Origin of the sequence: Pseudomonas sp. DC1.2 (assembly GCF_034351645.1) — a bacterium.
Taxonomy (GTDB): Bacteria; Pseudomonadota; Gammaproteobacteria; order Pseudomonadales; family Pseudomonadaceae; genus Aquipseudomonas.
Genome location: NZ_CP133782.1, coordinates 2,302,973 through 2,357,146 on the forward strand (window position 1 = coordinate 2,302,973; position 54,174 = coordinate 2,357,146).

Genomic DNA, 54,174 nt, shown 5'->3' on the forward strand with positions numbered 1-54,174 from the left:
GGCCGAGACCCCGCCGGGGTGCGGGCTGTAGGACGGCACAATGTTGCCGGCATTGCGGATCACGAACAGTTCACCCGGCTCTTGCTGTGTCAGCAGTTCGGGCACCACACGGCTGTCGGAACAGGTGATGAACAAGGTGCCGGGGTGCTGGGTGGTGGCCAAATGTTTGAACAGGTCGATACGTTGCGCAAAGGCTTCGTTCTGGAACTTCAAAAAACCGTCGATAAGCGCTTTCAAGGTGGTTTCCTCCTGTGAGTGGACCCGCACCAGACGTGCGGGCCGTTAACCGGTACTGCGTTAGAAAGGGCGCAGTGGCAGGAACTTACCGTCCAGGGTAATCACGGCGCGGGAGCCACCTTCTGGATCTTCGACTTTCTTGATGTCCAGCTTGAAGTTGATCGCGCTGATGATGCCGTCGCCGAACTGCTCATGGACCAGGGCTTTGAGCGTGGTCCCGTAAATCTGAATCATCTCGTAGAAACGGTAGATGGTCGGGTCGGTTGGCACTCCCGAGAGGCTGCCACGCAGCGGGATGATTTGCAGGCGGGCGATGCTTTCGGCGTCCAGTTCGAGTTTCTCGCCGATGATGTGGGCGGCGGCTTCCGGCAATGGGTGCTGGCCGAGCAAGGCGGCGGTGACATACGCCAAGCTAAGGCCGGTGCCATCGCTCAGGTCCTGCCATGACAGGTTTTTGCGGGCCTTGGCATCGAGAACTGATGCCGTCAGGGCCAGACTGGCGTCGTTGTAAGCGTGGGACTGCTGCATGGTGTGACTCCTATCGGTTTGGGCTGTTACTGGGTCTGGAGCCATCTTCTGCCGAACGATCCATAACGTCCAAGATCGATATACAATGCCGCGCATAAGTACAGCCTATAGATGGTGTTACCCATGCTGCTCCGACATTTACGCTATTTGCTGGCGGTTGCCGATCACGGTGGCTTCACTCGGGCTGCCGAGGCGTTGCATGTCTCGCAGCCGACCCTTTCGCAGCAAATTCGGCAGTTGGAAGAAACGCTGGGTGTGAGTCTGTTCGACCGCACATCGCGCACGGTCAAGCCGACTGACGCGGGACAGGCCTATATCGACTGCGCGCGCCGGGTGCTGGTGGAGCTGGAGGCGGGCAAGCGCGCGGTGCATGACGTGAAGGACTTGTCCCGTGGCACGCTGCGGCTGGCCATGACGCCGACGTTCATGGCTTATCTGGTAGGACCGCTGGTACGTGATTACGTGGCGCGGTATCCAAATATTCATCTACAGATTTTCGAGCTGTCGATGGACGACATCGAAGCGGGGCTGGCGGAGGATTCGCTGGACATCGCGATTGCCTTTACCCCGGTGAGAAACCCCGACATCGAGTGCATTCCTGCGTTTGTCGAAACATTGGGGCTTATGGTCGGGCGTGATCATCCGCTGTTCGAGCATCAGGGTGCGCTGTTGCCGAGCGACGTGGCGCAGTTGGCGTTCGCGTTGCTGGCACCCGACTTCATCACGCGGTCATCGGTCGACGCCTACTTTCGGCAGCAGAACATCACGCCTAACGTGGTGATCGAGGTGAACTCGGTGAGTACCTTGCTCGAGGTCATTGGTCATACGCCGATTGCCACCATCCTCCCTGAGCCCATTGCCACTGAGGAGCGCGGCCTGCGCAAGATTCCCTTGCAGGGCGAAGCCCCACGACGCGGCGCGGCGTTGCTCCGCAGGAAGAACAACTACCACAGCGCGGCGGCGCTGGCGTTTGTGGCATTGGTATTGGGCCTGCCAAGCCCCTAGTCACGCTCGCTCCACGCTGTGTTGGCGGCTGAAAGTGCTGCTCAGCGCGGCATGTACCCCAACTGCCAACGCCGAGGGATTTTCAGTGACAGCACACCCACCGTGCCGGCCAGCAGGCCGCTGACAAACAAGGCCTTGAGCCCCAAGTGGTGTTCGAGTAAGGCGCCGAGGACCGCGCCGGCGAACATACCGGTCCAGGGAATCAGCTGGACACGCCAGCCGTTGCGCCGCTCGCCGAGCATCCAGCGCCCCAGTCCTCGACCAAAGCGCGACAGCGCCCCGGTGACGTAGGTCAGGCCGACAGGAAGACCGTTCACTTCCTCCACCGCCGCATTGAGCATGCCCATGGCAATGATCGCCGCCAGCAGCGCGGGCAGCTGTTCTTCGTAGGGCCAAGCGGCAGCGCCGCAGAGCAGCATCGCGATGCACAGCAACAACGGCAGCGCGCGGCGTCTGCCGACACGACTGACAACAATACCCAGCGCATTGCCGACGATGAAGGTGGCCACCAGGATCAGCAGCCGAAGCGTCAGCCCCAGGTTGCCATCGCTGATGGCCACGGCCAGACGCGTGGTGTTGCCGCTCATGAACGACACGAAGTCACCGCTGGCCATGAAACCGATGGCATCGGTCATGCCGGCGAGCACCGAGAGGGTGGCCACCAGCGACAGGCCGATGCGTCCGCGCCACTTATGAAGATGGGCGTGCCCCGCAGAGGCCTGGGTACTGGAAGAAGGCAGCATCAGCTAAGGCATCCTTGAGCGGCAAATGGGGGTTACTTACTCAACCCATATAACTCGCAATATTCCAGCCAGTCCATGCCGGCCATTTCCGCCACTTCCTTATGCACTTCCCGCCGTTGCATCTGGTAGTCCTCTGACGTCGACGCGGTCAGTTGCAGGGTCAACTCCCAGGCAAACAAGCCGAGGCGTTCAGCCTCGGTCTCGAAGGCTTCATGCAAGCGTTCGTCGCGGTACTGCTCCGGGGTCTCGCCCTTGGCCTGAGCCTGCAACGGGTTGAGGTTATCGAGCTCGCTGCGCAGTTCGGGACGCTCATCGAGAAACTTCTTCAGCGCCTGTTCATGTTGTTGTTCGGTGGCTGCCATGGTCGCCCCTTGAGGGTCAGGTTACGAAGATTGCTTCTTGCTGGCTTTGGCTGCGGCGGCCAGGCACTCAAGGGCAAACTGCTCGGTGTAGGTCATCTGGATCGGCGTGGTTTCGCCTTTGACGGTGCGTTCGCCCTCCAGAATGTAACGAATCCGCTTGTCGGTGACACCGATTCGCTTGGCGATCCAGGACGGTGTCTGACCGATCTGGCTGATCAGCTTGTCGGCATATTCAGCAGTCGGTTTGTAAAATTCGGCGTTGGGTGTCATGGCGTTTCCAGAAAAATGAGCCCGAAAAAATGGGCGAAGCGGCATTAATGGCGCGATAGGGTGCGCGAATCGCCACCCTGTGTCGCGTTATAAATGAAGTAAAGCAGAACGGAACGTCACCCTACGGTGATACAGTCCGCTTTTTTATTGATGAGCGAACACAATGCGAAGGCTGATGGTAGCGCTGGCAGCAACCGTGCTGGCGGGATGCGCGGGCTCGGTGATGGACAACTCCCGTACCCAAACCCCTTATAAGATCCTGAGCTCCGAAAAACCGGAAAAGCTCGTTGCCCAGTGCGTGCAATTCGCCTGGCAGGATGAAGCCGTGTTCGGCGTAGACGCTGGCGCATATTTGCAGCCGGGTAAGAAGGGCGGTTCTACGGTCTACACGCGGTCAGCGGAGTCGTTCGTGGACGTGAGCAGCAATGCTTCCGGCACGGTATTGAGTTACTACGCGCAGCATGATGACTTTGTGGCCAAGCGCCGATTGGCGGCGCTGGCGACCTGTTTGTAAGCTCGCCGCAATACCCCCGTACAAGCTACCTGACGGGCGATAGCGGCTAATGACCGACGCTAACGCTGACGCGAGCACGTTCACGCTAGGGCATCAGGCGCTTCTGAAAGAAGAACCGCTTATGCCCCGGCGGGTAATCGGCGATGTGGCCTAATTCGCTGTAGCCGTGCTTTTTGTAAAACTGCGGCGCCTGAAAGTCGAAGGTGTCGAGCCAGATCCCCACGCATTCTTTCTCGCGCGCCAGGTCTTCGGCCATGCGCATCAGCTTCGAGCCTAACCCCTGTCCCCGGCCTTGTTCCGGCACGGACAGCAACTCGATGAACAACCACCGGTAAAACAGCCGACCGTAAAGCCCGCCGAGGATTTCGCCGTGGTCGTCGCGCACCAGCAGCGCAACTTTCTCCGACTCTGAATCTCCGGCCTTGGCGGCGTTGTAGGCCAATAGCGGCGTCAGAATGGCTTGGCGCTCCTCGTCCGTGGGGTTTATCGAGCGTTCGATATGCAAGGTCATGACTACATCCTTATGGCGGTGAGCCAAGAGACTATCTGGCTCGTCGAACTTGTTCCATCTCCCCCACAGCGGTGGAACCGCCGCTGGCGCGCAGATGTCTAGCTTTTGGAGTGTTATTCCAAAACCCGGCCAAGAGGAGCGCCCATGAACATTTTTGAAGCCTTGCGTGAAAGTCACGATCGCCAGCGCGGCTACGCCGATGCATTGATCCAGACCAGCGGCGACACTGCTGAGCGGGCAGCGGCTTACAAACAACTCAAATCCGAACTTCAGGCCCACGAAACGGCGGAAGAGCGGCACTTCTATATCCCGTTGATGGCCTTCGACAATGGCGTCGATCTCAGCCGCCACGCCATCTCTGAACACCATGAAATGGACGAAATGATGGAGGCCCTGGACGAGACCGAGATGTCCAGCCCTGCTTGGCTGGCGACTGCGAAAAAGCTGGCCGAGAAGGTCCATCATCACCTCAAGGAAGAAGAGCAGAAGTTTTTCCAGATGGCCGGAAAACTGCTCGACGACACGCAAAAAGAGCAGCTCGCGGGCCGCTATGAGCGGGAATTCAAGGCGCAACTTGTCTAGGCGTGAAATGCCTGAATTGTTACTTTGAGCTGTAATACTTTTACGACAGTCAAAGTAGGTCTTTGCGTAAGAGCTGGTTATGCAGCCAGTGTTTTTGGGCGGTTGGCTGCGTACACCTCGGCCAGCTCTGTAAAGGGGGTCGATGGACAAAAAAAGTAGCTCCGCTAGGTTAAAGGTCTCTCCTCAGGAAGGAGAGTTCTTAAATCAACGGAGTGAAAAAATGAACGCACCACAGGCTCAAACGCAACTTCGACACGGACGTGTCACCTCCCCAGCCAGCCGCGGTTCTGTCGCTGTCGAGCAAGGGTTATTGGGTAATTGGCAAGTCAACGAAATGGAAGGTGGCAAGAACTTCCCGTCGCTGACTGCCGGCCCATTCCCGTCGCCGTATCAAACCGACAGCGACAGCGTCGTCCCCCCCACCGATGGTCACATTCTCAGCGGCGGCAAGGTCGATGAACGTGACTGCATCAACTTCACCAACGAGGAGTTGAGCAAAAAACTGGGGCGTCCCTTCACTTGGCCGCTGCTGAACGTTACCCCCGGCCAAGTCTTCAGCGTCACCTGGGAATACACCGCACCGCACGTCACCCGTGGCTACCGCTGGCTCATCACCAAAGATGGCTGGGATTCGAAACAGCGCATCAGCCGAGCGCAGCTGGAAGCCAAACCATTCGCCGAGGACTTCTACGCCTACGTCCCGTATTACAGCCACTCGGCTGAGATGAAGGCCAAGGTCAACCACGAAGTGACCTTGCCGGCGAGCAAAAAGGGCCATCACGTGATTGTGCTGATGTGGATAGTGGCCAACACCGGCAACGCCTTTTATCAAGCGTTCGACGTCGACTTCAAGTAAGTCTGCGCCCTTTAACCCAACACGTTCTGAAGGAATAGAACATGACAACGTTCGACTTTACGTTATTGAAATCTCCAGCAAGCGATGCGGCATCGTTAATGCCTAGCCTTGCCGGAAAAAAAATCCTCATGGGTTTTTGGCACAACTGGCCGGCGGGTCCGAGTGACGGTTATCAGCGTGGCCAATTCGCCAACATGAACCTGGCCGATGTGCCCAAGGAATACAACGTGGTGGCCGTGGCCTTCATGAAAGGCAACGGCATCCCGACCTTCAAGCCCTACAACCTGTCCGACGCCGAATTCCGCCGTCAAGTGGGCGTGCTGAACAGTCAGGGCAGGGCAGTGCTGATTTCCCTGGGGGGCGCCGATGCGCATATCGAGTTGCACAAAGGCAACGAACAGCCACTGGCCAACGAAATCATTCGTTTGGTGGAAACCTACGGCTTCGATGGTCTGGACATCGATCTTGAGCAGAGTGCGATTGATTTCGCCGACAACAAGAGCGTCCTGCCTGCGGCGCTGAAGCTGGTCAAAGACCATTACGCCGGCGAAGGGAAACACTTCATCATCAGCATGGCCCCGGAATTTCCTTACTTGACCTCCGCGGGCAAATACGTCGTTTACATCCAGGCGTTGGAAGGCTATTACGACTTCATTGCTGCGCAGTATTACAACCAGGGCGGCGACGGGGTCTGGGTGCAGGAAGTCAATAATGGCAACGGTGCCTGGATCGCGCAGAACAACGACGCGATGAAGGAGGACTTTCTGTTTTACCTGACCGAAAGTTTGGTGAGTGGTACTCGTGGCTTCACCAAAATCCCGGCAGACAAGTTCGTTATCGGTTTACCCGCTAACGTTGATGCGGCAGCCACGGGGTATGTGATCAACCCGCAGGCCGTGCTGAATGCCTTTAAGCGTCTGGACGCCAAAGGTTTGTCCATCAAAGGGCTGATGACGTGGTCGGTGAATTGGGACAACGGCGTCAACAAGGACCGTGTTCCCTACACGTGGGAGTTCAGTCGTCGTTATGGACCGTTGATCAACGCAGCCTCGCTGTCTTCCAACGAACACCGCGCAGCGACTCCTGAAGTCGCCAACCCGCAGTAAAAAACAAGCCCGGCAGAGATGCCGGGCTTTTTCGTTTTCGCCTACCATGGCCCTACAACGGAAAAAAGGAATGGCTTGTCATGTCCAACACTGCCGAACGGATCAACATCATCGAGTCTCAGGTGTTGTCCCACGATTGGTATCTGCTCAAAAAAATCACCTTCGACTACCTGCGTAACAACGGTGAATGGCAGCGTCAGACCCGCGAGGTTTACGACCGTGGCAATGGCGCAGCGATTCTGCTGTTCAATCGCGAGAAGAGAACTGTGGTGCTGACGCGTCAATTCCGCTTGCCGGTGTTCGTCAACGGGCATGACGGGTTGCTGATCGAAGTGGCGGCCGGGCTGCTCGAAGGCGCGGCACCGCAAGAGCGCATCCGCGCCGAAGCCGAGGAAGAAACCGGCTATCGCGTTCACCACGTGCAGAAGGTGTTCGAGGCGTACATGAGCCCCGGTTCGGTGACCGAAAAACTGTACTTTTTCATAGCCGAGTACGACGCCGCGTCGAAAGTCAGTGATGGTGGCGGACTGGAGGAAGAGACTGAAGAACTGGACGTCATGGAGTGGGCCTTCGACGACGCGCTTGAGGCGTTTTATCGCGGTGAAATCTGCGACGCCAAGACCATCATGCTGTTGCAGTACGCGTCGATGAAAAACATTTTTGCGGCGACCTGAATGCACTGTGGTCGAGCATTCAGGGGCAGTCAAAGCAGGTCATTCGCCGCGCCCACGCCTTGATGGTCACCCGTCTTGAACCGTTAGCGACCTGCTTCAGTTCAACGGCTGGGGAGGGCAGGGGTGGTGAAGGTCATGCAGGCTGACGGCTAAAAGGCTTAGATGATGCGCGGCGCGAAATTTCAGTTCGTTTTGCGCGATAAATGCAGGTTGATCTAGTTTCACATAGTGCAAAAGAATTACATAAAGAAGGCCCCGTGCGGGGCCTTCGTCGTTTCAGCCGGCTAACAACTTGGTGGACACCCCCGGTTCCCACGTTGCAAGTGTCGGGTCTTGGGCATGGCCCTTACAGTCGATGCCGGCATCCAGTTTGACCAATGCCTGGGAGAACAGCTTGAGCCCCATTGGGGCAAGTTCTCTGCGCCAGAGTGATTGCGGCGTGTCGTCCGGGCGGACGTGACACCATGCCTGGGCCAGCACCGGCCCCGTGTCGGCGCCGTCATCCAGCCAGTAGACCGAACCGCCGGTTACCGGCTCCCGCATATGAATAGCCCAATGCACCGCGTCCCGGCCCCGGTGCCTTGGCAATAACGAAGGGTGGTAGCCGAGCGCGCCGTGTATTGCCTTGGCGCGTACCTCTTCATTTATATAGACGTGGGCATGTGCGGTGAGGATCACGTCACACGCAGGCACCTGGTCTTGGCGTGCCCCAGCACCATTTGTGTCGTACTCGGCGCAGGTATCAACTTGGAGATAAGGCCGGGCGAACCGGCAGCGGCTGCCGACGTTCCGCTCAACGCCGGGTCAAGCAGACCAGCGCGGGCGGCCTTACGGGTAAAGGCTCCGGTGTATTCCTTCAAGTTGAGCTGAACAGTCGCCGCTTTGATCTGCCCTACGGCGGTTGAGCGGCGTATCGCGTTGCTGAGACTGCCAATGACATAGGCTCCCAGGTACTCGCCGCTGCCCATCACAAAGGCCAGCGGCTCGTGTTTGCTCTTGGCCAGGCGCAACGCCCTCAGCCGCTCTTCGGGGTCGCCAAGGACCGGGTGCAGTTCGATGGTCAGGTTGCATTCATCAAGCCCTTCGCCAATCCACTCCAGCAACGGCTTGCCCTGAATGCGCGCATGCTCGGCCCAATCGGCTGAGCCACTCTGCTCCATGCCGCTGATACCGCCGGCTACGTTGAATTCAATGTCCCCAAGGATGGCAAACATCACGCAGTTACCTCATCTGAAGGGCCATAGCTGCGGCGGCGCTTGTCATGTAAGAAGCGCTCCATCATCCGCATCCACTCGGCGTAGCTCGCCTGCAAGCCTTGGTTTATCTGATCCATGCCGGCGCCGCCGGGAACATTGATCTGAGGCGAAAAATGAAAATTCATTTCATCCCCGGCGCCGGGGCCGCCGCCCAAGCGGTTGCCCCCGACGGAGGCCATCATTCCCGCCCTGGAAACGTCCATTGGATTGGGCTGCGCCATGTCAACGCCGCTCTGCGCGGCCATTCCGAGCGCGGCCTGCCGCACAAGCCCCGCCTGTGAACTGATCCCGATGGCAGCGCCTTCGGTGATGTTCGCGCCGTATCCGATGAAAACCCGGCTTGGCGATTGGATGCCAAGTTTCTCGGTAAACCAGCCTTGAATGGATGTCGATGGCCCACGACGGGGCCACTTGATCGGCGGTGTCTTTGTCGAACTTGCCGATAAGCCACTCGCGAAAGCGGCGCCACATGTCGGAGTTGAGTTCATGGCCGTAGTCGCCGAACTCGACGACGCCTTCCTCGCCATCGGCCAGCTCGATGGGGCGCAGGCCTTTCACGGCCGGCGGTTGAGCGCCGACAAAACCGACATGGCGCAGGTAATACACGCCGGGCACCGGGTTGTTGGCGGCGTCGGGGTGATAGAAGGAGGCGGAAATCTTCTTGTAACTGCCCTTGGCCACCTGTTCCGCAAACGCGGCGTCGACCTGCTGCGGTTCGGCGATCAGGCCTTGGGCGGTGGCCGCCAGCGACTTGACCCAACCGGCGGCCGGGGCGTCATGCTGCGGGTGACCAATGACCATCGGGGCTTCGTGCAGGGCCGGGTCATACGCCCGCACCGTGGCGGCCAGATCGGACTCGCTAAAGTCGAAGCTGACTCCGCTCATCGCGGTGTGGGTGCCGGGTTTGAAGATGTGCAGTGGTTTCATGGCTGTGCGCTGCGTGGAGGTGATGCGCACAGCCTGGGCCAGAGAGTGGCCCAGGACTTTTAATCGGGTTTAAAGAGTGTTTTTAGGTCGGGGAGTCTGAGTTATGGCGGTCCGCAGGTTTACCAGCTCCCGTATGGAATGCCGTATTTTTCTATGTAACGCTTTGCCTTTTGACTGACGGGGTAGCCATAACGACCTTCATTTTTTCCTTGGCTAGGTCCCAGCGGCTCAATCTCTGCTTGGGCCCGAGCTACTTTGACGGGACGGTGGCATGAATCTCTGACCCATACCTGTACGACGCCACCAGGGGCCAGGCCCAGATAGATAGAGGCCATATACCGGGCCTCTTGTTCAGGGGTTGCCGGGCAACGCTGCATGATCGATGAGTGCATAAGTTGTCTGGCTTGCTCGGGGATGTCCACCCAGACTTTATAGGTCTGTGGCTCTACGATGGACTGCCACCGCACAAAAATACGTTTGGGAAGGTCGGCGCCGACCACCGCTTTTCCGGAACCGCCGACGCCTCGCCAACCTCTTGCTGACTCTGTGCCGTCTTCGGGTTCACCGCCCGAGGCCGAGCCCCCACCAGTGTGGTGAAACAGTTTGCCGTTGATGTCTTCTACGGCGCTGTCCTCAACCCATACCTTCATGTAGTGGGGTTCGGTGAAATCAAGCTCCCACCATTGGGACTTGGGGTCGTTTTTTGCTGAAAGCGGGTCGGCAGACTGGCAGCCGGCAATGAGCAGAATGCCCAGTAGCGTGATGAGTTGTTTCATTACCAAAGCGTCCAGTCAGGCACATGAGGGTGTTGCACGCGGATCGCATCCTGTGTGGGGGCATTGATGTAAACCGCCTTTAGACCGCTGCCGTCATTTCTACCCAGTGGATGGTTCCAGTTGGCGGAGGTGTGGATGTACTTCAGTTTCAGCAGTTGTTCTTCTTGCGGTGTGGTGCTGTAGTCGCTCGCGATGAACCTGTCACACAGCGCTTGAAGCTCTTCTGGAACCGCCAGTTCAGGCGAATCAAGGATATCGTTAAAGCGAACTCCCTTTTCCTTCGCCAAGTGATGCATCACTCGTAGGTACACCCTTGAAAGCTTGCCGCTCACAGGACGCTTGAGCTGCAACGCTGCATATACGCGCTTTTTCCCCGGGCTGAGCCTGTCTTGCTGGTCTCTCGGCAATTCGAATGCCGTGGGGGTGACGATCTCCAAGAGCTCTGAGGGCCAGCCTTTGGCTAGCCACTCGCTTTTTACATTTGCGGCGTCGCGGTATATCGAGGTGGTGACGACATCGGTATTTATCGGCACCTCAAGTGCTTGCATTGGACTCACCAACACACATTCCTGTGCCTCGTCGAGGTAGCCGCCGCCGATATCCGAGTGGACGCCTGGTAGCGTAATTTCCGGGAAGGCGGGTTTGATTCGACTGAGTGCAAAGTTGGCTCGGCATTCGTCACGCGCCACCAGTTGGACGACATCGTTGAAAAACCTTCGATCCAGGTAGAGCTTTATGCCCGTTGCGACGGCACTTTTTATGTTCCCCAGATTGGACCAGCCGGCAATCGATGGCACGGTATCGAATAGGCCTATAAAGCCCATGTTGATTCCGCTTTTGTATTGGTCATTGAAGATCGAACTGAAGGCTTTGGGATTGCCGCGCAGGACATCCCCTAAAGGACCTTGCTTGCTGCGTACGATTTCATTGGCAAAGTGCCGAGCGGCTGCGGCGCCGCGGCTAAAGCCAAAGGTGTCGAACGTCAGTGAAGTGATTTCACTGCCGGGGTTGTCGACCAACACTTCATTGATGCGCTGCTTGATCAGTGCGAACGAAGACTGGACGCACCCTGCAACGCCTGTCTCGCCGCGTCCTGCGCCTGCACCCAGGACACTGTCTTTTTCACCCGATTGGGTGCCGATGCCCTCGACATAGACGACGCGTGAGGCGCTTTTTTGCGGGCCTTCGCCTTCTGCTTGTTGAGTCACGTTATACAGATCACTCAGCTTTTTCACATTGCTGGTGTCGTTGCCATAGCTGCTGTCCGGATCACTCATGAACGGCTTGCAACTGGCATTGATGTCTTTTGGCGCAATGGGATGATGGGCACCACAAAGCAAGCCCGCAGCGGTGTTGTTGGCATTGTTGCCGGTGCCGTCGAAGAACACACCAATACGTAACGCGATGCCGACTTTTTCTGGAGCCGGCGCGGGCTCTTTACCGTGCTTTTCGTATTCGGCCCAGCGCTGGGCGTGAAGATCGACCGGCGTGACACCAGGATTACGATCGTTTTGTAATTGGTTGGGTATTGCCGGTTTGGGTACGTAGCCAGTCATTCCTTGATTCCTAGGTCCTTGTGTAGCAGAACGCAGGGTGACACTCAGGGTTCAGGGAATCAACGCATGGCACTTGGCTATCCGGTCCAAACGATCAATAAGGCTAGCCGTCGATATGAATGGCACCTATAAAGCAGGCGTTAACCACAGCGACCTGGCGCGTAAGTATGCCGTGTCGCTCCAGTGGATTTATAAGATCGTCAAGGCCGTCCGAAAGGATGAGATTGCGCGCCGTCAGGTTGATATGTTTGCCCCGCTGGCTGACGACTAAGCGGGGCGTCACTTATTGCACGGGCTGCAACGCTATTTCACAAACCATCCCAATCTATGCCAGCCTATCCCGGCATAGCCCAGGTTTATCTCGCTCACCCTTTGGTATTTATCTCGGTCCTAAACACTTAGAACAGGGGGCCAGTGTGCCGCCTCGCGCGGGAGGCGCAATGCGCAATTCCAGCCATACTGGCTAGTGCTCTTGAAGCACGCCTCTGTTTTGCTACAGAGCCTGAAAACAAAAAAGAGACCGAATCATGACGTTCGAACCTTTTGCCAAATCGCTCATGGCCACCGCCTTGGCGCTCAGTTGCCTCAGTGCTTACGCGGCCTCCGTGGCCCCGGTTGCCGCCGAAAACGGCATGGTGGTCACCGCCCAGCATTTGGCCACGCACGTGGGCGTGGATGAACTGAAGAATGGCGGCAACGCCGTGGACGCCGCCGTCGCGGTCGCCTATGCGCTGGCGGTGGTATATCCCGCAGCGGGCAACTTGGGCGGCGGTGGTTTCATGACCATTCAACTGGCAGACGGGCGCAAGACCTTCCTCGACTTCCGCGAAAAAGCGCCACTGGCGGCCACGGCGGACATGTACCTGGACAAGGCCGGTAATGTCATACCAGACCTGAGCACCCGTGGTCACCTGGCCGTTGGCGTGCCGGGCACCGTGTCGGGTATGGAGTTGGCCCTGAAGAAGTACGGCACCAAGCCGCGCGCCGAAGTGATTGCCCCGGCGATCAAGTTCGCTGAAGAGGGTTTCGTGCTGGAGCAGGGCGATATCGACCTATTGCACACCGCGACTGATGTGTTCAAGAAAGATATTCGAGACACCGGTTCGATCTTCCTGAACCATGGCGAACCGATGCAGGTCGGGCAAAAACTGGTGCAAAAAGAGTTGAGTAAAACCCTGCGGGCAATTTCCGAGAAGGGGGCTGACGGTTTCTACAAAGGCTGGGTGGCCGACGCCATCGTCACCTCCAGTCAGGCCAACAAAGGCCTCATCACCCAGGCCGACCTCGACAAGTACAAAACCCGTGAACTGGCCCCGGTGGAGTGCGACTACCGTGGTTACCATGTGGTTTCGGCGCCACCGCCAAGCTCTGGCGGTGTGGTGATCTGCGAAATAATGAACATCCTCGATGGCTACCCGATGAAAGACTTGGGCTACCACTCGGCGCAGGGCATGCACTACCAGATCGAAGCGATGCGCCACGCCTATGTGGACCGCAACAGCTACCTCGGCGACCCGGACTTTGTGAAGAACCCGATTGCCCATCTGCTGGACAAGAACTATGCCGCCACACTGCGCGCCGCCATTGCACCGCAAAAGGCTGGTGTGTCGCGCGAGATCAAACCTGGCGTTGCGCCACATGAGGGCAGTAATACCACGCACTTCTCCATCGTCGACAAATGGGGCAACGCAGTGTCGATGACTTACACCCTCAACGATTGGTTCGGCGCGGGCGTGATGGCCAGCAAGACCGGGGTCATCCTTAACGACGAAATGGACGATTTCACCTCGAAAATCGGCGTGCCAAACATGTACGGTCTGGTGCAAGGCGAAGCCAACGCCATCGCTCCCGGCAAAGCACCGCTGTCGTCCATGAGCCCGACCATCGTTACCAAGGACGGCAAAGTGGTGATGGTAGTCGGCACCCCCGGTGGCAGCCGCATCATCACCGCGACCTTGCTGACCATCCTCAACGTGATCGACTACGGCATGAACATTCAGGAAGCCGTGGATGCGCCGCGTTTTCACCAGCAGTGGTTACCGGAAGAAACCCATCTGGAGACCTTCACCACCAGCCCCGACACGGTGAAGCTGCTCGAAAGCTGGGGGCATAAATTTGCCGGTCCGCAAGATGCCAATCATGTCGCCGCGATTCTGGTCGGTGCGCCGTCGCTGGATGGCAAGCCGGTGGGCAAGAATCGCTTCTATGGGGCAAATGATCCGCGTCGCAACACCGGGTTGTCGCTCGGTTACTAAGATTTGAAGCAAGGTTGTTCGCGTTAGCGCAATAGCCGCTCAAGCTGCGCCAACTCCCAGGTGCTCAGCAAACTGACCGGGTCGGTTCCGAAGCGCCAAGCGTCGAGGGTGCCTTCGCGACCGTCCGGGCTCCTGCAATGCTGGCAATGGTGCAGGCGGTGACCATCGAAGACGAGGGTCAGGTGCCAGCCTTCTATGTCGATCTGCACGTGGTGGTGATCGCACGGTTCATCTCGGCGCCGTAATGAGCGCACTTCAAGAGCGGCGTCTCTTAGGCACTGGCAGATTTCTCGAGCCGTGAGGGCGGGCATTGGGTTGTGCAATTTGATGCTCATCGCTGCGGGGTAATTGGCTGGGCATTGTAGCGAGAGTCTTGGGACGTGTGCCCGCTGAGGCATATCAAGGTGATCGAGCGCTCGATGTGCGCTGTCGTCAAACCTCCCATCACTGGCCCTCGCTCGCTCAATTCCGTAACATTGGCCTCCTCTTTTTTTCACGTCTGTGCGGTCGGCGCCATTGGCCCGCATTTCAGGTAAGCCATGAAACCAAAACGCCTGCGCGCCGATGTCCTGGCCGGACTCACCACTTCTTTTGCCCTGCTGCCCGAATGCATTGCTTTTGCGCTGGTGGCTCATCTCAATCCGCTGATGGGGCTGTACGGCGCGTTCATCATTTGTACGCTGACCGCGCTGTTCGGCGGCCGGCCGGGGATGGTGTCCGGGGCGGCGGGATCGATGGCGGTAGTGATTGTCGCGCTGGTGGTGCAGCACGGCGTGCAGTATTTACTCGCCACTGTATTGCTGGGCGGCTTGATCATGATGGCGTTCGGTCTGTTGCGGCTGGGCAAGCTGGTGCGCATGGTGCCGCACCCGGTGATGCTCGGTTTCGTCAACGGCTTGGCGATTATCATTGCCCTGGCCCAGTTGGAGCACTTCAAGAGCGGCGACGCCTGGCTCAGCGGTCTGGCAATGTATGTCATGGCCGGGTTGGTCGCGGTGACCATGGCCATCGTTTACCTGCTGCCGCGCCTGACCCGCGCTGTGCCGCCCGCGTTAGTGGCGATTCTGGGCGTCGGTCTGGCGGTGTATCTGCTTGATCTGCCGACCCGCACGCTGGGCGATATGGCACACATTGCCGGTGGTTTGCCGGAGTTCATGTGGCCAGACATCCCGTGGAACCTGCAAACCCTGCGCCTCATCGCGCCTTACGCAATATTGATGGCGCTGGTGGGTCTGCTGGAGACCTTGCTGACGCTGAACCTCACCGACGAAATCACCGAAAGTCGTGGCTACCCGGATCGCGAATGCGTGGCCTTGGGGGCGGCGAACGTAGTGTCCGGTGTGTTCGGCGGCATGGGTGGGTGCGCGATGATCGGTCAGACCGTGATTAATCTCAGTTCCGGTGGTCGCGGTCGATTATCGGGTGTGGTCGCTGGGGTGATGGTCCTGCTGTTCGTGTTGTTTTTGTCGCCGCTGATCGAGCGTATTCCGCTGGCGGCACTGGTGGGGGTGATGTTTGTGGTGTCGCAGCAGACCTTCGCCTGGGCCTCGTTGAGGGTGCTCAACAAAGTCCCGTTGAACGATGTGCTGGTGATCATTGCCGTGACCACCATCACGGTGTTCACAGACCTGGCCACCGCGGTCCTTTGCGGGATTATCATTGCCGCGCTCAATTTTGCCTGGCAACAAGCGCGGGAACTGTACGCCGATAGCCACTTGGAAGCGGACGGCAGCAAACTCTATCGCCTGCATGGGACGCTGTTTTTTGCCTCGACCACACCGTTTCTCAACCAGTTCGATCCCGCTAATGATCCGACCTTGGTGACCCTCGACTGTCGTCACCTGAGTTTCGTTGACTACTCGGCCATCGCGGCCCTGAAAACGTTGCGCGAACGCTATGAAAAAGCGGGTAAACACCTGCGGGTGTATCACCTGTCCGAGCGCTGTAAACACATGCTCAAACGGGCAGGCGTGCGGCATGACTGAGGCGGTCTGGAGCCGCCGCTATCAGCGTTCGGGCAGGTGCCACTGGTGGCGCAATTGCTCATAATCTGTCTCGGGCAGTTGCACCAGCAAGGGCGACTGGCGGGGGTCTAGCCAGTGCAACAACTGCGCGATATCGTCGGGAGGCATGGCGGTACAGCCTTGGGTCGGGGAGGCGGGGCCTCGCCAGATGTGGAAAAAAATGCACGAGCCCGAACCCGCAGCGGCCGGCATATTGTGTTCGATGACAATGCCTTGTCGATACAGGCCATCGTCACGGCGCATGCGCTCTGAACTGCTCCAGTCCTTGATGATCGTCGAGCCGTCGAGCAGGCGGTTGTAGTGCGTGGAGTGGCTGTCATCCACGCACTCGATGGCGGCGGTCAGCGGCAGATAGGGCAGTCGGGTGTCGGACGTGCTGTCGTAGCCAAACGCCGTGCCGAGTTTGAACAGCCCGGCAGGGGCTTTTCCATCGCCTTCATGTTTGATCGGGCCTGCGCGTTGACTGACGACATTGAGCCCCTTGCCCCAGGCCAAACCGTTTCTGCCAACCACAATTGCGAACGGCGAGCCAGTTTTTTGGAAGATTGTTCCCTGTCGCTCATAGCGCTGCGCGGTGCCCTGGACGTCAGTCCAGTTTTTTGTGGTAACCACGATCAACTGGTTGCTGTGGTCGATCGCTTGCGCCTGCACGGCGAATGGAAAAACCAGCAATAGCAGCGTCCAGGCTTTAAAGCATCGACTCATGGTAATTCGCTCCTTGACCCGTTCCCGTCAATCAGGCGTCGGGGCCGTGGCGTTTGATTTCAGCGGAGTAATGGCAAAGTCCATAACATTCTTCAGCGCCGCCCCCCCGGTGTAGGTGAAATGCCACCATTCTTTCGAGTAACCGGAAAAGCCCTCTTTTGCCATAGCGCTGTTCAGCCGCTGGCGATTGTCACGGGCGGTTTTAGTGATTGCCGGGCTTTGGGTATGCGCCTGTTCATCCAGGCAATCGAAGCCGGTTCCCATGTCGACGGCGCCGTCATGCCACCGCTCTCCGTAGGGTGCCGCACAATCGACTTGCTTCGCTGTCGGGCTCCAGGTGTCAGGGGGCAGCGCATCGGGACCGGTCAGAGTCAGGTCCAGCGTACTGCCTCGTGAGTGGTCAGAGACCCGTGCCACATAACCCAGACGCCAGAAATCCTGCTTGTTCAGGCGTGGATAGAACTCGGCTTTGCGTGGGTCACCCGGTTGTGTCGCGAAGCGCCCCATATCGGCGACTGCACGGCTGGGCCGATAGCAGTCGAACACCTTCAAACCGTAACCTTGCGAGCGCAGTGCGGTTTGGACCCTGGCCAGGGCACTGGCAGCCTCCAGCGATAACAGGCACTCGGGTGCTTCGTAGCCTTCGAGCGGGTGCCCGGTGAAGTTGTGAGCGCTGGCATACCGAATGTCTTGCTCGATACTTGGATCAATCGTGCGCAGATAGACCATGGTCTCGGGCCTGGGCTCGGCATTGGCGATGCCGGGTGCGACAAGGCTGAGCCACAGGATAGATTGCAACCAGCTCCCTGAAGGCAGGCGTTGGCAACGTAAACGGGAACGCGGTTCAAGTATCTGGAGCGGGCGCATGGACGGTTTCCAAAGAGGCCGGTTGCTCAACCGGAGCAGGCAATGCGATCAGGTCGTTGACAGTACCAATACGCAACCAGCCGCACCAGCATCACCTCCTTGAAGCCAATCCTTATGGCGCATCTGGGGAAGCGCGATACCTGTTAATTTCCACCTGGACTACACTGCGCGCTATTCCGTTGGGCCAAGACTCCTCACGCTGGCGTTCTGAGACGGTGCATCAGTGTGTAACAGGTTAATGTCAGGGTGGCGGTGTGCCGCTATGGCATTGGGTACGGCATCACGACCAGGCGAAGCGAATGGATTGGCTAGAACTCAAGAAAGACCAAGACGCCCTCATCACGGAGCAGGTGCGGGCTGATCGACTTCATCAATTGTTCCGTCAGTCAGCGTTCGCCGTTCTGGGCAGTCTCTTGGGCGCCCTGATGCTGTGCTGGCTGTGCTGGGATCGTTTCGACCACAGTGTCATTGAGGGGTGGTTAGCCGTCCTGGGGGCGTCGACGCTGTTGCGCGCCTGGATGTTCATTCGCTATTTTCGTAGCCCTGAAAGTGAGCGCACGCCGCAACGCTGGGAGGGCCAATATTGGCGCACGCTGGTGTTGTCCGCTGGCATCTGGGGCGGCGGGGCGTTGGCGGTCATGCCCGCCAACGATCTTTTATCCCAAGCGCTGGTGATGCTGTTTACCGTGGGCATGTCGGTCAGCGCGGTGTCGTGCTACTCGGCCTATCGATACATGACGTTGGTGTCGATAGCGCTGGTGTTATTGCCATGTACGCTCTGGCTGGTGTTCCAGTCGTCATCGATGCAGGTCGGTATGGCGCTGGCAGTTTTGGTCTTTGCTTCCTTTGTGGTCAGCGCAACACGCAACCTCTCCGATGCACTGGAGGCCGCCTTTCGCTTAACCCGTGAAATTGAGCGGGCGCACAGTATTTCCACACGTGCCGCGCAGACCGATGAACTCACTGGCCTGAACAATCGCCGGGCTTTTTTTGAGCATGCCCAGCAGTTGTACAGTGACTGTAAACGCAACGGTTTACCGCTGTGCGCAGTGATGCTTGACATGGATCACTTCAAACGTATCAACGACACCTACGGTCATCAGGTCGGGGATCAGGTGCTGCGGCAGACCGGGAGGGTCATCAGTCAGTCCTTTCGCGCAACTGACGTCTACGGCAGGTTGGGCGGCGAGGAGTTTGCCGTGCTGCTTCCGGACACGTCCATTGAGGTGGCCCTCAACATTGCCGAACAACTGATGCGGTCTATCGCCGGACTGATGACTGAGCCGGGTCACGGGATTACCGCCAGCCTGGGCCTAGCGTTCATGGAGATCGGTGACAAAGACCTGCACAGTCTGATGAACAATGCCGATAAAGCGCTGTACCGAGCCAAGGCCGGTGGGCGCAATCAGGTGGTTGTCGCCAGTTGAGCCAAGTGCTGGACGGCTGACGGTGTGCGGCCAACGCGTAGCTGTCCGGCGATTACAACCACGACTCGGCAACCCTGCGGTCCAACTCTTCCCAATCGGCCATGCCCAGTACCCGAGTGGTGTTCAACCCCCACAAGTAGCCCTTGAGTTGATGCGCCAAGGCGTGTTGATCCGCCGCAGGGGTATTCTCGTTGTGCAGCACCTCTTCGTAGAGGCGCAGGTAGTCGTCTACTCGCTCGCGAAATTCCGGCAGTACGGCTTCGCGGATCAGGTCAAAGGTCCGCAGCTTCTGATGGGTATTCATGGTGTCATCCTCGGTGGGTGGGCGGCTTGATGTGCCGATCATCGTGGAGTGACTCGGCGCCGCCGTGTGTTGTAGACCAGGCTGGGCGTTTGCCCTGGCACGTCATCAAGCACGTCGACACGTTGCATGCCGATTTTTTCCAATACGTGAATAGACGCTAAGTGGGTCGGCCTCACCAGCGCCCAAATACCCTCCAGGCCCAACTCATCCAGGCCCAATTCAAGCGATGCTCTACCTAACTCCGTCGCGTAGCCTTTTCCCCACGCCGCCACGTCAAACCGATAACCCAGGTTCAGTCGTTCGACGTCGTTATAACGATACGACGCAATACCGCCGAACCCGATCACGTCAGCGGGCGATTCGCTTGTTGCAATGGCCCATTGTCCGTAACCGGTGTTTTTCCAGTGATGGAGCCAACCGTCCAACAGCGCGGCCGCCTGCTGAACATCAGACAGGGGCCCTGCAGGGTTGAACTGGTTCGTCGCCGGATCGCTATAGATCGCAAACAGGCGTGCCAAGTCGTCGGCGGCCGGCGGCCTCAAAACCAACCGTGATGTTGTGCGATGCATCGTCTGCCAGTCCTTGCCACAGGTAGGTAAGTCGCCAGTCTTTCTCCTTCCCCGAGACTTTGTCCAGTGCGCTGTACAGACGATTGCGATTTAGCCCAGGCTGTTCACGCCGGCCTTGGCGACTTGTGCATCCTGTTCGGCCTTGACTCCGGACACACCGACCGCGCCGATCACTTGGCCGTCGACGATAATCGGTACGCCGCCTTCAAGCGAGGTTAGCAAGGGCGCTGATAAAAAGGCGTAACGCCCGCCGTTGACCATCTCTTCATAGCCTTTTGATTCGCGTCGCCCCAGGGCTGAGGTGCGCGCTTTTTCGGTCGCAATGTAGGCGCCAATTGGCGCGCAACCGTCAAGACGTTCGAGGGCCAGCGGGTGACCGCCGTCATCGACGATCACGATGGTCACCGCCCATTGATGACTCTGGGCTTCGGTGCGTGCAGCTGTGAGGATTTGGCTGACTTCGAGTTGACTCAAGACGGCTTTGCTTTTCATGGTGATTCTCCAGTGTTCAGTGAGGGCAGGGCGGCTTCGACCAGTTCGATCCAGTGCTTGACCGGCGTGTGGCCTGCGCCGTCGAGGTGCGATTGACAGCCGATGTTAGCGGTGACAATGACGTCAGGATGACCGCTTTGCAGTGCAGTGAGCTTGTTGTCGCGCAGTTGCCGGGACAGTGCGGGTTGAGTCAGTGAATACGTGCCTGCCGAGCCGCAGCACAGGTGGGCGTCGGGAACAGCGGTGAGGTTGAACCCCAAGCGGGTCAACACCGCTTCAACGGTTCCCCCGAGTTTTTGCGCGTGCTGCAAGGTGCATGGGCAGTGAAAAGCCAGGCGCTGGTCGCTGTGGACACCGAGTGTTTCCAGCGGCTCTTCGCGCAGCACCTCAATTAGGTCTTTGGCCAGTGCGCTGACTTTTCTGGCCTTGTCGGCATAGAGCGGGTCGCTGCGCAGCAGGTGGCCATAGTCTTTGATGAAGGCCCCGCAGCCGCTGGCGGTTTGCACAATGGCCTCGGCACCGTTTTCTATACTCGGCCACCATGCATCAATGTTGCGTCGGGCCCGATCAAGGCCTTGGGCCTGGGCGTCCAGGTGATAATCCACGGCGCCACAACAACCGGCCTCGCGGCTCGGTGTGACGCTGATCCCCAGTCGATCCAGAACGCGTGCGGCTGCTGCATTGGTATTGGGCGACAGACTGGGCTGCACGCAGCCTTCGAGCATCAGCACATGGCGCGAATGACGGGTGACGGGGCGTGTTTTCGCCGGTTCGGTGTTGCGTGGCAGTTTGGATTGCAGGGGGCTGGGCAGCAGCGCACGGAAGACCTGGCCGGTGCTGACCAGCCCTTTGAATAATCCTGGATTGGGCACGACGCGGCGCAAACCCTCACGCAGCAAGCGCTGAGCGAGTGGTCGCGGCACTGCCGCATCGACCACCGCCCGACCAATGTCCAGCAGGTTGTGGTAGTCGACACCGGACGGGCAGGTGGTTTCGCAGTTGCGGCACGACAGACAGCGGTCCAGGTGTTCCTGGGTTTTTCGCGTCACCTCATTGCCTTCCAGCACTTGCTTGATCAAATAGATGCGCCCCCGCGGCCCATCCAGTTCGTCCCCCAGCAATTGATAGGTGGGACACGTGGCATTACAGAAACCGCAGTGAACGCAACTGCGCAGGATGCTTTCGGCTTCTTCGGCGCGGGGCAATAGACGGGCCTGTTCGCTCAAGGTGGTCTGCATGGGTCAAAGCTCCGCGTACAGGCGACCGGGGTTGAAAAGGCCCCGTGGATCGAGTTGGTGCTTCAAATTCCGGTGATAGCGCATCAGCGCGTCAGGTAACGGTTGGAACGGGCTGTCGAGCAGGCCGTGGCTGTAGCAGGTCACATGGCCGCCGACCTCATTGACCACACTGCGTATGAACGCCGCGTCGGCATCGGATTTGAGCCAGCGCTGGGCGCCACCCCAATCGATGAGTTGCTTGCCCGGCAGTGATAACACGGGTGTGTTGTTCGGTAAGGACAGGCGCCAGAGGGGCAGGTCTTCATCGAAAAAACTCAAGCGGTGTTCGTTAAGGTCCGCCCAGTAGGATGCGTCGAGAAGCTCCCCGCCCAAGCGCTCATGGGCCGCGGCAACCGAGCCTTCGCCGCCTTCGAGCCGCAGGTGCAGGCGTTGGCTGTCGTGGCACGCGGCGCTGATCGGCAGCGGTTGCTGGCCCCACTCGGCGAGGCGCAGCAACGCACGATCACGGTCCATGTCGAGGCTGATACTCAAGCATTGCCGCGGTTTGGGCAGGACTTTGAGCGACACTTCGGTGATGACCCCAAGCGCGCCGTAACTGCCGGCCATCAAGCGCGACAGGTCGTAGCCGGCGACGTTCTTCATGACCTCGCCGCCGAAGCGCAAATGCTTGCCCTGACCGGTGATGACCCGCGTTCCGAGGACGTAATCGCGCACTGATCCTGACCAGGGGCGGCGAGGTCCGGACAGCCCGCTGGCGATCATACCGCCCACCGTCGCGTCCTCGCCGAAGGAGGGTGGTTCACAAGGCAGCATCTGCTGTGATGCGTCCAGCACCTCAAACAGCTCTGCCAGCGGGGTGCCACAGCGTACCGTGACTACCAGTTCGGTCGGGTCGTAGCTGACAATGCCACGGTGTGAACGTGTGTCGAGGACTTCACCGGCGACCGTGCGCCCCAGAAATCCTTTGCTGTTAGAGCCCTGGATGCGCAGTGCTGTGGCGTTTTGCAGTGCCTGGTTGACCTGTTCCAGCAACGCACCGCTGTTGTCGAGATCGTGTGCATTGGACATCAGAATCGCTCCAGCTCAGGGAAGGGCAGTTGGCCCATATGCACATGCATCGCGCCAAATTCGGCGCAGCGGTGCAGGGTGGGGATGTTCTTGCCCGGATTGAGCAAACCACTGGGGTCAAACGCCGCTTTGACGGCATGGAACACGGTCAGCTCGTCGCTGTTGAACTGCGCGCACATCTGGTTGATCTTCTCTCGACCCACGCCATGCTCGCCGGTAATGCTGCCGCCGACTTTCACGCACAGTTCCAGAATCTTGCCGCCCAGGGCTTCGGCACGATCAAGTTCGCCCGGTTGATTGGCGTCGAACAAAATCAATGGGTGCATATTGCCGTCGCCGGCATGGAACACGTTGGCCACTCGCAGGTTGTACTCGGCGGACAGCGCCGCGATAGCGCGCAGCACCTCCGGCAGTGCGCGGCGCGGGATTGTTCCGTCCATGCAGTAATAGTCCGGTGACAGGCGACCTACCGCTGGAAACGCATTTTTGCGCCCGGCCCAGAAGCGCACACGTTCGGCTTCGTCCCTGGCCTGGCGCACTTCGGTGGCGCCTGCCTGTTCCAGCACGTGCCGGACGCGGTCGCAGTCATCGTGGACATCGGCTTCGACGCCATCGAGCTCGCACAGCAGAATGGCGTGTGCATCCACCGGATAGCCCGCGTGGATAAAGTCTTCGGCGGCGCGGATGGCCAGGTTGTCCATCATTTCCAGGCCTCCGGGGATGATGCCGGCGGCAATGATATCGCCGACGGCTCGCCCGGCCTTTTCGACTGAATCGAACGCGGCCAGCAACACCTTGGCGGTCTGCGGTTTAGGCAGCAGCTTGACCGTGACCTCAGTGATGACCCCGAGCATGCCTTCGGAGCCGGTGAACAAGGCCAGCAAATCGAAGCCGGGCGAGTCCAGCGCCTGGGAGCCCAGTGTCAGGTGTTCGCCATCCACGGTCAGGATCTCCACCTGGAGCAGGTTGTGTACGGTCAGGCCGTACTTGAGGCAATGCACGCCACCCGCGTTTTCGGCGACATTGCCCCCGATGGAACAGGCGATTTGTGAGGAAGGGTCGGGCGCGTAGTACAGGCCAAATGGTGCGGCAGCCTGGGAGATCGCCAGGTTACGCACGCCTGGCTGGACCCTGGCGGTGCGGGCAGCGGGATCGATGTGCAAAATATTGTTGAAGCGTGCCATCACCAGCAGCACGCCTTTTTCCAGCGGCAATGCCCCCCCGGATAAGCCAGTGCCGGCGCCACGAGCGACCACGGGCACCTGGCGCTCATGGCAGAGGCGTAACACGCCCTGAACCTCGTCCATGTGACGCGGCAGTAGCACCAGCATCGGCGTAGTGCGGTAGGCGGAGAGGCCGTCGCATTCGTAGGGTTTGAGTTCTTCCCGCTGATGCAGGACTTCCAGCGCTGGCCACTGTGTACGCAGGGCCTGTAGCAGCGCGTTTTTGTCGACGTCAGGCAGGGCACCGTCAACACGTTCATCGTAGAGAATGTTCATAGGCGGTGGACGACACTCGTTTGTTGTTATTAGAGGTCTATTTCCGGGTACTGCTCGCTTGCATCATTGGACCGAGGCGTTCTACTGTCCACGAGTTGTTAGGCTGGTCGAACCAGTTCTTCATCCGTGGTTTTCTTGTTGATTAAGAAAATAACTATAAAAACAGTGGCTTGTCGTTGTATTTGAATCGACATGACTTCGGCTTTGAAGCTGGTCATACCAGTGGAGGTGAGATGAGCAGCATAGACGAGGGCCGTCATTTGCAAGTCGCCGACGTGGTCTGCGAGCGCATAGAGCGCCTGATCGTGGACGGTGTGCTCAAGACTGGGCAGTTATTGCCCTCAGAACGACGCCTGACCGAAAAACTTGGCGTCTCGCGCACGGCCCTGCGCGAAGGCCTGAAACTGTTGCGCGCACGCGGGATTATCAACACGCAGCAGGGCAAAGGCTCCTTCGTGGCCGATCTTTCGGGGCAGGGGGCGATGTCACCGCTCATGCACCTGTTCAGCTCGCAGCCACGCACGCTCTATGATTTGTTCGAAGTCCGCAGCCTGCTGGAGGGCGAGTCCGCGCGCTTGGCAGCCTTACGCGGAACCGACGCCGACTTCGTCCTGATCACCCGCAGCTACGAGGCCTTACGCGATGCTCACAGCCGTCAGCTGGATGCCTCGGCTCACGCGCGACTCGATCATGCGTTTCACCTGGCGATCTGCGAGGCCTCGCACAACCCGGTATTGGTGCAGACCTTGCGCTCGTTGACGGATTTGCTGCTCAACTCGGTTTTTGCCTCGGTCAACAACCTCTATCACCGTGAACCGCAAAAGCGCCAGATCGATCGCCAACACGCCCGACTCTACAACGCCGTCACCGGCCGCCTGCCAGAGCAAGCACGCAAAGCTGCCCTCGCGCACATCGCGAGCATCTGCGAAAACCTCAAGGAAATTGAAAACGAGGAACAACGGTTGGTCCGGGCTACGTTGCGACTTGAGGGGTGGGCGTAGCCATCATAAAAATCTGCTGATGATCACTGAACCAATCGCTGCAATCCGGGTGAAAAAACACCCGGTTTCGTCGGGTCAACTGACTTTGCCCACCAGTCCGTTAGCGAAATGCGCCACAACAAAGTCTACGAAAACGCGGACCTTGGGCGTCATTTGCCGGCTGCTGGGCCAGACAATGTGAAAGCTGTTACCACCCGCCATGTGCGGGTCGAGCACCCGCTGCAGGCGACCGTCAGCCAACTGGTCCTTGACGGTAAAGTCAGGGACGCACGCTATTCCCCGGCCAGACTGAGCCAAGTAAAGCAAGGCCTCCAAGTTGCTACAGATCATCGCGATGGGAAGGGATGCGCCGGGCTCCTTAAAGGGCGATTTTTTAAACGGCCATTGATACAACTTTCCTGAGTTTTGCCATCGATAATGCAGGCAGGAATGGTTAAAGAGATCAGCGGGTTTAGCCGGAACGCCACGCTTTTGCAGATAGGCCGGGGCCGCCACAAGGCACGAGCGGTAGGGTCCGAGTGGTCGCGACATCAAGCGTGAATCGCTGAGATCACTTCCGCGAATGACCACATCAAACCCTTCATCGATCACGTCGACCAAGCGGTCTGTGAAGTCGAGGTCCAGTTCGATTTCCGGATAGCGTTCCATAAAGTCGGAGATGACCGGCAGGGGCAGTCCGGCAGCGAGCGCCAAGCCAACCCTCAGCCGTCCGCGGGGAAACGCGGTCATGGCCGACAGGTCGTCCTCGGCGGCCTGGATCTCACTGAGAATGCGTTTACACCTTTCCAAAAACACTTCGCCCTCTGAGGTAAGACGAACCGTGCGCGTGCTGCGTTGAAAAAGTCTCACGCCCACTCTTTCTTCGAGCCTGGAAATACTCTTGCTCACAGCAGAAGCCGAAATGCCCATTTTTCGGCCAGTGGCGATAAAGCTTTGGGTCTGTGCGGTTTCAACGAAGATTTCCAGGCCGCTTAATGTCTCCACAATCACTCCTTCAATTGATGACCATTTCGTCACTGCTGTTATGCACGTTACCTGCCTTAATCAGCGTTGGCCAACGGATTACCATGGTGCCCACAACGCGTTCGGTGCCCATGTCTCCAATGGTTACCGACGCCAAGGCGCTTATTTTGCGTAACCCAGCGACCTTCTACGAGGGATCGCCTAAACCGAGTACAACTCATGACCGCTATCAATCGTCTGACTGTCATCCGTGAATCAAAATCCTACTGGCGCATCGTGATCAACAATCCTCCGTTGAATCTTTTCGACCTGGAAATGTTCGCGGAGCTGAACGTACTGATGGACAACATCGAAAGCGACGCCGATCTCAAGGTGGTGGTCTTCGAAAGTGAGAATGAGGACTACTTCGTCAACCACCACGATCTTGAGCGTCGCGAAGTTCCGGATCAGCCCGGTGCCGCGTCGTTTGATCGTTGGCCGAGTTTTGTCACTCGGCTCGCCCAATCGTCTGTGGTCAGTGTGGCCAAGGTCCGTGGCCGCGCCCGGGCACAAGGCTTCGAGTTTGCCTTGGCCTGTGACCTGCGCTTTGCCTCCAGAGAGCGGGCGTTGTTCGCATTGGTGGAAGTCGCCGGCTCCTCAATACCAGGCGGTGGTGGCGTTGAGTGGCTCGCCGCTTTGTCGGGACGTTCGCGGGCACTTGAAGTCATTGCCAGTGCAGACGATTACGATGCGCAGACGGCAGAGCGATATGGCTTCATCAACCGGGCTATTCCTGACGCCGAGCTTGATGCGTTTGTCGACGCGCTCGCTCACCGCATTGGCAGCTTCGAAAAACGCGCGCTGCAAGTCAGTAAAAAACTGGTGAACGCGCGCGCCGGTGTTCCCTCGGAAGGGGATCTTTGGGTCTCGAACCATATGCTCGCAGGCGTAGAAACCTGGCCCGAAGCCCACGTGATGCTGACGAGGCTGAACGCCGCTGGATTTGGACAGGTGGGCGATTTTGAGCTGAACCTTGGCGAGCGCATTGCCGATCTTCCCGCCTGATGAACGAGTTGTTCGCGACCGGTTCAGCGTACTTAAGGTCTGTGCGCTGCGCCATGCGGCACTGAGCGCTGGTCTGGGGCGAAACGCCCTGGCTGGCCGTTGTGCGAGCCTCGGCCAAGCCTTGGCTCCACGGGTGGGTGATGTGACGGTTCATTGGCGCAAAACCCTTTACCTGTCTAGAGTGAGCGCTGCTTGTGCCATGGCACAGCAAGACCTGCCCTCTGCGCAAAGGACTGACCGTGTACCTCCTCAATACACTGCTACCGCTATTGAGCAAGCTGATCTGGCTATTACCGTTGATGTTGCTGTCGCTGCTGCTGGTGGCGTTGTTAAAAATGCCCAGGGTCAAGGGCTGGCTCGGTGAACAGTGGGTAAAGGTGTGGGCGCACTATTATTTGGATCGTCAGGTCTACCTTCGCTTGCATAACGTGACGCTGGACACCCTCGACGGTACTACGCAGATCGATCATGTGTTTCTCTCGCCTTTTGGCATCTTTGTGCTGGAGACAAAGAACATGCGCGGCTGGATTTTCGGCACAGAAAACCAGGCGCAGTGGACGCAACAGCTGTACAAAAAGCGTTTCAAATTCCAGAACCCGACACGGCAGAACTACAAGCATGTGAAGGCCCTGGAGGCGGTACTGGGTATTGGGCCGGAGTCTTTGCACTCGGTCATTGCTTTTGTCGGTGCCAGCACCTTCAAGACCGAGATGCCGGCCAATGTCACCCGTGGGATTGGCTTTCTCCGTTACATCAAGTCGTTCCAGCAAGCAGTTTTCAGCGAGGCGCAGGTCATTGCCATGCTGCACGTCTTGCAAGCTGATCGCCGGCTTCCAACGTTGGCCACTGAGCGTGAGCATGTGCAACGTCTCAAGCAGCGTAGCGATCCATCGGCGTCGCGCCAATGCCCGCGCTGCGGCAGTGCGCTGGAGGTTCGCACCTTCAAAAGCGGTGCCAAAATCGGCCAGCAGTATTGGCGATGTAGCACATTCCCCACGTGTCGGACGGTGCAACCCGTCAGCTGACTCAGCGGCGTGCGGACAGTTGTTGCGGCGCCAGAAATGCATCGTGGAAATACGTGCGGAACGCTTGCATCGCCGGGCTGAAATCACGGTCGCGATGCCAGGCCAGGCCGACGCTCATGGGGGTCACTTTGTCGGTGACCGTCAGGGTTTCGATGCGCTTGCCTTCCAGCGACCAAGGCCGGTGTACCAAGTCCGAGAGAATGGCCACGCCACTGCCATTGGCAACCATGCTGCGCACCGCCTCCACTGAACTGGTGCGTACCCGCACGTTTGGCTGTTGGTGCGCGTGTTCCCAGTAACGCATGGCGCTTTGTTCGGCTTCGTCGACGGTCAACAGAATGTAGGGCTCTTGCGCCACGTCGGCGAGGCTGACGGCTGACCGTTCGCACAAGGGATGATGGCAGGGCAGCCACAGCCGGCGTTCGGAATTGAAAAGAATTTCCGAGACGATGTCCGGGTGAGTGAGGTTGGCGGTGAGCACCACGGCCATGTCAAATCGGCCTTCGAGCAGTCCTTGCTCGATGGACGCCCGTTCTTGTTCGTGAACTTCGATGGCCACGTCTGGATGCCAATGCTCAAGCCGTTGCAGATGGTGCGGCAGGAAGTAGCCGATCACCGTGTAGCTGGCGGCCAAACGGATCAGGCCACTGGCGCGGATGTCCGGTAACGGGCTGTTTAGCGCGTCATCTACGCTGCGCAAAATCACGTAGGCGCGGTTGAGAAAGTGCCGCCCCGCGTCCGTCAGGCTCATGCCTTGCGCGGAGCGCTGGAACAATAGCGTGCCGAGTATGCTTTCCAGTTCCTTGATGGCGGTGGTGACCGCTGACTGGGAAATATTCAGATGGATCGCCGCTTGTGAGATTTGCCCGATTTCGGCCGTGGCGACGAAATAGCGAACCTGGCGTAGGGTCAGTGACATCGACACTCCGTTCAATGAGGTATCTGTTTTTCAGAAGATGCTCTATCTGTTAATAGATCTTCCCAAGGGGTTGGCAGAAATCTAACGTGGTCTGCACGAAGTCACAAGTGGCAGGAGCAAGCGTTATGCAGGCAGTAGATTTCAATTCGGACATGGGCGAAGGCTTCGGCCCATGGACCATCGGTGACGGCGTAGATCTTGAACTGATGACCTTTATCAGTTCGGCCAACATCGCCACCGGCTTTCATGCTGGGGACCCTGGCACCATGCGCCGTACCGTTGAACAGGCCAAGCGCTTGGGTGTGGCCGTCGGCGCGCATCCTGGGTTTCGCGATCTGGTCGGATTTGGCCGTCGGCACATCAATGCGTCGGCCCAAGAACTGGTTGACGACATCCTTTATCAATTAGGTGCCCTGCGTGAACTCGCCCGAGTTCAAGGCGTGGCGCTGCAACACCTCAAGCCGCATGGTGCGCTTTACATGCACTTGGCCCAGGACGAGGAGGCGGCGCGGTTACTGGTGGAAAACCTCCAGCGTCTGGAGCCTGAATTACTCCTGTATTGCATGCCGCAATCGGTGATCTGGCGCGTCGCCCAAGAACTCGGTCAACCGGTGATCCGTGAGTTCTACGCCGACCGTGAGTACGACCTGAGCGGCTCCATCGTCTTCACCCGCAATGTCCGTGCTTACGATCCCGCTCAGGTGGCCGCGCGGGTGCTGCGTGCCTGTCAGGAAGGTGTGGTGCGCACGGTAGAAGGCGCAGAACTGACGATCGAATTTGATTCCATCTGTTTGCACAGCGATACGCCGGGGGCGCTGGCGTTGGTCCAAGCCACGCGTCACGCACTCGATAGCGCCGGCATTGAGGTTCGAACGCCGCGCTGAGTGAGGACAAAAACACTTGGCACACAGATGCCAGGGTTTGAGCACCGATTTATTTTTGCCTGCCTTTCTACAACTATTCCAAAAGGAACAGACATGGCCGAATACAGTGTTATCACCCCGCTGCCGGGGACCTTCTATCGCAAAGCCACTCCGGAGTCGGCGAACTTCGTCGAGGTCGGCGCATACGTCAGCGTCGACACGGTGATTGGTCTGATTGAGGTCATGAAGCAGTTTTCCGAATTGACCGCCGGGAAGGCCGGTCGCCTCAGCGTATTTATGGTTGAAGACGGCGACCCGGTGGAGCCGGGTCAGGTCATCGCAACACTCGACATTGAGTGAGGGCGTGATCATGACTCAAGGCATTCGTAAATTACTGGTCGCTAACCGCGGCGAGATTGCCGTGCGAATTATCCGTGCCGCCAAAGCGCTGGGGATTCCCACCGTTGCTGCGTGCAGCGAAGCAGACGTCGACTCCCAGGCCGCGCGCATGGCCGACCAAGTGCATGTTCTCGGCCCGGCCCGTGCCGACAAAAGCTACCTCAATGTCGAGGCCCTTCTGGGGGCGTTGACAGCCACTGGGGCGAATGCAGTGCATCCCGGTTATGGCTTTCTCTCGGAGAACGCCGATTTCGCTGAGGCGGTGCTGGCTGCCGGGGCGATTTTCGTCGGTCCGAGCCCGGAAACGATTCGTCGTATGGGCGATAAAGCCGAGGCGCGGCGTACCGCACAAGCGGCGGGCGTGCCGGTGGTGCCTGGTTCGCCAGGTGAGCTGTTCGATGTCGAGTCGGCGCTTAAGGCGGCTGAGTCGGTCGGCTTCCCTCTGTTGATTAAAGCCTCGGCCGGTGGCGGCGGGCGTGGTATTCGCCTGGCGCAAAACGTCCAGCAATTGAGCGAAGAATTCCCCCGTTCCCAGCGCGAAGCCCACGCCGCGTTTGGCAATGGCGCGGTGTACCTGGAGCGTTTTATTAGCAAGGCCCGACACATTGAAGTGCAGGTGCTGGGGGATGGTGTGCGCGCCGTGCATCTCTTCGAACGCGAGTGTTCGCTGCAACGTCGGCGTCAGAAAATTTTCGAAGAGGCGCCGTCGCCGATTCTGAATCAGCAGCAGCGCGAAACCCTTTGCGAGAGCGCAGTACGTCTGACCGAATCCCTGGGCTACAAAGGCGCTGGGACGCTCGAGTATTTGTATGACGAAGCGAGCGGCGAGTTCTTTTTCATCGAAATGAATACGCGGATTCAGGTCGAGCATCCGGTCAGTGAGCTGATTACCGGCATCGATCTGGTCCAGGCGATGCTGCGCATTGCCGGCGGCGAGCCGCTGGGCCTGCAACAAAGCGATATCCATATCAACGGTGCCGCGTTGCAAATGCGCCTGAATGCCGAAGACCCGACGCGCGATTTCTTCCCCAGCCCTGGGGTGGTCGAGGCACTGAATTGGCCGCAAGGCGATGGGATTCGTGTCGATAGCCATCTCTATCAAGGCTACCGCGTGCCGCCGTACTATGACTCGCTATTGGCCAAGCTGATCGTCCATGGTCGTGATCGCACCGAGGCGTTGGCCCGAGCGCAGATTGCCGTGGCGCAGACCACGCTCACCGGCATGGCCAGCACCTTGTCACTGCATGGCGAATTGTTGGAGCAACCTTGGCTGCACCTCGCCGACTTCCATACCGGCACCCTGGAAACCTGGCTGGCCGAGCGCCGCAGTGGAGGTCAAGCATGAGCACACCCATCCGTTACAGCTTTGGCGCCGACGAACATTTGTTTGCTGAAGTCAGCGACAGCATGTCGTTGGAGGCTTTCTTCAAGGGCATGGCAGTCACCCGCGCGGTCGAGCGTCTGGCGCTTGATGGGGTGCTGGATATCTGCCTGGCCAATGCCTCGTTCCAGATCCGTTTTGACCCAGATCGCATTGACCCCTATGACCTGCTTGAAGCGGTGCAGAGTGCAGAGGCTGGCGCCGTCGCTGAACGCACGCTACAGACGCGGATTATTGAAGTGCCGGTGCTCTATAACGACCCCTGGACCCACGAAACCCTGATGCGTTTTCGTGACCGCCATCAGGACCCGAGCGCCACGGACCTGGAGTATGCCGCGCGGATCAACGGCCTGGCTGATATCGATGCGTTCATCGCGGCGCACAGCGGTGCGCCGTGGTTCGTCTCCATGGTTGGCTTCGTAGCGGGCCTGCCTTTCATGTTTCAAATGGTCGAGCGTGAACGCCAGTTGCAGGTGCCCAAGTACCTGCGTCCGCGCACTGACACACCTAAACTGACCCTCGGTCACGGCGGTTGCTTTGGCTGTATCTACTCGGTACGCGGTGCTGGCGGTTACCAAATGTTTGGCGTCACTCCGGCCCCGATTTACGACCCGCAGCAGCACCTGGCGTACCTGAAAGCACACATGGTGTTTTTCCGCCCTGGCGACATCGTCCAGTTCAAACCTATTGATCGTGAGGCCTATGACGTCGCCGTGGCTGAAGTAGAAGCGGGGCGCTTTGACCTGAAGATTCGTCCGCTGGAGTTTTCGCTGGACGCCTTTCTCGCTGACCCCATCGGCTATCCCAAGTCGTTGCAGGAGGTGCTGGCATGATCAAGGTACTTAAACCCGGTCTCGCCACGTCGGTCCAGGATTTGGGCCGCGAAGGCTATTACCACCTCGGCATCCCGCCCTCCGGAGCGCTGGATCAATACGCCCTCAGCGCCGCCAATCAATTAGTCGGCAACCCGGCGGGAGCGGCAGCGCTTGAATGTACGCTGCTGGGCCCAGAGCTGGCGTTTCAGCACGACGCCTTGGTGGCGGTGTGCGGGGCACACATGACGCCTTGGGTCGATGGTGTAGAAATGCACCCCGACACGGCGTTTTCGGTGAAGGCCGGGCAAGTGTTGCGTTTCGACTTTCCCAAGGCGGGCGCCCGCACTTATGTCGCAGTAGCGGGAGGCATTGATGTGCCGCTGGTGCTGGGCAGTCGCTCTACCTATGCCCTTGGCGCACTCGGTGGGTTCGAGGGCCGACGGTTGATCGCCGGTGATGAATTGCCGGTGGGCATTGCCAGTGGCAAGGGCCGCGCCGGCGCCAGTCTGCCGATGGCTTTGCGTCAGGCGCTGGGGGGTGAAATCAGCCTGCGCGTGGTGCCAGGCTTGTACTACGAGCGCCTGACCCACTCTGCTGCGGCAAGTTTTTTTTCTGAACCGTGGACGGTGGGCTCGGAGGCGGACCGTATCGGCTATCGCTTCAAAGGTGGCAGCGCGCTGAGTTTTGAACCGCGAGAACAGCCGTTCGGCGCCGGTTCTGATCCATCGAACATCGTTGACAGTTGTTACCCGATCGGTTCGATCCAAGTCCCGGCGGGGCTCGAACCCATCGTGTTGCACCGCGATGCGGTGTCCGGTGGCGGTTACGCGATGATCGGCACGGTGATCAGTGCCGACCTCGACCTGATCGGCCAGATGCAACCCAACCAAAAGGCCCGCTTTGTGGCGGTCACCCTTGAAGCGGCATTGGAAGCACGACGTTCCTATAAGAAAAAGCTCAGTTGCCTGAGCAAACTGTTTCCTTCCTGATTCTGCCCGCCGCATCGCGCGGGCCATGCCAAACGGTAAACCAACGCCGCACTTCGGTGCGGTGGCGGTTGCCCGCGCTTCAACCTTCGACTGGTTTTGGAGTTCACGCATATGGCTGCTTTATCGCAATCGAATCAAACCGGGCAAGACCCGGCCCATCACCCTGTACCGAAAGAAGCCCGCATGGGGCGACTGTCGCTGACCATGGCCTGGTGGGCGGTGTGCAGCGCGATGTTTTACATCGTTGTTGGCGCTTCACTGGCGTTGTCTTACGGCGCTCGCAATGCCCTGATCGGCATGCTGTTGTCGGTGGTCAGTTACGGACTGGTCAACAGCGTCCTAAGTCGTTTCGCGATTCGCAGCGGTTTGTCGGTGGCGTTGTTTTCACGGCTGTTGTTCGGTAGCACCGGGGCATGTCTGGCGACTTTGATCTTCTTTTCCACGGCGATTTATTACGCGGTATTCGAAGGCTCGGTGATCGCCGTGGCACTCAATCATCTCTACCCGGAACTGGTCTATCCGCTGGCTGCATTGGTTGTTGTGCTGTACAGCGTGCCGATGATTTTGGGCAGCGTGCAGCACTGGCTGGACAAGCTCAACGGCGTGCTGTTGCCGGTGTACCTGGGCGGGTTGCTGTTGGCGGTTGGCGTGTCGATCAGCCGTTATGGCTACCAGCCGCAATGGCTCGATTTCGGCCCTGCAACGCCCAGTACCTTCGGCTGGTGGGACTGCTTTGTCGCGTACATGGGCGTCTGGGTGCTGATGCTGTTTACCTTCGATTACGCCCGGTTTGGTAAAGCTGAGGACGCTGATTATCACGGCCGCTGGAACTTTGGCATGCCGTTCTACGCGGTGACGTTTCTGCTCAACGGGGCGGCGGGGATCTATCTGGTCAGCAGCATTCCCCACGAAGGTGCGCTGAATGAAGTGTCAGTGGTGATGGCGATTTTGCAATTGATGGGCGTGTGGGGATTGTTGTTCGTCTGGGCCACACAAACCCGTATCAATACCGCCAATTACTACTTGGCGACCCTGAATATGCAGGCGTTCTTTGCTCGTTTTGGCCTGCGCGGTTCCTACGTGATGTGGGCGCTGGCGGTGGGGGTGATCGTTTACGGCTTGATGCTCGCGGACGTGTTTGCCTACTTGCTCAAGGCGTTGGCCTACCAGGGTATTTTTGTGGTGGCCTGGGTCGGTGTAGCGTTGGCGCAAATTCTCTACGGACGCAGTGACTTAGCAGCGCTCGAACGGGTCAGTGCGTTCAATCCGATTGGCTTGAGCGCCTGGTTTGGCGCTACCGCGCTGGGGCTTGCGCTGATGTTTCACGGCGGCGGGCTGAGCAGTTTTTCCGCGCCTTCGACCGTGATCGTGGCGTTTGCCATACAAGCAGGTTTATCCCATCGAAGCCGCGTCAGGCTGCCGTTGGCGCAGTAGGGTTTTGCAGTAAGACCCTTCGCACCCGCCCGCTACGATACAAGAGGGCGGGCACGGTTTCATGCCTGTTCACACCCTGCACGACCCCAGCACGTCGTCCTTACGGAATAAACCGATAACCAATCCCTGTTTCCGTCACCAGATGCCGAGGCTGGGACGGATCTGCTTCGACCTTTTTGCGCAAGCCACCCATGAACACACGAAGGTAAGGTGTGTCCGTGGTGTGCGCCGGGCCCCAGACGGCTTTGAGCAGTTGCAAATGCGTCAGCACACGGTTGGGGTGCGAGCACAGGTGAACCAGCAAGCGGTATTCCAGGGGCGTCAGGTGCAGCGGCGCACCGGCGCGTTCGACGACGCGCCGTTCGACATCAATGCGCACGTCGCCAAAGCTCAGGACTGAACTGTTGTCGGCATCTTTAGTTTGCCGGCGTAGTAGCGCGCGCACACGGGCGAGCAACTCCCCGGTGCCAAAAGGCTTGACCAGGTAATCATCGGCGCCGGTGTCCAGGGCCAGGATTTTGTCGGACTCCGCCCCTCGGGCTGACAGCACGATGATCGGCACCGCCGACCAACTGCGTATGTCGCGGATCAGGTCAACGCCATCGCCGTCGGGAAGGCCCAGGTCAAGCACAATCAGGTCCGGTCGGCGTGTTCCGGAGTCGATGAGGCCGCGGTGGTAAGTCTCGGCTTCATGCACTTCCAGGCCTTCGGCGTGCAAGGCCATCCGCACGAAGCGGCGTATTTCCTTTTCGTCCTCAATGATCAGGACGCGGGGCACGGACTCAGTCATGGCTGATCCTCGTCAATCTGTGGCGCAAAAGGCTCAATCAGCGGCGGCTCTTCGCGGGGCAGGCGCAGTGTGAAACACGCGCCGCCGTTGGTGCCGGTGGCCCCGGTAATCGTTCCCCCATGCGCCTGGGCAATTGCCCGGCAGATGGCCAGACCGAGCCCGACACCGGGAATCGAACTTTCTTTCTTGCCGCGCATGAATTTGCTGAACAGCGCTTCTTCGTGGCCGTGTGGCAACCCAGGGCCTTCATCGGCGATCCACAGTTCAATGGCGTCAGAAGTGGCTCTGGCCCCCAAGTTAATGGCGGTGTCAGGCGGTGTGTACTTGATGGCGTTTTCGATCAGGTTGATCAGGATGCGCTCGATCAGCAGTGCATCGATGCGCACCGGTGGCACATCGTCTTCCAGCGCGACGTGTACCGGGCGTGTGCCCAAAATGGGCTGGACAGCCCTCAGTGCGCTGCCGACCACGTCCTCAATGGGTTGCCATTGACGATTCAATACCACTTTGCCGGACTCCAGGCGTGCCATGTCCAGCAGGTTGTTGACCAGGGTATTCATGCGCAGCGCGGATTCACCGACCGCTGTGGCAATTTCGGCGGCTTCGCCGGTGGGCGGCGGCGTGGTCAACTTGAGCGCTTCGGCGAGCCCAACCATGACGGACAGCGGGGTTCGCAAGTCGTGGGAGATGGCCGAGAGTAGCGAATTGCGCAACCGCTCGGACTCCATTTGCAGCGTGGTGTCCTGGGCCACGTTGATGTAGTGAATCCGTTCAAGCGAGATGGCCAGCAATGACGCACACGTGTCGAGCAGGCGCCGCTGTTCCGGCACCACCAGGCGTGTCGTGTCTCGCGGCTGCACGGCAAGTATCCCGCGTACCCGCATCGGGGCCGACAAGGGCAAGTACAGCGTGGAACTGGAGGGCAGGGTGTCGGTGCCGTAACCGGCCGCTTCCGCCTTGTCGAACGACCACTGGGCAATGGCGAAATCCACTTGCGGTGGCTCCCCCGTGACCATGGGCGGCAGCAGTTTGTTGTTGTCATCGGCCACCAGCAACGCCGAACGGGCGCCAAACTCGGCTGACAGAAACTTCGCGCCGATGTCGGCGACCTGCTCGGTGATCAGTGCGGCGGACAGCAGGCGCGACATGTCATACAGCGCACGCATGCGGTCTTCGCGCCGTTGTGCCACCCGCGCCTGGTACGTCAGGCCGGCGGTCATCTGCCCGATGACCAGGGCGACCACCAACATGACGCTGAACGTGACTAGGTACTGGACGTCGCCAACGGCAAATGAAAAACGTGGCGATACGAAGAAAAAGTCAAAGGCACCGACGGACACAAACGCCGCCAGGACCGCCGGGCCACGACCGAAACGTACCGCTGCGGCCACTACCGCCAGCAGAAAGATCATGACGATGTTGGCCTGTTCGAGCAGCCCGGCCAGGGGCAAGGCAATCACGGTGGTCGCGGCACACAGCGCGACGCTCCACAGGTAGGCGGGCCATAGGGTCGGGCTTTCGTGGGCGGTTGAGGTGCCCTTGGTGGGCGTGCTGCCGGTCGGCAGCGAGACTTGAATCACATCCAGGTCGGCGCCCAGTTCGCCAATTCGTTCAGCCAGTATTGGCCGCCAGAGCCGGCGCCGTGGGTGTTCGTCGCGGCCAAGCACGACCTTCGACAGGTTGTGTTGCCGTGCATATTTGACCAGGGTTTCGGCAATGTCCTGCCCGGACAGGGTCGAGATCTGCGCGCCCATGTCCTGGGCCAGTTTCAGCGTGGCCAGTACCCGGCGGCGCTTGGCGTCGGGCAGACGCTGCAACGTCGGTGTTTCGACATACACCGCGTGCCAAGGCACGTTGAGTTGGGTGGCCAGGCGTGCCGTCGAACGCACAGTTTTTTGTGCCTGTTCATGCGGACCAATGCAGGCGAGCAGGGAGTCGCGAGTGCCCCACACCGGTTTGACTGCACCGCTTTGGCGGTACTGCAACATGTCGCTGTCAACCCGGTCGGCGGTGCGCCGCAGCGCCAGTTCGCGCAGGGCAATCAGGTTGCCTTTGCGAAAAAAATTCTGCACCGCGCGCTCGGCCTGTTGTGCCAGATACACCTTGCCTTCCTTCAACCGCTGCAACAGCTCGTCGGGGGGCAGGTCAACGATGACCACCTCGTCGGCGGTATCGAACACGTGGTCGGGTACGGTCTCCCAGACCCGGATGCCGGTGATGCCGCCAACAATATCGTTCAGGCTCTCCAGGTGCTGGACGTTCATGGTTGACCAGACATCGATACCGGCGCCGAGCAGTTCTTCCACGTCCTGCCAGCGCTTGGGGTGTCGGGAACCGACGGCATTGGAATGCGCCAGTTCGTCAATCAGGATCAAGCCCGGTTGACGGGCGAGCGCGGCGTCGAGGTCAAACTCGGTCAGCGTGCGATGCTTATCGAGCACCTGTTTGAGTGGTAGCAGTTCGAGGCCGCTGATCAGCGCTTGGGTCTCGGCGCGCCCGTGGGTTTCGATCACGCCAATCAGCACGTCGATCTTCTGCCGTGTGGCTGTGTGGGCGGCCGCCAGCATTGCGTAGGTTTTGCCGACACCGGCACTGGCACCAAAAAAAATCTTCAGCCGACCACGTTTGGCCTGCGCTTCCTGCTCGCGAATCTGGGCCAGCAACTGGTCTGGGTCAGGACGTTGTTCGGCCATCAAGCTCACCGTGTGTGATTAGCGCTCAATGGGTGGCGTCGAGTGCCAGGTTCAATGCCAAGACGTTGACTCGCGGTTCGCCAAGGAACCCGAGCAGCATGCCCTCAGCCTGTTCGCTGATCAGTTGACGAACCTGCTCGGCCGGTAAACTGCGCACTCGCGCCACCCGGCCCGCCTGGTACAACGCAGCCGTCAGGCTGATGTGCGGGTCGAGGCCGCTCGCGGAACTGTAGACCAGGTCGGCCGGCACCGTGGCTTTGTTGCCAGGGTCGGCGGCGTGCAAGGCCTCGATTCGCCCTTTGAGCGCGTCGGCCAGCGCCGGGTTCAGCGGTCCCAGGTTCGACCCTCCCGAGGCAAGCGGGTTGTAGGGCATGGGGCTGGTGGCTGAAGGGCGGCTCCAGAAATACTTTGGATCACTGAAGCCCTGCCCGATCAACAGCGAGCCCACTGTTTTGCCGTCCCGTTCTATCAGGCTGCCGGAGGCCTGATGCGGGAATACCAGCCGGGCGATACCGGTCGTGAGGAGTGGATAGGCCAGGCCTGTGATCAGCGAGAAGGCGATCAGCAAGGTTAACGCCGGACGTAGTAGAGATGCCATGACAGTGCTCCCTTAAACCAGACCAACAGCGGTCAACGCCATGTCGATTATTTTGATCCCAATAAAGGGCACGATCACCCCACCCAGTCCATAGACCAGCAAGTTGCGCCGCAGCAGCATGGCGGCACCGACTGGGCGATACTTCACGCCTTTGAGCGCCAGCGGAATCAGGAAAATGATGATCAGTGCGTTGAAAATTACTGCCGACAGCACCGCAGAATTGGGGCTGGTCAAACCCATGATGTTGAGTGCCGCAAGTTGTGGGTAGGTGGAAACAAACGCCGCCGGTACGATCGCAAAATACTTGGCGATGTCGTTGGCAATCGAGAAGGTGGTCAGCGAACCCCGGGTCATCAGCATCTGTTTGCCCGTTTCCACAACCTCAATCAACTTGGTCGGGTTGCTGTCCAGGTCGACCATGTTGCCGGCTTCCTTGGCGGCTTGAGTCCCCGAGTTCATGGCCACGGCGACATCCGCCTGAGCCAGCGCCGGTGCGTCGTTGGTGCCATCGCCGGTCATCGCGACCAGCCGTCCCTCGGCCTGGTAGCTGCGGATCAGTTCCAGTTTTTGCTCGGGCGTTGCTTCTGCCAGAAAGTCATCGACACCGGCTTCGGCAGCGATAGCGGCGGCGGTGACTCGGTTGTCACCGGTCACCATCACGGTTTTGATCCCCATGCGGCGCAGTTCGACAAAGCGCTCCTTGATGCCGCCCTTGACGATGTCCTTGAGTTCGATGACGCCCAGCACTTTGGCGCCGTCGGCCACCACCAGCGGGGTACTGCCTCGACGCGCCACTTCTTCGACCAGGGTTTGTACGGCGTCGGGAAAGTTTCCGCCCAGACTCTGGACATGGCGCAGGACCGCTTCGCCAGCGCCCTTGCGCAGTTGCCGGGTGCCCATGTCGACGCCGCTCATACGGGTCTGCGCTGAAAAGTGCACGAAGTGCGCGTCGAGCGCTGCAATGTCGCGTTCGCGCAGGTTGAAGCGTTGCTTGGCCAGGACCACGATGCTGCGCCCTTCAGGGGTTTCGTCGGCCAGCGACGCGAGTTGCGCCACGTCCACCAACTCTGCCTCTTTGACACCCGGTGCCGGAAAAAAAGCCGAAGCCTGGCGGTTGCCCAGGGTGATGGTCCCGGTCTTGTCGAGCAGTAGCACATCCACATCGCCCGCAGCCTCTACGGCGCGGCCGGAAGTGGCGATCACGTTAGCTTCCATCATGCGACTCATGCCTGCCACACCGACGGCCGACAGCAGACCGGCGATGGTGGTGGGAATCAGGCACACCAGCAGTGAAATGAGGACAGTGATCGAGACCGGCGAACCCGATTTTGCAGCGGCCACGCCAAACAGCGAAAAGGGCAGCAGCGTCACCGTGACCCCGAGGAATACAATCGTCAGGGCGACCAGCAAGATCGACAAGGCGATTTCATTCGGGGTCTTTTGCCGCTTGGCGTTCTCGACCATCGCGATCATGCGGTCGACAAAGGTTTCGCCAGGGTTGGTGGTCACGCGGATGACGATCCAGTCCGAAAGCACCCGAGTGCCTCCGGTGACGGCCGAGAAATCGCCGCCGCACTCGCGAATCACCGGGGCGGACTCGCCGGTGATGGCGGACTCATCAACCGACGCAGCGCCTTCGATCACGTCGCCGTCGGCGGGTATCACCGAGTCCGCGAGGTCGCCTGCTTCCACCACCACTACATCGCCTTTGCACAGACCGCTCGATTGCGCTAATTGCCACGGCGCGCCGTAGTGCGGTTCGAGCAGCTTCTTGGCCCAGGTTTCTTTTTTCAGGTTGCGCAAAGATGCGGCCTGGGCCTTGCTGCGGCCCTCGGCCAAGGCCTCGGCAAAGTTGGCGAACAGCACCGTGAACCATAGCCATAAGGCGATGGAGAGGATGAACCCGGCGCCGGCTTCGCCCTTGCCAGTCAGGGCCTGGACCCACAGACCGGTGGTGATGATGGCGCCGATGTAAACGACGAACATCACTGGGTTACGCCACTGAATCCTCGGACTGAGTTTGCGCACAGAGTCGGCCATGGCTGGCCGTATCAGTTTCGGGTCGAACAAGGAGAACGCTTTGCGTGTCATGTTCGTGACCTCACTTGATCATCAGAAGGTGTTCGACGACGGGCCCCAGCGCGAGCGCCGGCACGTAGTTCAGCAATCCGACCAGCAACACCGTGCCGATCAGCAGCACCACAAACAGCATGCCGTGCGTGGGCATGGTGCCGCCGGTGACCGCCAGGCGTTTCTTCGCGGCCAGGCTGCCGGCGACGGCGAGCACCGGGACGATGACGCCGAACCGGCCAAACCAGCTGGCGATGGCCAGTAACGTGTTGTAGAACGGGGTGTTCGCCGACAGCCCGGCGAAGGCGCTGCCATTGTTGTTGGCCGCCGAGGTGAAGGCGTAGAGGATTTCCGAGAAACCGTGGGCGCCCGGATTGGCAATCCCTAACTTGCCAGCCTCGGCCATCACCGCGATGGCGGTTCCGAACAGCACCAGCATCGGTGTCACCAGAATCGCGATGGCGACCATTTTCATTTCATAGGCTTCAATTTTTTTGCCCAGGTATTCCGGTGTGCGGCCGATCATCAATCCGGCGATGAACACCGCCAGGATGGCGAACACCAACATGCCGTACAGACCGGACCCGGTGCCGCCGAACACCACCTCGCCCAGTTGCATCAGGACCATCGGCACCGCGCCGCCCAATGGGGTGAACGAGTCGTGCATCGCGTTGACCGCACCACAGGACGCGGCTGTTGTTACCGCCGCAAACAGGCTGGAGGCACTGATGCCGAAACGCAGTTCCTTGCCTTCCATGTTGCCGGCGGTGTTGTCGATACCCAGCGTGGAAAACTGCGGATTGCCCAGTTGCTCGTAGTGGGTGACGGCAATCACCGCGATCACGAAGATGATCGTCATGGTGGCCAGCAGCGCCCACCCTTGGCGGATGTCGCCGACGATGTGGCCGAAGACGAAACACAGCGCTGTGGGGATCAGGAAAATCGCGATCAACTGCAAAAAGTTGGTGAGGGCGGTTGGGTTCTCGTAGGGGTGGGCCGAGTTCGCGTTGAAGAAGCCGCCGCCATTGGTGCCGAGCATCTTGATCGCCTCCTGTGAAGCGACCGGCCCCATGGCGAGGGTTTGCTTGTCGGTGCTGCTGGCCACCGTCACCGGGTTGCCCTGTGCATCAAGGGTTGGCTGACCCGCGTCATTGAGCACTGGAGCCTGATACTGCATGACCTCCAGGGTCGTGACTTCTTTATAAGGGTCAAGGTTCTGAATCGTGCCCTGGCTGATAAAAAACAGCGCAAATACCAACGACAGCGGTAACAGAACCCACAGCGTGACGCGGGTGAGGTCGGCCCAGGCGTTGCCGATACTGGCCGTGCTGTGGCGTGCGAACCCGCGAATAAGCGCAACCGCCACGACAATGCCGGTGGCGGCTGACAGAAAGTTTTGCACCGTCAGCGCGAGCATTTGGGTCAGGTAGCTCATGGTCGATTCGCCGCTGTAGGCTTGCCAATCAGTGTTGGTGACAAAACTGGCGGCAGTGTTGAACGATGAATCAGGTGTGATCGCGCCAAAACCTTGGGGATTGAATGGCAGGACGCCTTGCAAGCGTTGTAAGGCGTAGACGGCGAGTAAACCCAGCGCGTTGAACAGAATCAGGGCCAGCGCGTAGTGCAGCCAGCTCATTTGCGTCTCAGGCTTGACGCCGGCCAGGCGATACAGCGGCGACTCGATGCGCGCGCCGAAGGCAAATCGCCCTTCCATTACGCGGGTCAGCCAGCGCCCGAGCGGCCAGGCCACAATGCCCAATGCCAGGAGAAAGGCCCCCAGGAGGACCCACGCTTGAGTCGTCATAGAAAGTCCTCCGGAAACAGCAGCGCGGCAATCAGATAAACCAGCAGCCCGGCAGCGATGATGCTGCCGAACAGATAGAAGCCTGTCATGACCGTCTCCTGTCGAGCGCCGCACAGCCTCGCGCCAAGCCGACCAGGCTAATGAAAAATAATCCACCGAGTAGCAGAAAGATAAAGTCCATGGCATTCCCTCCAGCAGTGAGGCAAGCCTAGTCGGCCCTTTGGTAAGTTGTTGACAGGATGTTGGGGTAAAAAATAAAGATCCTATAAAGAGACCGTTCGGACCCCAAGTGCGGGTCATCCATCGCCGTGTCCGGGCGGGTCGGTAACGACGCCGTCCCGATCCCCTGCAACTGCTAAGCTTCGTACTCGCGGCGCTTGAGGCGGTCGTTGACCGTCGGGCCAGCAACAGACGGCAATCTGCAAGGAGGCAGGCTGATGGTGATCAAACGCGTAGGTGGTACGAGTGCGAGCAGCGTTCCCGAGCCGGTCGGTCGGGAGGAGGTGGAGCAGGTGCTGGCGCTGTTACTGGCCAGTCCGTTGTTCGCCAAGTCGAGGCGGATGGGCAGCCTGTTGCGGTTCCTGGCTGAGCACGACCTTAAGTTGTCGAGCGTTGCTCTCACTGAACACGCGATCGGGATCGGGGTGTTTTGCCGCGATCCAGCGGTTTATTGCACCGGCGATGATCCGGTCGTGCGGGTACAGGTCGGTCGGTTGCGGCGCAAGCTCGCCAGCTATTACGCCACGTTGGGCCAGCAGGATTTGGTACGGTTGAGCGTCCCGGCCGGTTGTTATCGGCTGGCGTATGAGCGATTTAGATCCAGGATGGAGGGTACCCGTCATCCGGTGTTACAGATTCAGCCGTTTACCTGCATCACCCTTGATGGCGACGACTTTACTCGGGGCCTGTGTGAAGAGTTAAGTTGCAGGTTATTCGAGTCGTTTGAGCAGACGCAGACGCGTGCCAGCCATGTGTTGATGAAGGTGTCACGCAGCAGCGTTCAAGCACCGGCCCAAGGGCGGGCGGGGCGGTGTAGCTATTCTTTGGAAGGTAGCGTGAGAGTGGAACTGACTCGTGTCCGGGCCTCGGTGCGTCTGGTTGATGCCGCTCAAGGGCGGATCCGCTGGTCCGAGCAGTTTGATCGCAGTCGTCCGTATAGCATCGCGACCCAGCAAGATCTGGCCGAGTCGATCTGTCGGTCGCTGACGGGTTATTTTGCCAAGGTTGACGATGGCTGAGCCGGGTAGAGAGGGGCAACCTACAGTTGCCCCCGATGCTGCTGTTACACGATTGTCCAACTGCCGCCAGAGTAGAGACGGGTCGCGTTGTTATCGAAGGTCATGTCGATCTCGATCGATTGCGAGCGCGAGGTGCTGAACATGGTGCTCGTCTGCACGTTCTGCTCAAACCATACCAGGATCGTTTCGACGGGAGTCAGCACAGTAGATCCTGTGACCACTTGTTGTGAAGCGACGTAGATGGGGGTCGTGACCTGTACGCCATCGATGCCGGTGGAAAGTTGACTCACCCCTGGGTGAATTGGACCGTAGTTGTTCACCAGGGTGATGGAGGTATTAGGGCCGGCGCTCGTTGGCTGGCCGAGAAGGCCGGAATTATCGAGTATTGCCTGTTGGCCGAGCCCGATGTTGACGAGGTTGGTCGATACATCAACCTGCACATTGGCCTGGAAAGAGTTGGAGCCGAACAACTGATACTGCGGCGTCCAACTGAAGGTGCTGTTGCTCAGGTACTGGACATAGGATTGCCAGACTACGTTGTAGGCCTCATTACCGACCTTCTTGGCAAAGCACAGTTTGTAGCCTGATTGCTTGAGTGTGGTCAGGTCGCCTGAGGCAATCTGGATTTTGACCACTTTCTGAGTGGCTGCCAGGGTCGACGCCAGCACCTTGCTGTAATCGGAAGGTTTCAGTGCCTGAGTGGCGCCCAGAAGCGACTTGACGGCCGCTTGCACGTCATCGTGCAGTTTCTGGTTTTGTTTGGTTACAGCGTTTGACTGACTCATGATGACCCTCTGTCTTGGTTGTGTGTTGGGCAATCAATGGGCAGCGGGCGTGGAATTCGACCCATATCAGGCAGCACCCGTGACAGTTCTTCCATGCCTCCACTGGTGGGAGGCGGGCGGTGCCGATGATGTGTCACAACCCTGTAAGCACATTGACGGCTTCACAGTAGGCGCCGGTAACAGGGGGATAAAGTGTCGTGGTGTTACATTCGCGGAGGCCCCGGTGCTACGCCAATGCGTCAGGTAACAACCGGCGTAGCGCTGATGTATCACCGAGCAAGACAGCGCGGTTGTCTTCAACACATCCTGGACATCGCACTTTTCTTTCTAAGTTGGCCGGGCTTAAGGCATTTTGCTGGCCCCTAAACCCTTGAGGTATTGCCACAATCGCCATCATTTTCAGATGGTTAGGTGAATTCAAGTGCGCACTCTATTGATCTCGCTCGCCCTGGCGAGCGTGGCTGTCTCTGTCGAGGCCAAAGAGTTGATGGCGAACGATCGGTATATGTGCAGTTGGGGCGCGGGGACGGCTGCCAGGGCGCAGGAGCTGAAACTGTCGGGTGTCTCACTGTATGCCGCTCGCCAGAAGCTACAGTCTTACACCTTCAATAAGTCGTGGATGCGAATGATGGCTTTGGGTATTACCGAACAAACCTATGACAGTTCGTCACGAATTAAACCGGCGGCAGTCCGGCAGAGTTTTTATGAAGAGTGTGTGAAGTACAAGTTGGCGCGCAGGTGACGCTCACCGTCGCTGCGTATCATTTGTCCTGTCGATAGTTACCATCATAAATTGCACGTTTTGTTTTTTTGGCAAAGGAGGAGGATAGCGCCATACCGATTCTGTTTTTGAAGGAAACCGCGCGATGAGAATTTCAACCCTGCTGAGTCTTCTCGCCGTACTGACTGGTGGCCTTGTCACCATCGCGCCCGCTTACGCAGCCGAAGAACAGTCCTGCCATTTTCTGCCCCTGTCCGACAGCACTGCTGGCCTGCAACATGGGCAATCGGTGGGGGTGCTTTACAGCGAAAACACGCTCAATACCCTGCAATACCTTGAGCAGTACCACGCCGTCGCGCTCAAAGGTGCCAAGAGCGCCGGGCTCGACTCGCGTATCAGCAACGCTTTTATCAACAGTTCCGACCCTGCGTTGGCAATCAACTGGCTCAAGGATTCACTGCAAAAGCAGTTTGCCTCGGTGACCGTTTACGACAACTTGGATGCACTGGTGCAAGCCCGCCCGGATGTGGTGGTGATGCTGGACACCTACAGCAGCCTTGTCACACAGCGTAATACTCACGTCGAAGCGCGCTTCCTCGCCAAATTTTACGATTCGAACCTGCAGTACATCGGCAAGGCCGAAGGCTCGAGCGGCAAGCAATTGTCGTCGATTTGGGTCCATGGCAAAGCAGCGCCGGAAATTGCCGCGCAAATAGATCAACAGCGCGACCTTCAGGTAGATGCGTTGAAGAAATTCGATGCATCGCTGAAGGCCTTTGTGACGTCCAACGAAGTCGCTCGGCTGGCAACCAAGTAATGGCGTGATTCATTAGCTGAACCTATGCTGTCGGTCAGCGATGTTTCATTATGTTTCACACGGCCTGGGGACTTAGGATGAAGACTCAGACCGTGCTTTGCCCCGCTTGCAGCCAAAGGGAACGAAAAAATGAAGTCGAACCTCCTCAAAGTCGTGTTGATTGCCGGCGCATTGCTTCTGAGCGCCTGCTCCGGCGTCAGCAGCAGCAGCTGTTTCTCACAAGACTGCCAATCGCTTGATAGCCATAACCCCAACAAGCTGAAGTTTGGCGGCAGCGCCATCGGCAATAACTTCAATCAGTACAGCTCGGGGCTGTTGCACGACGACTGAGGGGCTGGGTCCTCTCATCCAGGATCACCGACAGGTCTTGCCGGTGATGCCTGATTTCAGCCGCTCGGAAAAAGTCGACTCAAACGCCATCGCCTCTGCCTCCACCGTCGTTGTCTACCTCAGATCCTTCAGGCTCTGCCCGGTTTTATTCCCCCAACGCTCGCCACACTGTCCAGTCCGGTACTGAAATATCGACCTCGATGTTTCGATATCGAAGCTTGCCGTGATCAAATAGCTGCCGGCGTTTGCTAAGCAACCCCTGACCTGGAGCAGAAAATGAAAAACACCGCAGCACTGACTTTTACCTTGATGCTCGTTGCAGGATTACTCGGCACCCCGGTAGAAGCGGCCGGTGACGCTGAAGCAGGCGGCAAACTCTTCAACCGCACCTGCGGTGGTTGTCATCAGGTTGGCGGTTCGGCACGTGGCGGCTTTGGTCCCCAGCTCAATGGTGTTTTCGGGCGTGTGGCCGGCAGTACGTCGGACTACCCGTATTCGGACGCTATGAAATCATCCGGCGTGGTCTGGACCCGCGAAACCCTGGCGGCCTATATCGAGAACCCCAAAGCTGTGGTCTCTGGAACCCGCATGATCTTCTGGGGGATCAGCGATCCGGAAAAAATCGAAAACCTGCTGGCCTACCTGCAGACATTTCAGCCGCAGTAATTTGTGCCTGCGGTGGGAATAGGTTGACTCAATCTCTGTTCATGTCCTTTAGACGGCATCTACTGGCTCATTGGCGTTAGTCGGTCATCTGCTGGCGCGTTAGAGTCAGCGCAACGTTCTTGGCAACCCCCGGATAATCCTGATGACCCGCCCTCGTTTTCTGCCCGACAACTTCACCTTGACCCTGATGGGTGTGGTGACTCTGGCTAGCGTGCTGCCCGCCAGCGGTCAAACAGCGGTCGGTTTTGGCTGGCTGACCAACATTGCCATTGCCCTCCTGTTTTTTCTGCATGGCGCTAAGCTTTCTCGCGAGTCGATCATTGCCGGTGCCGGTCACTGGCGTCTGCATTTGCTGGTGTTCGGTTTGACCTTTGTTGTTTTTCCGTTGCTCGGTCTGGCGCTCAAACCACTGCTTTCACCGCTGATCGGCAACGATCTGTACATGGGCATGCTTTACCTCTGTGCGCTTCCGGCGACAGTGCAGTCAGCGATTGCGTTTACCTCGCTTGCGCGTGGCAACGTCCCGGCGGCGATTTGCAGTGCCGCGGCATCCAGCCTGTTTGGCATCTTTCTCACGCCGTTGCTGGTGACGCTGCTGCTGGATGTCCACGGCAATGGCGGCTCGACGCTTGACGCCATTCTGAAGATCGGCGTGCAACTGCTCCTGCCGTTTATTGCTGGGCAAATCGCTCGGCGCTGGATGGGGTCTTGGGTAGGACGCAACAAGAATTGGCTGAAGTTCGTTGACCAAGGGTCGATCCTGTTAGTGGTCTACGGGGCGTTCAGCGAGGCAGTGAACGAAGGTATTTGGCACCAGATCCCGCTCTGGGAGCTGGCCGGGCTGGTCGTGGCCTGCTGCGTGTTGCTGGCGCTGGTATTGCTGGCGTCCACTGTAGTTGGCAAAGCCTTTGGCTTCAGCCAGGAAGACCGCATCACGATTCTGTTTTGCGGTTCGAAGAAAAGCCTGGCGACCGGCGTGCCGATGGCCCAAGTGTTGTTCGCCGGGAGCACCATGGGGGTGTTGATTTTGCCGCTGATGCTGTTTCATCAAATACAGTTGATGGTTTGCGCAGTGCTGGCGCAGAAATATGCCAAGCGCCAGGAGTCAGTGGCTGAACTGATGGGGCAGGTGGATCCTTGATCATCAGCATTGGGTCTGCCAACAGGCCTGGGGATTTCTCAGGCGCGCGCTGATCGTACTGATTGTGGCGGTCTGCGGCCTGCGACGCGTGAGCGCGCCGCAGGCCTTGAGAGCACACGCTCTACATGTTGAATCAAGACACCACGGAGCGCAGTTCACCTGCCAACAACGAAAGCTCGTCAGCGGTAACGGCGTTATCTTCTATGCCCTCCATCAACACGACGCTGCCGTTACGAATCTCCGTTACGTTGCGGTTAATGTCTTCCGATACGGCATGCTGCTGAACTGCCGCACTGGCGATCTGGGTGTTCATGCCGACAATCCGCTTAACGCCTTCATTGATGGCGTCCAGACTTGTCGATGCCTGATCGGCAGAGGCAATGCAATCCTGCGCTCTGTCCTTGCCGGCCTTCATTTGCTCTACGGCCGCTGACGTCGCGAGTTGCAACTCTTGAATGATTCGACGGATTTCTTCAGTCGAACGCTGTGTGCGTGACGCCAGGGTTCGAACTTCGTCGGCGACGACGGCAAAGCCACGGCCTTGTTCCCCGGCGCGGGCCGCTTCGATGGCCGCATTCAACGCTAGCAGGTTGGTTTGATCGGCGATGTTGCGGATCACCTCAATGACGCCACCAATCTCTTGGCTGTGTACGGCAAGCGCTGAAACTTTTTGCGCGCTGAGTTCAACTTCGTTGGCCAAGGCTTCAATCGTCACCCGAGTGTCCTGCATCACCACCAAGCCGCTGCTTGAGGCGTGGCTGGCTTGCTCAGCTGCGTGGGCGGCACCTTCAGTGTTCTGCGCCACGTCGGCAACGCTTGCGGTCATCTCGTTTATCGCCGTGGCGACTTGCTCGGTTTCACCCTGTTGTGAGTTCATCGATTGCTTCGCACGATCAATGGACAATCCCAAGCGGGAGGCCGCCTCTGATACCGACTGAGAACTACGCTCGACTTGAGCCAGCGAAGTACCAAAAGCCTGCACCATGTGATTTAGGCCATTCCCCACGTCCGCCATTTCATCTTTCCCTCGCACCTGGACGCGAGCCCTGAGATCGCCCTGAGCGATAAGACGCGTGGCGCTCAGCACCTCATCAATGGCTCTGCGCATCGCACTGTAGATACCGCTGAACGCATAAATCAGCAGCAACCCCATGAAGGTAAACATGGCCAGGATCAACGTCCTCTCAGAGGATTTCTTTTGGATTCTTTGTTCCAGCACCTCAAACAGCGCGTCCTGCAGGATGTCCTGAGCCTTGTACAACTCGGCGACAACAGCATTGCCCTTCGCCAGCAAACCCTGCGTGCCGCCCACGTTGTCACGTGTCGCACCGATCAGCGCCTCGAGGTCACTGCGCAAGCTGTCCAGATTCGTGAGAGAGCTAGTCACCGGCAACTGAATTTTATCGGCGAGTGCCGGCTCTTTACGGCGCAGGAGGCTTAGGCTTTGCTGAAGGTCTTTGCGCATCTGCGTCTCTTGCTTGAGCAGTGACTTCAGCGAAAACCGGGTGCTATCGCTCAGCGGTTGCCCCTCCCGCAGACCACTGGCCATGCCGCGGAGCTGGCCCACGACATTGATTTGCCGCGGTAGCCGCAAGGTGCTCTGGTCGATCATGAACAGCGACGCGTAATCTTCATCCAGCACCATTCCTGAGGTGGCCGAGACGAAATACACGAAATTCAACGTCTCTGTCAGTTGATCGTTCCAATCGTCGAACGCCTTGGTCTGGCTGGCATCGACTTTTACCCCATCAATCAGCCGCTGCGCCCCTGAGCGCAAGCGTTGTACGCGGTCACCGGTTTCGAGCTCCGCGTTGAATCGTCGGTCAGTGGTTTCAAGTTTCGAGAACGCGTCTTGCAACTTTGCCTGATTGGCTGACAGGTCGGCTTGAGCCGTTGAGTCGCTGCTCAGCAGGCGGTTCGTTAAGGCCCGCTGCAACATTGATAACCGTGGCTTCTTCGTCCACCTCATGGCGCGATAGCGCTTCTTACTGAGAGTCCGCGGGCGGCTTGAGGGTGGTCCGTGAAAACGTAAGTAAATAAAATTTCATTGAGGCTTTCGACGGCGATGCTAATAACTTTAAATAAACTTGTACATTTATTAAAAGTTGTACAAGTTTGAGCGTTTTTGGGAGAGTGATGCCGTTGTGGCATCAGTGTGTTTGCCACGCCCGCAGGATGCCTGCGTCTTGCGCCAAACCGCGGTTTAGAGCGGTGTCGGCGCGCTGGAGTTAGGGGCGCTGCCGTCGTGCTTTGAATCGAAAAAGTCCTGCTCTGCATTAAATGCCGCCTTGTGCGGCACCCCTAATCGTCTTTCCGCAAACGCAAACGTGACGACTGCCGCGGCCGACTATTGCGTCCCGCGTGTGCTCGCAAGAAAACCAACTCAGAAAAAAACCTGAAAAAAAATTCATTTGGCGGGGAACAGGGTGAACGGTCTGGTACAGCAGACTGAGTTCAACCAGCCAACAGTGTGTTGGCTGAACTCAATACTGGAGATGTTTTTATGCACGGCCTGAAGGTTTTTTTGCTGGTGACGTTAATGAGTGCTTCTGTAGCAGCGATGGCGGAAGGCGGTGGCGATACCGTCATGGCCAAGATGGAAGCTGCACGAGAATCCGCCATGACCACGTACCAACAGTCAGACACTGATACTGCCATCGCCGATAATCAGAACACTTCGCTTGATGAAGCCGCACGGTCGAATTGATCGCGGGCACATTGCTTTAAATCTACGAAATTAGTCGTTGCATCGGTTTAATAATCGAGGATCAATAGTCCATGACCTGCCAATCTTCCACGACAGCAAACTACAGCATTGTGTTGGTTAACTACAAAACACTTGAACTGACTAAAACGTGTCTCATGCTGTTGCAGGATGCTTTGCGGGGTACGGGTGTTCCGGTGATTGTGGTCGATAACAACTCTGACGATGAGAGCAGTGATTACTTGCGCACAGTGGACTGGATTCAACTGCTCGAACGCAAGAGCCCCTATCGCGAGCCTGGCAATATTGCCCATGGCCGGGCGCTGGATCTCGCTTTAGAGCATGTTGAAACCGATTACCTGTTTCTGTTGCATAGCGATACTTTTATTTACGATCCTTCTGTATTCACCATGATGATAAGTGAGTGCAGTGGTGCGCGCGAAGTGGCGGCCGTCGGATGCCTGGAGCAACTGGATCGTGGTGTCGCTCGTTCAACCTGGCGACTTATTTCACGTTTTTTCAAACACTACTCTCGACGCTCTTTATTAGCGTTGGGTATCGAGGTAAGAGCACCAAAACCCTACAGAGAAAAGCATCTGAAGAGCTTTTGTACGCTGTGGAATGCGGCGCTCATCAAGAAGCACGGGTTTCACTTTCAAATGGATGATCGTAATCCAGGTTATGAGTTGCAAGACAGGATGGTTGCGCGGGGTTATCAGATCGGTTTTATATCGCCGCGGAAGATGTTTACCTACCTTGATCATATTCAAAGTGGCACCGTTGCAGCGATGGGGGGTTATTCCTCCAGCCACCGAAGAGTCAAGAAATATGAACAGGTCACACAACAGCGGACATTGAAGGCTTACTAGTTTGATAAAACCAGTGTGCTATTCCGTTGTGTGTTTGGACATCGTTACATTGAGCGCTTCGGAGACAAGAGCGGTCAGTATGGGCTTGGCGCTCGACTGCATCGTGTTACCAATTTCGGGTTGGCGCTCTACGACTTTACCCGCGTATTTTGATGCTCGACCTTCAGCGGCGAGTGACGACAACTCTTCTTCAGAGAATGATTTTTCATAGGCTTGCGCGATGTTTTCATCCCACTTGGGTTGGTACTGGGGCAGCAATGCGTTGATTTCGTCAGACACGGCGCTTGCAGCACCCGCACTGCCCAATGTTGAGGTAATCAGTGCGTAGGTTGCCGTTCGCTTGGCGACCGAGAGTGCGATGTCGTGGAGGTTTCGGCCTATCTGGGCCTGCGCAACGAACGTGCGGGCATCCTTTAGTGAGGCTGTTTCAGCGGACACGGTGGTTGAAAGCGCAACGAGCAACGTCAACGCGATAGAGCCAAACCACGGTTTTTTCATTTTTTCAGCACCCTAAAAGCGGCCTAAGTGTGAGCTCGGTGTTGTGTTGTCACCGAATGTTAGCGGGAGTGGTTTTTAACACGGTGGAGATACGTTGAGTATTGCGCAGACAAAATCACCCGCCGTGCGCCCTGAAATTGCGATTTTTACGCATCATCGGCTAATATACGATCCATATGCATTTCATATAGGGTTTGACGATGGGCATTGTAAAAATTTCAGAGCACATGCACGAGAACCTGCGTATTGCCAGCGATGCATTGAGTCGTTCGATCAATGCCCAGGCCGAGCATTGGATGCGCATAGGGATGCTGGTGGAGTTACACCCCAACCTCGACCACAACGACATCAGTCGCTTGCTGATTCGCGCCGAACTGGCGGGTGGCCTTGATTTGAAAAATTTGTCTGCGCTCGCGGAGATGTCACACAGCGTTCAAGCGCACGCTGCGCCGAGTATCACCCAATGAAGACCAACGTCCCGATCAATACCTCTGAGCAAATAGCCCTGTCGGGCGCGGCGGGTAAGCTGGCGGCCGAGGTGCTGGCGATGATTACCCCCCACGTCAAAGCCGGCGTCACCACCGACGAACTCGACCGACTCTGCCACGACTACATCGTCAACGTGCAGAAAGCCATTCCCGGTAATGTCGGCTATCACGGCTTTCCGAAAACCGTGTGTGCGTCTGTCAACCACGTGGTGTGTCACGGCATTCCGTCTGCAAAGGCGCTTGAGAATGGCGACATCGTGAACATCGATATCGCGGTGGTCAAAGATGGCTGGTACGGCGACACCAGCCGCATGTATTTTGTCGGCGAGCCGACCCCGGAGGCTCGACGCCTGGTGCAGACAACGTATGACGCCATGTGCGCCGGTATTCGCCTCGTGCGCCCCGGCGCGACGCTGGGTGATATCGGTCACGCGATCCAGACCGTGGCCGAGCGCGAGGGGTTTAGCGTGGTTCGCGAATATTGCGGTCATGGCATCGGCAAGGTCTACCACGATGAGCCGCAGGTTCTGCATTACGGTTATCCGGGTCAGGGCCTGGCGCTGAAAGCCGGGATGATCTTTACCATCGAGCCGATGTTGAACGCAGGCAAACGCCATGTGAAAACCCTGGCCGATGGCTGGACGGTGGTGACCAAGGATCATTCGCTCTCGGCCCAGTGGGAGCATATGGTGGCGGTTACCGACGATGGCTTTGAGGTCTTGACCCCTTGGCCTGATCCGTCCGACAAATTTCCGCTGATTGTTTAGGCGCCAGGGCG

At 58.5% G+C, this 54,174-nt stretch carries 61 protein-coding genes (1 of these 61 running past the window's edge); 29 read left to right on the top strand and 32 right to left on the bottom strand.

The window, feature by feature from the left end:
• A protein-coding gene (locus RHM68_RS10465; protein ID WP_322222626.1) for a carbonic anhydrase crosses the window boundary here: on the bottom strand, nt 1-237 show its 5' portion. It extends 423 nt beyond the left edge of the window; the window shows 237 of its 660 coding nt (coding positions 1-237); the start codon lies at nt 235-237; the stop codon falls past the left edge of the window.
• Nucleotides 238-297: 60 nt separating this feature from the next.
• A complete protein-coding gene (gene cynS / locus RHM68_RS10470; RefSeq protein WP_322222628.1) occupies nt 298-765 on the bottom strand; it encodes a cyanase in 468 nt (155 codons plus the stop codon).
• Between the two features lie 123 nt (nt 766-888).
• Between cynS and cynR the strand changes: the two genes are divergently transcribed.
• Nucleotides 889-1,770 carry a transcriptional regulator CynR gene (gene cynR, locus RHM68_RS10475; RefSeq protein WP_322222630.1) on the top strand — a complete coding sequence of 294 codons (882 nt, stop codon included), beginning with the start codon at nt 889-891 and terminating at the stop codon, nt 1,768-1,770.
• A gap of 41 nt (nt 1,771-1,811) precedes the next feature.
• On the opposite strand, the gene RHM68_RS10480 is transcribed toward cynR, so the two are convergent.
• The 3 genes from RHM68_RS10480 to RHM68_RS10490 are packed head-to-tail and all read right to left on the bottom strand — an operon-like array spanning nt 1,812 to nt 3,145.
• Nucleotides 1,812-2,513, bottom strand: a complete 702-nt coding sequence (locus RHM68_RS10480; RefSeq protein WP_322222632.1) for a YoaK family protein — start codon at nt 2,511-2,513, stop codon at nt 1,812-1,814.
• 32 nt (nt 2,514-2,545) lie between these two features.
• Nucleotides 2,546-2,875 (bottom strand): DUF6388 family protein, encoded by a 330-nt coding sequence (locus RHM68_RS10485; protein WP_322222634.1) that lies wholly within the window; start codon nt 2,873-2,875, stop codon nt 2,546-2,548.
• Between the two features lie 21 nt (nt 2,876-2,896).
• Nucleotides 2,897-3,145 carry a hypothetical protein gene (locus RHM68_RS10490; RefSeq protein ID WP_322222636.1) on the bottom strand — a complete coding sequence of 83 codons (249 nt, stop codon included), beginning with the start codon at nt 3,143-3,145 and terminating at the stop codon, nt 2,897-2,899.
• Nucleotides 3,146-3,308: 163 nt separating this feature from the next.
• On the opposite strand from RHM68_RS10490, the gene RHM68_RS10495 reads away from it, so the two are divergent.
• Entirely contained in the window at nt 3,309-3,659 is a 351-nt protein-coding gene (locus RHM68_RS10495; RefSeq protein ID WP_322222638.1) for a hypothetical protein, read from the top strand.
• Between the two features lie 85 nt (nt 3,660-3,744).
• On the opposite strand, the gene RHM68_RS10500 is transcribed toward RHM68_RS10495, so the two are convergent.
• Nucleotides 3,745-4,170, bottom strand: a complete 426-nt coding sequence (locus RHM68_RS10500) for a GNAT family N-acetyltransferase (protein ID WP_322222640.1) — start codon at nt 4,168-4,170, stop codon at nt 3,745-3,747.
• Between the two features lie 144 nt (nt 4,171-4,314).
• Between RHM68_RS10500 and RHM68_RS10505 the strand changes: the two genes are divergently transcribed.
• From RHM68_RS10505 to RHM68_RS10520, 4 genes are all read left to right on the top strand, one after another.
• Entirely contained in the window at nt 4,315-4,752 is a 438-nt protein-coding gene (locus tag RHM68_RS10505) for a hemerythrin domain-containing protein (protein ID WP_322222642.1), read from the top strand.
• Between the two features lie 220 nt (nt 4,753-4,972).
• Complete coding sequence (locus RHM68_RS10510) at nt 4,973-5,608, top strand: lytic polysaccharide monooxygenase auxiliary activity family 9 protein (protein WP_322222645.1); 636 nt, start codon at nt 4,973-4,975, stop codon at nt 5,606-5,608.
• A gap of 41 nt (nt 5,609-5,649) precedes the next feature.
• Nucleotides 5,650-6,714 carry a chitinase gene (locus RHM68_RS10515; RefSeq protein WP_322222647.1) on the top strand — a complete coding sequence of 355 codons (1,065 nt, stop codon included), beginning with the start codon at nt 5,650-5,652 and terminating at the stop codon, nt 6,712-6,714.
• Between the two features lie 80 nt (nt 6,715-6,794).
• Nucleotides 6,795-7,388 carry an NUDIX domain-containing protein gene (locus RHM68_RS10520; RefSeq protein WP_322222649.1) on the top strand — a complete coding sequence of 198 codons (594 nt, stop codon included), beginning with the start codon at nt 6,795-6,797 and terminating at the stop codon, nt 7,386-7,388.
• A 276-nt stretch (nt 7,389-7,664) separates the two neighbouring features.
• Here RHM68_RS10520 and RHM68_RS10525 read toward each other — a convergent pair whose 3' ends face one another.
• The 6 genes from RHM68_RS10525 to RHM68_RS10550 all read right to left on the bottom strand — a co-directional run bounded on the left by RHM68_RS10525 (nt 7,665) and on the right by RHM68_RS10550 (nt 11,903).
• A complete protein-coding gene (locus RHM68_RS10525; RefSeq protein ID WP_322222651.1) occupies nt 7,665-8,081 on the bottom strand; it encodes a formyltransferase family protein in 417 nt (138 codons plus the stop codon).
• Nucleotides 8,063-8,602: a phage tail protein gene (locus RHM68_RS10530; protein WP_322222653.1), complete on the bottom strand. Its 540-nt coding sequence runs from the start codon at nt 8,600-8,602 to the stop codon at nt 8,063-8,065. Before RHM68_RS10530 ends, RHM68_RS10525 begins: the two co-directional genes overlap by 19 nt.
• Complete coding sequence (locus RHM68_RS10535) at nt 8,602-8,865, bottom strand: hypothetical protein (protein WP_322222655.1); 264 nt, start codon at nt 8,863-8,865, stop codon at nt 8,602-8,604. Before RHM68_RS10535 ends, RHM68_RS10530 begins: the two co-directional genes overlap by 1 nt.
• Nucleotide 8,866: 1 nt before the next feature.
• Nucleotides 8,867-9,571 carry a phage protease gene (locus RHM68_RS10540; protein ID WP_322222658.1) on the bottom strand — a complete coding sequence of 235 codons (705 nt, stop codon included), beginning with the start codon at nt 9,569-9,571 and terminating at the stop codon, nt 8,867-8,869.
• Between the two features lie 119 nt (nt 9,572-9,690).
• Nucleotides 9,691-10,347 carry a DUF2931 family protein gene (locus tag RHM68_RS10545; RefSeq protein ID WP_322222660.1) on the bottom strand — a complete coding sequence of 219 codons (657 nt, stop codon included), beginning with the start codon at nt 10,345-10,347 and terminating at the stop codon, nt 9,691-9,693.
• Nucleotides 10,347-11,903, bottom strand: a complete 1,557-nt coding sequence (locus RHM68_RS10550) for a DUF2235 domain-containing protein (RefSeq protein WP_322222662.1) — start codon at nt 11,901-11,903, stop codon at nt 10,347-10,349. Before RHM68_RS10550 ends, RHM68_RS10545 begins: the two co-directional genes overlap by 1 nt.
• 115 nt (nt 11,904-12,018) lie before the next feature.
• Here RHM68_RS10550 and RHM68_RS10555 point away from each other — a divergent pair, with 115 nt between their 5' ends.
• Nucleotides 12,019-12,174 (top strand): Mor transcription activator family protein, encoded by a 156-nt coding sequence (locus RHM68_RS10555; protein WP_322222664.1) that lies wholly within the window; start codon nt 12,019-12,021, stop codon nt 12,172-12,174.
• A 256-nt stretch (nt 12,175-12,430) separates the two neighbouring features.
• Nucleotides 12,431-14,158: a gamma-glutamyltransferase gene (ggt, locus tag RHM68_RS10560; RefSeq protein WP_322222666.1), complete on the top strand. Its 1,728-nt coding sequence runs from the start codon at nt 12,431-12,433 to the stop codon at nt 14,156-14,158.
• Nucleotides 14,159-14,181: 23 nt separating this feature from the next.
• Here ggt and RHM68_RS10565 read toward each other — a convergent pair whose 3' ends face one another.
• Entirely contained in the window at nt 14,182-14,469 is a 288-nt protein-coding gene (locus tag RHM68_RS10565) for a hypothetical protein (protein WP_322222667.1), read from the bottom strand.
• A gap of 228 nt (nt 14,470-14,697) precedes the next feature.
• On the opposite strand from RHM68_RS10565, the gene RHM68_RS10570 reads away from it, so the two are divergent.
• The gene (locus RHM68_RS10570) at nt 14,698-16,143 is read left to right on the top strand and encodes a SulP family inorganic anion transporter (protein ID WP_322222669.1); all 1,446 of its coding nucleotides are present in this window, start codon (nt 14,698-14,700) and stop codon (nt 16,141-16,143) included.
• Nucleotides 16,144-16,164: 21 nt separating this feature from the next.
• Here RHM68_RS10570 and RHM68_RS10575 read toward each other — a convergent pair whose 3' ends face one another.
• Complete coding sequence (locus tag RHM68_RS10575) at nt 16,165-16,887, bottom strand: L,D-transpeptidase family protein (RefSeq protein WP_322222671.1); 723 nt, start codon at nt 16,885-16,887, stop codon at nt 16,165-16,167.
• A gap of 27 nt (nt 16,888-16,914) precedes the next feature.
• Complete coding sequence (locus RHM68_RS10580) at nt 16,915-17,685, bottom strand: M15 family metallopeptidase (protein ID WP_322222673.1); 771 nt, start codon at nt 17,683-17,685, stop codon at nt 16,915-16,917.
• A gap of 368 nt (nt 17,686-18,053) precedes the next feature.
• Here RHM68_RS10580 and RHM68_RS10585 point away from each other — a divergent pair, with 368 nt between their 5' ends.
• Nucleotides 18,054-19,181, top strand: coding sequence for a diguanylate cyclase (locus RHM68_RS10585; RefSeq protein ID WP_322222675.1), 1,128 nt, complete (start codon nt 18,054-18,056; stop codon nt 19,179-19,181).
• 52 nt (nt 19,182-19,233) lie between these two features.
• Here the strand turns inward: RHM68_RS10585 and RHM68_RS10590 are convergent, their stop codons facing one another.
• The 6 genes from RHM68_RS10590 to glcD all read right to left on the bottom strand — a co-directional run bounded on the left by RHM68_RS10590 (nt 19,234) and on the right by glcD (nt 24,351).
• Nucleotides 19,234-19,485 carry a hypothetical protein gene (locus tag RHM68_RS10590; protein WP_322222677.1) on the bottom strand — a complete coding sequence of 84 codons (252 nt, stop codon included), beginning with the start codon at nt 19,483-19,485 and terminating at the stop codon, nt 19,234-19,236.
• A gap of 38 nt (nt 19,486-19,523) precedes the next feature.
• Nucleotides 19,524-20,054 (bottom strand): GNAT family N-acetyltransferase, encoded by a 531-nt coding sequence (locus RHM68_RS10595; protein ID WP_322222679.1) that lies wholly within the window; start codon nt 20,052-20,054, stop codon nt 19,524-19,526.
• A gap of 90 nt (nt 20,055-20,144) precedes the next feature.
• Nucleotides 20,145-20,546 carry a heme-binding protein gene (locus tag RHM68_RS10600; RefSeq protein WP_322222681.1) on the bottom strand — a complete coding sequence of 134 codons (402 nt, stop codon included), beginning with the start codon at nt 20,544-20,546 and terminating at the stop codon, nt 20,145-20,147.
• Nucleotides 20,543-21,784 (bottom strand): glycolate oxidase subunit GlcF, encoded by a 1,242-nt coding sequence (glcF, locus tag RHM68_RS10605; protein WP_322222683.1) that lies wholly within the window; start codon nt 21,782-21,784, stop codon nt 20,543-20,545. Before glcF ends, RHM68_RS10600 begins: the two co-directional genes overlap by 4 nt.
• A 3-nt stretch (nt 21,785-21,787) precedes the next feature.
• Entirely contained in the window at nt 21,788-22,852 is a 1,065-nt protein-coding gene (glcE, locus tag RHM68_RS10610) for a glycolate oxidase subunit GlcE (protein ID WP_322222685.1), read from the bottom strand.
• Entirely contained in the window at nt 22,852-24,351 is a 1,500-nt protein-coding gene (glcD, locus tag RHM68_RS10615; protein WP_322222687.1) for a glycolate oxidase subunit GlcD, read from the bottom strand. Before glcD ends, glcE begins: the two co-directional genes overlap by 1 nt.
• Before the next feature lie 233 nt (nt 24,352-24,584).
• Here glcD and glcC point away from each other — a divergent pair, with 233 nt between their 5' ends.
• Nucleotides 24,585-25,352: a transcriptional regulator GlcC gene (gene glcC / locus RHM68_RS10620; protein ID WP_322222689.1), complete on the top strand. Its 768-nt coding sequence runs from the start codon at nt 24,585-24,587 to the stop codon at nt 25,350-25,352.
• A 75-nt stretch (nt 25,353-25,427) separates the two neighbouring features.
• Here the strand turns inward: glcC and RHM68_RS10625 are convergent, their stop codons facing one another.
• A complete protein-coding gene (locus RHM68_RS10625; protein ID WP_322222691.1) occupies nt 25,428-26,336 on the bottom strand; it encodes a LysR family transcriptional regulator in 909 nt (302 codons plus the stop codon).
• A 198-nt stretch (nt 26,337-26,534) separates the two neighbouring features.
• On the opposite strand from RHM68_RS10625, the gene RHM68_RS10630 reads away from it, so the two are divergent.
• Both RHM68_RS10630 and RHM68_RS10635 read left to right on the top strand, forming a co-directional pair.
• A complete protein-coding gene (locus RHM68_RS10630; RefSeq protein ID WP_322222693.1) occupies nt 26,535-27,359 on the top strand; it encodes an enoyl-CoA hydratase/isomerase family protein in 825 nt (274 codons plus the stop codon).
• A 299-nt stretch (nt 27,360-27,658) separates the two neighbouring features.
• Nucleotides 27,659-28,384 (top strand): nuclease-related domain-containing protein, encoded by a 726-nt coding sequence (locus tag RHM68_RS10635; protein ID WP_322223758.1) that lies wholly within the window; start codon nt 27,659-27,661, stop codon nt 28,382-28,384.
• A 1-nt stretch (nt 28,385) separates the two neighbouring features.
• Here the strand turns inward: RHM68_RS10635 and RHM68_RS10640 are convergent, their stop codons facing one another.
• A complete protein-coding gene (locus RHM68_RS10640; RefSeq protein ID WP_322222695.1) occupies nt 28,386-29,303 on the bottom strand; it encodes a LysR family transcriptional regulator in 918 nt (305 codons plus the stop codon).
• Between the two features lie 125 nt (nt 29,304-29,428).
• On the opposite strand from RHM68_RS10640, the gene RHM68_RS10645 reads away from it, so the two are divergent.
• From RHM68_RS10645 to RHM68_RS10670, 6 genes are all read left to right on the top strand, one after another.
• Nucleotides 29,429-30,187, top strand: a complete 759-nt coding sequence (locus tag RHM68_RS10645; protein ID WP_322222697.1) for a 5-oxoprolinase subunit PxpA — start codon at nt 29,429-29,431, stop codon at nt 30,185-30,187.
• Between the two features lie 93 nt (nt 30,188-30,280).
• Entirely contained in the window at nt 30,281-30,526 is a 246-nt protein-coding gene (locus tag RHM68_RS10650; RefSeq protein ID WP_322222699.1) for an acetyl-CoA carboxylase, read from the top strand.
• 10 nt (nt 30,527-30,536) lie between these two features.
• The gene (locus tag RHM68_RS10655) at nt 30,537-31,910 is read left to right on the top strand and encodes an acetyl-CoA carboxylase biotin carboxylase subunit (protein WP_322222701.1); all 1,374 of its coding nucleotides are present in this window, start codon (nt 30,537-30,539) and stop codon (nt 31,908-31,910) included.
• Nucleotides 31,907-32,779 (top strand): allophanate hydrolase subunit 1, encoded by an 873-nt coding sequence (locus RHM68_RS10660; RefSeq protein ID WP_322222704.1) that lies wholly within the window; start codon nt 31,907-31,909, stop codon nt 32,777-32,779. Before RHM68_RS10655 ends, RHM68_RS10660 begins: the two co-directional genes overlap by 4 nt.
• Nucleotides 32,776-33,750 carry a biotin-dependent carboxyltransferase family protein gene (locus RHM68_RS10665; RefSeq protein WP_322222706.1) on the top strand — a complete coding sequence of 325 codons (975 nt, stop codon included), beginning with the start codon at nt 32,776-32,778 and terminating at the stop codon, nt 33,748-33,750. Before RHM68_RS10660 ends, RHM68_RS10665 begins: the two co-directional genes overlap by 4 nt.
• 111 nt (nt 33,751-33,861) lie before the next feature.
• Entirely contained in the window at nt 33,862-35,184 is a 1,323-nt protein-coding gene (locus RHM68_RS10670; protein ID WP_322222708.1) for an allantoin permease, read from the top strand.
• 100 nt (nt 35,185-35,284) lie between these two features.
• Here the strand turns inward: RHM68_RS10670 and RHM68_RS10675 are convergent, their stop codons facing one another.
• Genes RHM68_RS10675 through kdpF form a run of 6 tightly spaced genes read right to left on the bottom strand, consistent with a single transcriptional unit; the run spans nt 35,285 to nt 43,228 of the window.
• On the bottom strand, nt 35,285-35,974 hold the full coding sequence (locus RHM68_RS10675; protein WP_322222711.1) for a response regulator: 690 nt from the start codon (nt 35,972-35,974) through the stop codon (nt 35,285-35,287).
• Nucleotides 35,971-38,667 carry a two-component system sensor histidine kinase KdpD gene (gene kdpD / locus RHM68_RS10680; protein ID WP_322222714.1) on the bottom strand — a complete coding sequence of 899 codons (2,697 nt, stop codon included), beginning with the start codon at nt 38,665-38,667 and terminating at the stop codon, nt 35,971-35,973. The genes RHM68_RS10675 and kdpD overlap by 4 nt, the downstream gene beginning before the upstream one ends.
• A gap of 25 nt (nt 38,668-38,692) precedes the next feature.
• A complete protein-coding gene (gene kdpC, locus RHM68_RS10685; protein ID WP_322222716.1) occupies nt 38,693-39,265 on the bottom strand; it encodes a potassium-transporting ATPase subunit KdpC in 573 nt (190 codons plus the stop codon).
• A gap of 12 nt (nt 39,266-39,277) precedes the next feature.
• Nucleotides 39,278-41,356 carry a potassium-transporting ATPase subunit KdpB gene (gene kdpB, locus RHM68_RS10690; protein WP_322222718.1) on the bottom strand — a complete coding sequence of 693 codons (2,079 nt, stop codon included), beginning with the start codon at nt 41,354-41,356 and terminating at the stop codon, nt 39,278-39,280.
• 10 nt (nt 41,357-41,366) lie between these two features.
• Complete coding sequence (gene kdpA, locus RHM68_RS10695; protein ID WP_322222720.1) at nt 41,367-43,139, bottom strand: potassium-transporting ATPase subunit KdpA; 1,773 nt, start codon at nt 43,137-43,139, stop codon at nt 41,367-41,369.
• Nucleotides 43,136-43,228: a K(+)-transporting ATPase subunit F gene (kdpF, locus tag RHM68_RS10700; RefSeq protein WP_322222722.1), complete on the bottom strand. Its 93-nt coding sequence runs from the start codon at nt 43,226-43,228 to the stop codon at nt 43,136-43,138. Before kdpF ends, kdpA begins: the two co-directional genes overlap by 4 nt.
• Nucleotides 43,229-43,576: 348 nt before the next feature.
• Here kdpF and RHM68_RS10705 point away from each other — a divergent pair, with 348 nt between their 5' ends.
• On the top strand, nt 43,577-44,377 hold the full coding sequence (locus tag RHM68_RS10705) for a hypothetical protein (protein WP_322222724.1): 801 nt from the start codon (nt 43,577-43,579) through the stop codon (nt 44,375-44,377).
• 44 nt (nt 44,378-44,421) lie between these two features.
• On the opposite strand, the gene RHM68_RS10710 is transcribed toward RHM68_RS10705, so the two are convergent.
• Nucleotides 44,422-45,162, bottom strand: coding sequence for a hypothetical protein (locus RHM68_RS10710; RefSeq protein WP_322222726.1), 741 nt, complete (start codon nt 45,160-45,162; stop codon nt 44,422-44,424).
• Between the two features lie 415 nt (nt 45,163-45,577).
• Between RHM68_RS10710 and RHM68_RS10715 the strand changes: the two genes are divergently transcribed.
• The 5 genes from RHM68_RS10715 (at nt 45,578) to RHM68_RS10735 (ending at nt 48,837) form a co-directional block, all read left to right on the top strand.
• The gene (locus RHM68_RS10715; RefSeq protein ID WP_322223759.1) at nt 45,578-45,904 is read left to right on the top strand and encodes a hypothetical protein; all 327 of its coding nucleotides are present in this window, start codon (nt 45,578-45,580) and stop codon (nt 45,902-45,904) included.
• A 124-nt stretch (nt 45,905-46,028) separates the two neighbouring features.
• On the top strand, nt 46,029-46,700 hold the full coding sequence (locus tag RHM68_RS10720; protein ID WP_322222728.1) for an ATPase: 672 nt from the start codon (nt 46,029-46,031) through the stop codon (nt 46,698-46,700).
• Nucleotides 46,701-46,829: 129 nt separating this feature from the next.
• Nucleotides 46,830-47,030 (top strand): hypothetical protein, encoded by a 201-nt coding sequence (locus RHM68_RS10725; protein ID WP_322222730.1) that lies wholly within the window; start codon nt 46,830-46,832, stop codon nt 47,028-47,030.
• 276 nt (nt 47,031-47,306) lie between these two features.
• Nucleotides 47,307-47,696, top strand: coding sequence for a cytochrome c family protein (locus tag RHM68_RS10730; protein WP_322222732.1), 390 nt, complete (start codon nt 47,307-47,309; stop codon nt 47,694-47,696).
• A 142-nt stretch (nt 47,697-47,838) separates the two neighbouring features.
• Nucleotides 47,839-48,837, top strand: a complete 999-nt coding sequence (locus tag RHM68_RS10735; protein WP_322222734.1) for a bile acid:sodium symporter family protein — start codon at nt 47,839-47,841, stop codon at nt 48,835-48,837.
• A gap of 133 nt (nt 48,838-48,970) precedes the next feature.
• Here RHM68_RS10735 and RHM68_RS10740 read toward each other — a convergent pair whose 3' ends face one another.
• Nucleotides 48,971-50,776, bottom strand: coding sequence for a methyl-accepting chemotaxis protein (locus RHM68_RS10740; RefSeq protein WP_322222736.1), 1,806 nt, complete (start codon nt 50,774-50,776; stop codon nt 48,971-48,973).
• 564 nt (nt 50,777-51,340) lie between these two features.
• Here RHM68_RS10740 and RHM68_RS10745 point away from each other — a divergent pair.
• Both RHM68_RS10745 and RHM68_RS10750 read left to right on the top strand, forming a co-directional pair.
• The gene (locus tag RHM68_RS10745; RefSeq protein ID WP_322222739.1) at nt 51,341-51,544 is read left to right on the top strand and encodes a co-regulatory protein PtrA N-terminal domain-containing protein; all 204 of its coding nucleotides are present in this window, start codon (nt 51,341-51,343) and stop codon (nt 51,542-51,544) included.
• Between the two features lie 71 nt (nt 51,545-51,615).
• Complete coding sequence (locus RHM68_RS10750; RefSeq protein WP_322222740.1) at nt 51,616-52,410, top strand: glycosyltransferase family 2 protein; 795 nt, start codon at nt 51,616-51,618, stop codon at nt 52,408-52,410.
• A gap of 18 nt (nt 52,411-52,428) precedes the next feature.
• Here RHM68_RS10750 and RHM68_RS10755 read toward each other — a convergent pair whose 3' ends face one another.
• On the bottom strand, nt 52,429-52,908 hold the full coding sequence (locus tag RHM68_RS10755) for a hypothetical protein (protein WP_322222742.1): 480 nt from the start codon (nt 52,906-52,908) through the stop codon (nt 52,429-52,431).
• A 200-nt stretch (nt 52,909-53,108) separates the two neighbouring features.
• Between RHM68_RS10755 and RHM68_RS10760 the strand changes: the two genes are divergently transcribed.
• Nucleotides 53,109-53,375, top strand: coding sequence for a ParD-like family protein (locus RHM68_RS10760; RefSeq protein WP_322222744.1), 267 nt, complete (start codon nt 53,109-53,111; stop codon nt 53,373-53,375).
• Entirely contained in the window at nt 53,372-54,163 is a 792-nt protein-coding gene (map, locus tag RHM68_RS10765; protein WP_322222746.1) for a type I methionyl aminopeptidase, read from the top strand. The genes RHM68_RS10760 and map overlap by 4 nt, the downstream gene beginning before the upstream one ends.
• The last annotated feature ends 11 nt before the right edge of the window (nt 54,164-54,174 follow it).

Coding starts and splice junctions, on each gene's coding strand:
- RHM68_RS10740 (WP_322222736.1), bottom strand. CDS start 50,776: ATGTTGCAGCGGGCCTTAACGAACCGCCTGCTGAGCAGCGACTCAACG.
- RHM68_RS10550 (WP_322222662.1), bottom strand. CDS start 11,903: ATGACTGGCTACGTACCCAAACCGGCAATACCCAACCAATTACAAAAC.
- RHM68_RS10490 (WP_322222636.1), bottom strand. CDS start 3,145: ATGACACCCAACGCCGAATTTTACAAACCGACTGCTGAATATGCCGAC.
- RHM68_RS10710 (WP_322222726.1), bottom strand. CDS start 45,162: ATGAGTCAGTCAAACGCTGTAACCAAACAAAACCAGAAACTGCACGAT.
- glcD (WP_322222687.1), bottom strand. CDS start 24,351: ATGAACATTCTCTACGATGAACGTGTTGACGGTGCCCTGCCTGACGTC.
- cynR (WP_322222630.1), top strand. CDS start 889: ATGCTGCTCCGACATTTACGCTATTTGCTGGCGGTTGCCGATCACGGT.
- cynS (WP_322222628.1), bottom strand. CDS start 765: ATGCAGCAGTCCCACGCTTACAACGACGCCAGTCTGGCCCTGACGGCA.
- RHM68_RS10750 (WP_322222740.1), top strand. CDS start 51,616: ATGACCTGCCAATCTTCCACGACAGCAAACTACAGCATTGTGTTGGTT.
- RHM68_RS10755 (WP_322222742.1), bottom strand. CDS start 52,908: ATGAAAAAACCGTGGTTTGGCTCTATCGCGTTGACGTTGCTCGTTGCG.
- glcF (WP_322222683.1), bottom strand. CDS start 21,784: ATGCAGACCACCTTGAGCGAACAGGCCCGTCTATTGCCCCGCGCCGAA.
- map (WP_322222746.1), top strand. CDS start 53,372: ATGAAGACCAACGTCCCGATCAATACCTCTGAGCAAATAGCCCTGTCG.
- RHM68_RS10575 (WP_322222671.1), bottom strand. CDS start 16,887: ATGAGTCGATGCTTTAAAGCCTGGACGCTGCTATTGCTGGTTTTTCCA.
- RHM68_RS10535 (WP_322222655.1), bottom strand. CDS start 8,865: ATGGCGCAGCCCAATCCAATGGACGTTTCCAGGGCGGGAATGATGGCC.
- RHM68_RS10565 (WP_322222667.1), bottom strand. CDS start 14,469: ATGCCCGCCCTCACGGCTCGAGAAATCTGCCAGTGCCTAAGAGACGCC.
- RHM68_RS10520 (WP_322222649.1), top strand. CDS start 6,795: ATGTCCAACACTGCCGAACGGATCAACATCATCGAGTCTCAGGTGTTG.
- RHM68_RS10760 (WP_322222744.1), top strand. CDS start 53,109: ATGGGCATTGTAAAAATTTCAGAGCACATGCACGAGAACCTGCGTATT.
- RHM68_RS10590 (WP_322222677.1), bottom strand. CDS start 19,485: ATGAATACCCATCAGAAGCTGCGGACCTTTGACCTGATCCGCGAAGCC.
- RHM68_RS10485 (WP_322222634.1), bottom strand. CDS start 2,875: ATGGCAGCCACCGAACAACAACATGAACAGGCGCTGAAGAAGTTTCTC.
- kdpC (WP_322222716.1), bottom strand. CDS start 39,265: ATGGCATCTCTACTACGTCCGGCGTTAACCTTGCTGATCGCCTTCTCG.
- RHM68_RS10640 (WP_322222695.1), bottom strand. CDS start 29,303: ATGTCACTGACCCTACGCCAGGTTCGCTATTTCGTCGCCACGGCCGAA.
- RHM68_RS10600 (WP_322222681.1), bottom strand. CDS start 20,546: ATGAAAAGCAAAGCCGTCTTGAGTCAACTCGAAGTCAGCCAAATCCTC.
- RHM68_RS10570 (WP_322222669.1), top strand. CDS start 14,698: ATGAAACCAAAACGCCTGCGCGCCGATGTCCTGGCCGGACTCACCACT.
- kdpB (WP_322222718.1), bottom strand. CDS start 41,356: ATGACACGCAAAGCGTTCTCCTTGTTCGACCCGAAACTGATACGGCCA.
- RHM68_RS10650 (WP_322222699.1), top strand. CDS start 30,281: ATGGCCGAATACAGTGTTATCACCCCGCTGCCGGGGACCTTCTATCGC.
- RHM68_RS10660 (WP_322222704.1), top strand. CDS start 31,907: ATGAGCACACCCATCCGTTACAGCTTTGGCGCCGACGAACATTTGTTT.
- RHM68_RS10500 (WP_322222640.1), bottom strand. CDS start 4,170: ATGACCTTGCATATCGAACGCTCGATAAACCCCACGGACGAGGAGCGC.
- RHM68_RS10515 (WP_322222647.1), top strand. CDS start 5,650: ATGACAACGTTCGACTTTACGTTATTGAAATCTCCAGCAAGCGATGCG.
- RHM68_RS10555 (WP_322222664.1), top strand. CDS start 12,019: ATGAATGGCACCTATAAAGCAGGCGTTAACCACAGCGACCTGGCGCGT.
- RHM68_RS10675 (WP_322222711.1), bottom strand. CDS start 35,974: ATGACTGAGTCCGTGCCCCGCGTCCTGATCATTGAGGACGAAAAGGAA.
- RHM68_RS10725 (WP_322222730.1), top strand. CDS start 46,830: ATGAAGTCGAACCTCCTCAAAGTCGTGTTGATTGCCGGCGCATTGCTT.
- glcE (WP_322222685.1), bottom strand. CDS start 22,852: ATGTCCAATGCACACGATCTCGACAACAGCGGTGCGTTGCTGGAACAG.
- RHM68_RS10635 (WP_322223758.1), top strand. CDS start 27,659: ATGTTGCTGTCGCTGCTGCTGGTGGCGTTGTTAAAAATGCCCAGGGTC.
- RHM68_RS10530 (WP_322222653.1), bottom strand. CDS start 8,602: ATGTTTGCCATCCTTGGGGACATTGAATTCAACGTAGCCGGCGGTATC.
- RHM68_RS10730 (WP_322222732.1), top strand. CDS start 47,307: ATGAAAAACACCGCAGCACTGACTTTTACCTTGATGCTCGTTGCAGGA.
- RHM68_RS10595 (WP_322222679.1), bottom strand. CDS start 20,054: ATGCATCGCACAACATCACGGTTGGTTTTGAGGCCGCCGGCCGCCGAC.
- RHM68_RS10735 (WP_322222734.1), top strand. CDS start 47,839: ATGACCCGCCCTCGTTTTCTGCCCGACAACTTCACCTTGACCCTGATG.
- RHM68_RS10545 (WP_322222660.1), bottom strand. CDS start 10,347: ATGAAACAACTCATCACGCTACTGGGCATTCTGCTCATTGCCGGCTGC.
- RHM68_RS10585 (WP_322222675.1), top strand. CDS start 18,054: ATGGATTGGCTAGAACTCAAGAAAGACCAAGACGCCCTCATCACGGAG.
- RHM68_RS10670 (WP_322222708.1), top strand. CDS start 33,862: ATGGCTGCTTTATCGCAATCGAATCAAACCGGGCAAGACCCGGCCCAT.
- RHM68_RS10720 (WP_322222728.1), top strand. CDS start 46,029: ATGAGAATTTCAACCCTGCTGAGTCTTCTCGCCGTACTGACTGGTGGC.
- RHM68_RS10665 (WP_322222706.1), top strand. CDS start 32,776: ATGATCAAGGTACTTAAACCCGGTCTCGCCACGTCGGTCCAGGATTTG.
- RHM68_RS10745 (WP_322222739.1), top strand. CDS start 51,341: ATGCACGGCCTGAAGGTTTTTTTGCTGGTGACGTTAATGAGTGCTTCT.
- RHM68_RS10645 (WP_322222697.1), top strand. CDS start 29,429: ATGCAGGCAGTAGATTTCAATTCGGACATGGGCGAAGGCTTCGGCCCA.
- RHM68_RS10705 (WP_322222724.1), top strand. CDS start 43,577: ATGGTGATCAAACGCGTAGGTGGTACGAGTGCGAGCAGCGTTCCCGAG.
- RHM68_RS10630 (WP_322222693.1), top strand. CDS start 26,535: ATGACCGCTATCAATCGTCTGACTGTCATCCGTGAATCAAAATCCTAC.
- RHM68_RS10505 (WP_322222642.1), top strand. CDS start 4,315: ATGAACATTTTTGAAGCCTTGCGTGAAAGTCACGATCGCCAGCGCGGC.
- glcC (WP_322222689.1), top strand. CDS start 24,585: ATGAGCAGCATAGACGAGGGCCGTCATTTGCAAGTCGCCGACGTGGTC.
- kdpD (WP_322222714.1), bottom strand. CDS start 38,667: ATGGCCGAACAACGTCCTGACCCAGACCAGTTGCTGGCCCAGATTCGC.
- RHM68_RS10510 (WP_322222645.1), top strand. CDS start 4,973: ATGAACGCACCACAGGCTCAAACGCAACTTCGACACGGACGTGTCACC.
- RHM68_RS10540 (WP_322222658.1), bottom strand. CDS start 9,571: ATGAAACCACTGCACATCTTCAAACCCGGCACCCACACCGCGATGAGC.
- kdpA (WP_322222720.1), bottom strand. CDS start 43,139: ATGACGACTCAAGCGTGGGTCCTCCTGGGGGCCTTTCTCCTGGCATTG.
- RHM68_RS10480 (WP_322222632.1), bottom strand. CDS start 2,513: ATGCTGCCTTCTTCCAGTACCCAGGCCTCTGCGGGGCACGCCCATCTT.
- RHM68_RS10495 (WP_322222638.1), top strand. CDS start 3,309: ATGCGAAGGCTGATGGTAGCGCTGGCAGCAACCGTGCTGGCGGGATGC.
- kdpF (WP_322222722.1), bottom strand. CDS start 43,228: ATGACAGGCTTCTATCTGTTCGGCAGCATCATCGCTGCCGGGCTGCTG.
- ggt (WP_322222666.1), top strand. CDS start 12,431: ATGACGTTCGAACCTTTTGCCAAATCGCTCATGGCCACCGCCTTGGCG.
- RHM68_RS10655 (WP_322222701.1), top strand. CDS start 30,537: ATGACTCAAGGCATTCGTAAATTACTGGTCGCTAACCGCGGCGAGATT.